Origin of the sequence: Micromonospora sp. BQ11 (assembly GCF_052068135.1) — a bacterium.
Classification (GTDB): domain Bacteria; phylum Actinomycetota; class Actinomycetes; order Mycobacteriales; family Micromonosporaceae; genus Micromonospora.
Genome location: NZ_JBQHDB010000015.1, coordinates 113,608 through 171,278 on the forward strand (window position 1 = coordinate 113,608; position 57,671 = coordinate 171,278).

38 protein-coding genes (2 of these 38 only partly in view) are annotated in these 57,671 nt (G+C 71.6%); 20 read left to right on the plus strand and 18 right to left on the minus strand.

Translation table 11 applies throughout. The features are described from left to right. The 5 genes from ACTMSW_RS26420 to ACTMSW_RS26440 all read right to left on the minus strand — a co-directional run. A protein-coding gene (locus tag ACTMSW_RS26420; protein ID WP_441183393.1) for a hypothetical protein crosses the window boundary here: on the minus strand, positions 1–1,084 show its 5' portion. Its footprint begins 71 nt before the window's first position; only the first 1,084 of its 1,155 coding nucleotides appear in the window; the start codon lies at positions 1,082–1,084; its stop codon lies off the left edge, out of view. A gap of 1,163 nt (positions 1,085–2,247) precedes the next feature. Further along, complete coding sequence (locus tag ACTMSW_RS26425) at positions 2,248–2,379, minus strand: hypothetical protein (RefSeq protein ID WP_441183394.1); 132 nt, start codon at positions 2,377–2,379, stop codon at positions 2,248–2,250. 23 nt (positions 2,380–2,402) lie between these two features. Then, positions 2,403–3,536, minus strand: a complete 1,134-nt coding sequence (locus ACTMSW_RS26430) for an epoxide hydrolase family protein (protein WP_441183395.1) — start codon at positions 3,534–3,536, stop codon at positions 2,403–2,405. Between the two features lie 63 nt (positions 3,537–3,599). Beyond that, positions 3,600–4,610, minus strand: a complete 1,011-nt coding sequence (locus ACTMSW_RS26435) for an ankyrin repeat domain-containing protein (protein WP_441183396.1) — start codon at positions 4,608–4,610, stop codon at positions 3,600–3,602. 151 nt (positions 4,611–4,761) lie between these two features. Beyond that, a complete protein-coding gene (locus ACTMSW_RS26440; protein ID WP_441183397.1) occupies positions 4,762–5,706 on the minus strand; it encodes an NAD(P)H-binding protein in 945 nt (314 codons plus the stop codon). Between the two features lie 91 nt (positions 5,707–5,797). Between ACTMSW_RS26440 and ACTMSW_RS26445 the strand changes: the two genes are divergently transcribed. Beyond that, entirely contained in the window at positions 5,798–6,316 is a 519-nt protein-coding gene (locus ACTMSW_RS26445; RefSeq protein ID WP_441183398.1) for a MarR family winged helix-turn-helix transcriptional regulator, read from the plus strand. A 217-nt stretch (positions 6,317–6,533) separates the two neighbouring features. Here ACTMSW_RS26445 and ACTMSW_RS26450 read toward each other — a convergent pair whose 3' ends face one another. From ACTMSW_RS26450 to ACTMSW_RS26460, 3 genes are all read right to left on the minus strand, one after another. Continuing rightward, positions 6,534–6,656 (minus strand): hypothetical protein, encoded by a 123-nt coding sequence (locus ACTMSW_RS26450; RefSeq protein ID WP_441183399.1) that lies wholly within the window; start codon positions 6,654–6,656, stop codon positions 6,534–6,536. A gap of 201 nt (positions 6,657–6,857) precedes the next feature. After that, positions 6,858–8,036, minus strand: a complete 1,179-nt coding sequence (locus ACTMSW_RS26455) for a sensor histidine kinase (RefSeq protein WP_441183400.1) — start codon at positions 8,034–8,036, stop codon at positions 6,858–6,860. Between the two features lie 2 nt (positions 8,037–8,038). Further along, positions 8,039–8,692 carry a response regulator transcription factor gene (locus ACTMSW_RS26460; protein WP_441183401.1) on the minus strand — a complete coding sequence of 218 codons (654 nt, stop codon included), beginning with the start codon at positions 8,690–8,692 and terminating at the stop codon, positions 8,039–8,041. 164 nt (positions 8,693–8,856) lie between these two features. On the opposite strand from ACTMSW_RS26460, the gene ACTMSW_RS26465 reads away from it, so the two are divergent. The 10 genes from ACTMSW_RS26465 to ACTMSW_RS26510 all read left to right on the plus strand — a co-directional run bounded on the left by ACTMSW_RS26465 (position 8,857) and on the right by ACTMSW_RS26510 (position 38,580). Further along, on the plus strand, positions 8,857–9,747 hold the full coding sequence (locus ACTMSW_RS26465; RefSeq protein WP_441183402.1) for an ABC transporter ATP-binding protein: 891 nt from the start codon (positions 8,857–8,859) through the stop codon (positions 9,745–9,747). Then, on the plus strand, positions 9,744–10,745 hold the full coding sequence (locus tag ACTMSW_RS26470; protein WP_441183403.1) for an ABC transporter permease subunit: 1,002 nt from the start codon (positions 9,744–9,746) through the stop codon (positions 10,743–10,745). Before ACTMSW_RS26465 ends, ACTMSW_RS26470 begins: the two co-directional genes overlap by 4 nt. A gap of 863 nt (positions 10,746–11,608) precedes the next feature. Further along, on the plus strand, positions 11,609–13,018 hold the full coding sequence (locus tag ACTMSW_RS26475) for a hypothetical protein (protein WP_441183404.1): 1,410 nt from the start codon (positions 11,609–11,611) through the stop codon (positions 13,016–13,018). Positions 13,019–13,476: 458 nt separating this feature from the next. Next, positions 13,477–13,878, plus strand: coding sequence for a hypothetical protein (locus ACTMSW_RS26480; protein WP_441183405.1), 402 nt, complete (start codon positions 13,477–13,479; stop codon positions 13,876–13,878). A gap of 981 nt (positions 13,879–14,859) precedes the next feature. After that, a complete protein-coding gene (locus tag ACTMSW_RS26485) occupies positions 14,860–26,835 on the plus strand; it encodes an amino acid adenylation domain-containing protein (protein ID WP_441183406.1) in 11,976 nt (3,991 codons plus the stop codon). Further along, complete coding sequence (locus ACTMSW_RS26490) at positions 26,832–30,035, plus strand: amino acid adenylation domain-containing protein (protein WP_441183407.1); 3,204 nt, start codon at positions 26,832–26,834, stop codon at positions 30,033–30,035. The genes ACTMSW_RS26485 and ACTMSW_RS26490 overlap by 4 nt, the downstream gene beginning before the upstream one ends. Beyond that, positions 30,028–31,101: a TauD/TfdA family dioxygenase gene (locus ACTMSW_RS26495; protein ID WP_441183408.1), complete on the plus strand. Its 1,074-nt coding sequence runs from the start codon at positions 30,028–30,030 to the stop codon at positions 31,099–31,101. The genes ACTMSW_RS26490 and ACTMSW_RS26495 overlap by 8 nt, the downstream gene beginning before the upstream one ends. Next, the gene (locus ACTMSW_RS26500; RefSeq protein WP_441183409.1) at positions 31,098–32,114 is read left to right on the plus strand and encodes a TauD/TfdA family dioxygenase; all 1,017 of its coding nucleotides are present in this window, start codon (positions 31,098–31,100) and stop codon (positions 32,112–32,114) included. The genes ACTMSW_RS26495 and ACTMSW_RS26500 overlap by 4 nt, the downstream gene beginning before the upstream one ends. After that, positions 32,111–37,405, plus strand: a complete 5,295-nt coding sequence (locus ACTMSW_RS26505) for an amino acid adenylation domain-containing protein (protein ID WP_441183410.1) — start codon at positions 32,111–32,113, stop codon at positions 37,403–37,405. Before ACTMSW_RS26500 ends, ACTMSW_RS26505 begins: the two co-directional genes overlap by 4 nt. After that, positions 37,402–38,580, plus strand: a complete 1,179-nt coding sequence (locus ACTMSW_RS26510) for a trans-sulfuration enzyme family protein (protein WP_441183411.1) — start codon at positions 37,402–37,404, stop codon at positions 38,578–38,580. Before ACTMSW_RS26505 ends, ACTMSW_RS26510 begins: the two co-directional genes overlap by 4 nt. A 47-nt stretch (positions 38,581–38,627) precedes the next feature. Here ACTMSW_RS26510 and ACTMSW_RS26515 read toward each other — a convergent pair whose 3' ends face one another. Next, entirely contained in the window at positions 38,628–39,065 is a 438-nt protein-coding gene (locus tag ACTMSW_RS26515) for an OsmC family protein (RefSeq protein ID WP_441183412.1), read from the minus strand. A 429-nt stretch (positions 39,066–39,494) separates the two neighbouring features. Between ACTMSW_RS26515 and ACTMSW_RS26520 the strand changes: the two genes are divergently transcribed. The 5 genes from ACTMSW_RS26520 (at position 39,495) to ACTMSW_RS26540 (ending at position 43,127) form a co-directional block, all read left to right on the plus strand. Next, entirely contained in the window at positions 39,495–39,968 is a 474-nt protein-coding gene (locus ACTMSW_RS26520; RefSeq protein ID WP_441183413.1) for a MarR family winged helix-turn-helix transcriptional regulator, read from the plus strand. Next, a complete protein-coding gene (locus ACTMSW_RS26525; RefSeq protein ID WP_441183414.1) occupies positions 39,961–40,269 on the plus strand; it encodes a hypothetical protein in 309 nt (102 codons plus the stop codon). Before ACTMSW_RS26520 ends, ACTMSW_RS26525 begins: the two co-directional genes overlap by 8 nt. After that, positions 40,266–40,658 carry a hypothetical protein gene (locus ACTMSW_RS26530; protein WP_441183415.1) on the plus strand — a complete coding sequence of 131 codons (393 nt, stop codon included), beginning with the start codon at positions 40,266–40,268 and terminating at the stop codon, positions 40,656–40,658. The genes ACTMSW_RS26525 and ACTMSW_RS26530 overlap by 4 nt, the downstream gene beginning before the upstream one ends. A 111-nt stretch (positions 40,659–40,769) precedes the next feature. Further along, positions 40,770–42,095, plus strand: coding sequence for a GNAT family N-acetyltransferase (locus ACTMSW_RS26535; RefSeq protein WP_441183416.1), 1,326 nt, complete (start codon positions 40,770–40,772; stop codon positions 42,093–42,095). A gap of 822 nt (positions 42,096–42,917) precedes the next feature. Next, positions 42,918–43,127 carry a hypothetical protein gene (locus ACTMSW_RS26540; protein ID WP_441183417.1) on the plus strand — a complete coding sequence of 70 codons (210 nt, stop codon included), beginning with the start codon at positions 42,918–42,920 and terminating at the stop codon, positions 43,125–43,127. Positions 43,128–43,164: 37 nt separating this feature from the next. On the opposite strand, the gene ACTMSW_RS26545 is transcribed toward ACTMSW_RS26540, so the two are convergent. After that, a complete protein-coding gene (locus ACTMSW_RS26545) occupies positions 43,165–44,172 on the minus strand; it encodes a zinc-dependent alcohol dehydrogenase family protein (protein ID WP_441183418.1) in 1,008 nt (335 codons plus the stop codon). Positions 44,173–44,582: 410 nt separating this feature from the next. Further along, on the minus strand, positions 44,583–45,191 hold the full coding sequence (locus tag ACTMSW_RS26550) for an NADPH-dependent F420 reductase (RefSeq protein WP_441183419.1): 609 nt from the start codon (positions 45,189–45,191) through the stop codon (positions 44,583–44,585). On the opposite strand from ACTMSW_RS26550, the gene ACTMSW_RS26555 reads away from it, so the two are divergent. Beyond that, positions 45,190–45,378: a hypothetical protein gene (locus tag ACTMSW_RS26555; RefSeq protein ID WP_441183420.1), complete on the plus strand. Its 189-nt coding sequence runs from the start codon at positions 45,190–45,192 to the stop codon at positions 45,376–45,378. The genes ACTMSW_RS26550 and ACTMSW_RS26555 overlap by 2 nt on opposite strands. Before the next feature lie 21 nt (positions 45,379–45,399). On the opposite strand, the gene ACTMSW_RS26560 is transcribed toward ACTMSW_RS26555, so the two are convergent. Then, positions 45,400–47,226, minus strand: coding sequence for a glycoside hydrolase family 15 protein (locus ACTMSW_RS26560; protein WP_441183421.1), 1,827 nt, complete (start codon positions 47,224–47,226; stop codon positions 45,400–45,402). Positions 47,227–47,418: 192 nt separating this feature from the next. On the opposite strand from ACTMSW_RS26560, the gene ACTMSW_RS26565 reads away from it, so the two are divergent. Both ACTMSW_RS26565 and ACTMSW_RS26570 read left to right on the plus strand, forming a co-directional pair. After that, positions 47,419–48,444 (plus strand): S41 family peptidase, encoded by a 1,026-nt coding sequence (locus ACTMSW_RS26565; RefSeq protein WP_441183422.1) that lies wholly within the window; start codon positions 47,419–47,421, stop codon positions 48,442–48,444. A 171-nt stretch (positions 48,445–48,615) separates the two neighbouring features. Beyond that, the gene (locus ACTMSW_RS26570; RefSeq protein ID WP_441183423.1) at positions 48,616–49,563 is read left to right on the plus strand and encodes a hypothetical protein; all 948 of its coding nucleotides are present in this window, start codon (positions 48,616–48,618) and stop codon (positions 49,561–49,563) included. A 333-nt stretch (positions 49,564–49,896) separates the two neighbouring features. Here the strand turns inward: ACTMSW_RS26570 and ACTMSW_RS26575 are convergent, their stop codons facing one another. The 6 genes from ACTMSW_RS26575 to ACTMSW_RS26600 all read right to left on the minus strand — a co-directional run bounded on the left by ACTMSW_RS26575 (position 49,897) and on the right by ACTMSW_RS26600 (position 57,172). Then, positions 49,897–51,366 carry a hypothetical protein gene (locus ACTMSW_RS26575; RefSeq protein ID WP_441183424.1) on the minus strand — a complete coding sequence of 490 codons (1,470 nt, stop codon included), beginning with the start codon at positions 51,364–51,366 and terminating at the stop codon, positions 49,897–49,899. Positions 51,367–51,511: 145 nt separating this feature from the next. Next, on the minus strand, positions 51,512–52,069 hold the full coding sequence (locus tag ACTMSW_RS26580; RefSeq protein ID WP_441183425.1) for a hypothetical protein: 558 nt from the start codon (positions 52,067–52,069) through the stop codon (positions 51,512–51,514). Next, positions 52,066–52,578, minus strand: coding sequence for a hypothetical protein (locus ACTMSW_RS26585; protein ID WP_441183426.1), 513 nt, complete (start codon positions 52,576–52,578; stop codon positions 52,066–52,068). Before ACTMSW_RS26585 ends, ACTMSW_RS26580 begins: the two co-directional genes overlap by 4 nt. Before the next feature lie 140 nt (positions 52,579–52,718). Further along, positions 52,719–54,878: a BTAD domain-containing putative transcriptional regulator gene (locus ACTMSW_RS26590; protein WP_441183427.1), complete on the minus strand. Its 2,160-nt coding sequence runs from the start codon at positions 54,876–54,878 to the stop codon at positions 52,719–52,721. An 809-nt stretch (positions 54,879–55,687) separates the two neighbouring features. After that, the gene (locus tag ACTMSW_RS26595) at positions 55,688–55,906 is read right to left on the minus strand and encodes a hypothetical protein (protein WP_441183428.1); all 219 of its coding nucleotides are present in this window, start codon (positions 55,904–55,906) and stop codon (positions 55,688–55,690) included. Between the two features lie 90 nt (positions 55,907–55,996). Further along, positions 55,997–57,172: an endonuclease gene (locus ACTMSW_RS26600; RefSeq protein ID WP_441183429.1), complete on the minus strand. Its 1,176-nt coding sequence runs from the start codon at positions 57,170–57,172 to the stop codon at positions 55,997–55,999. Positions 57,173–57,571: 399 nt separating this feature from the next. On the opposite strand from ACTMSW_RS26600, the gene ACTMSW_RS26605 reads away from it, so the two are divergent. Next, positions 57,572–57,671: part of a hypothetical protein coding region (locus ACTMSW_RS26605; RefSeq protein ID WP_441183430.1), annotated on the plus strand (this coding region is incomplete at its 3' end). 137 nt of the annotated region lie beyond the right edge of the window; the window shows 100 of its 237 annotated nt.

Consider the following 57,671-nt stretch of genomic DNA (forward strand, 5'->3'; position numbering starts at 1 on the left):
AATCCATGTAAAGTTCGGCGGCGTTAGCCGCCGACCAGGCCCCACCCGATGCTCCAATAATCGAAATTACATCAGCAAGTTGTGGACCGTATATCGCAACCAGCGTTGCACTGACTGTTGCCAGGGCAGCGCCGGCGGCTTGAACTGCCGTCTTCCGGTTAATCCTTCGCAACTCACTTTCAAGCGCTCTCACCCCTTCGCCAATCTCCATGCTTAGCCTCGCCAGCGCAAAATCATCCACGCCACGACCCCCGTCGGCGACATTTAGGGCATTAAGGCGAAAATATGCTTGGGTTGACCTAAGCGCTTCCGTTTCATCAATCGCTATCTTGCAAAAGTCCCTCAGCGAGGTGCCTTCCAGGTAGGGGAGATCAACTGTGAGTATCGGCTCAATGAGGTGACGGGACAACGGCGAATCAGGCCTAGCGTGAAGGATGGTTCTACCACGCACCATAAGCTCAAAGAGCTGCGCTATAGAGCTGTCGTCGTCGAAACCCTCAGCCCCGAGATATCCCCCCGCAACAGGCCCCGTTTCCTCTGACCACTGCCGCGTAGTGACACGCGGAAAGTACAGTAGGCGACCCGCCTGTATCATAGGTATACAATCGTCTAGATATTTCCCCAGCCTCGACACCGGAACACCTCTGAGCCTCAGCTCTGTTACGTGGACAGTTGACACCCCCTCGAAATGCTCAATTTCGTCCACTGTTTCGATGCCAGGGCTCTCGTGGGAAACAATAAGCTGATTAGCGACGAGGGATCCTCGCTTCGTAATGCTTGACAAGTCGCCATCATCACTTAGGACAGACACGTCAAACTGGCCAATTTGGCCCTCGACAGATTTGAATTGGGCAGCTATCTGCGATTCAAAGAACGCCACGATATAGTCAGTGGCTATACGAACTTCTCTCGCTGAATTTCTCTGCTCACGATATGAACGACGAGTGATATCGTACCGCCTTCTGCCCCTGTTGTAGGACCTCCCCGTACGCTTGTTGAACTTTCTTCCCAGATTTTTGCTCAGGTCTTTGCCGTCAACACTTCGGTATACCGCGAAGCGGGCTAGGAAATCGCTGGTGTCCAAGACCTGCCTTCCGCTTGCTACAAAGAAGCTGCGGTTTTATAAATACTTGAAGTGTAGCAGCTCGATCAAGTCACGTAAGCTGCGGCGCGGACATCGACGATGTGCGGTTGTGCTTGACCTATCGCAGAGTTGATCAACGCGCGAGCCCCGTCGAGCTGGGAACAGCAGGGCGGCGGCGAGGCTAACAGAGCCGCAGTAGGCGAAAGCGGGGCCGAGCATCAGCCGGGCATTGCGGCCGATAGAACCACCACGGCGTGCGCTGAGGCAAGGACAACCAGCAGCACCCGGTGGTGGTATAGCCAGCAACCGAGTCGCAAAAAGCCAGGACACGCAGCTCCGGATGCGAACGGCAGTCGAGGCAGCAGACCTAATCTCCGATCACCTCCGTACAGGCAGGGCGCGGTCAGTAACCGTCGTGCACCAGACCCGCTTCCACGCATCGTTCCGTGGCCTCGGCCGCAGTCAGGACGTCGGACTGCCGGCAGCCACGTACGAAGAGACCTACCCCAATACGGGTGGCCGTGTCCCTATCAGCGGTCCGCCAACGCTACCCGACCCGGCGACAACACCTCCGGATCATCCGAACGACAGGGGCAGGAAGTCGTACCGGGCCGGGCGACCGAGGGTCCCCGGCTGGGGACCTGGGCGCCAGGGCCATGAACGGGATCCCGCTGTGGGACCCACCCGGTACAGGCGGTGGCTCGTGGGCGGGGATGGACCCTCCTTCGGCGCCTGTGGAGCTGATGTCGTCAACGAATCAGCGGCACGACGGGCACAGCAGCCCAGACGATCATCACCGAGTGCGGCGCCACGTTGGAGCGCTACCGCTCGGTCCTCGACACCGGTACCGACCCGGCGGTGGTCACCGGTTGGATCGTGCAGCCGGGTGACCCGGGCAACATCGGCGATCACGGTACGCGCCAGAGGCCGGCACCGGACCTCGGCCGGCGCGACGCTGTCGGTGTCCACCAGCGCCCGCGCGGCGCCGCGCAGGTCACCGACCTGGAGGTACGCCCGCGCCGCGTCCACCAGGTATGCGCCCGATACTCTGCCGGCAGCCGCCGCCACCACCCGCGCCAGGTCGACGGCGGCCGGCCCGAGACTCATCCGGTGTCGGTCGTCGTACCCCCGGAGGTGGGCGGCGATCCCGGCGGCCCGGTCGGTCAGTTGCCGCCGCCCCCAATGGCGGTGACGCGGATCTCGATGTGCATGGCGGGATGGCCGAGGGCCGAGACGCCGAGCTGGGTCCGGATGGGGGCGCGGTCGCCCATGCGCCTGCGGAACTGCTCCACCATGACGCGGTTGTGCTCGTCGAAGATCAGCGCGAGCGACGGAAGCTGGCGCGCACCTCCGCGGCGAGGAGTTCCGGCTGTTCCCAGGCGGCGAAGTGCCCGCCCTTGGGCAGCTCGTTGTAGTGGACGAGGTTGGGGAAGCGTTCCTGCGCCCAGCGTCGGCTGGTCAGGTGGATGTCGCGGGGGAAGAGGCTGAGGCCGACCGGGACCTGGATCTTCTGCTCGGTGAAGGCGCGGAAGTTCTGCCAGTAGATGCGTGCCGAGGATGCTGCGGTCTGGGTCAGCCAGTACATCATGATGTTGTCCAGCATCTCGTCGCGGCTCAGCAGGTGTTCCGGATCGCCGTCGTGGTCGGTCCACTGCTCGTACTTCTCGTAGAACCAGGCCGCCTGCCCGACCGGCGAGTCGGTGAGGGCGTAGCCGATGGTCTGCGGGCTCTGGATCTGCTCGTGCTGGTAGCCCGATTCGTTCGCCTGGAAGGCATGCCACCGCTGCAGCGCACGCTCCTCCTGCGGATCCGAGGGGTCCTCCGGCGGCCCGTAGTGAGGGAACATGCTGAGATGGACGGCTTGCACCGCGGGCTCGCCGATGGTGCCCAGCGCGCTGCTGACGGCATAGCCCCAGTCGCCGCCCTGCGCGACGAAGCGGTCGTAGCCGAGGCGCTGCATCAGCACGACCCATGCGCGGGCGATCCGCTCCGGTGTCCAGCCGGTCTCCGTCGGCTTCTCCGACAGGCCGAAGCCAGGTAGCGAGGGCATGACGAGGTGGAAGGCATCCGCCGGATCGGCGCCGTGCGCGCGAGGGTCGGTGAGCAACGGCGCGACCTTGAGGAACTCGATGACCGACCCGGGCCAGCCGTGCGTCATCACCAACGGCGTCGCGTCGGGCTCGGGCGAGCGCAGGTGGAGGAAGTGGATGTCCAGTCCGTCGATCCGGGTCATCGACGGATCGAGCGCGTTCAGCCGGGCCTCGCAGGCGCGCCAGTCATAGCTGTCCCGCCAGTAGTCGCACAGCGCCCGCATCCTGTCCAGCGGTGCGCCCTGGCTCCAGTCCGGGACCGTCTCCCGATCGGGCCAGCGTGTGCGCGACAGCCGTTCGCGCAGGTCGTCGAGGGCGCTGTCGGGAAAGGCGAAGGGGTGCGGCCGAATGGTCTCGGTCATGGATGAACTCTCCTTGTCGTGCGATCGGTGGGAGAAGGAGCCGTCTGAGGCTCACGTGCCTGGTTATTCCTGCTCGAACTCGGCGAGTAGGCGGGCCAGCGCGTCGTAGCCGTAGATCAGGGCCAGGTCCCGGGGGGTTCGGCCGGTGTGTGATCTCAGGTCGGTGCGGGCGCCGGCCTCGAGCAGTGCCCGCGCGGCTTCCCGATGCCCGTGCCAGACCGCGTCGTGCAGCGCGGTGAAGCCGTTGTAGGGGCCCTGGGCGTCGATGTCGAGTTCCGGTGCTCCGGCTTCCCCGCGCTTCTCGGTCAGCGTCCGCACGACCTCGGCGTGCCCGAAGTAGGCGGCTTCATGCCCTGGCGTCGCTCTCATCAGGCCGTTCACCCGGCGAGGGTCCGCGCCGGCGTCGCGCAGCACCCGGACGATGTCGGTGCGCCCGTCGCGCGCGGCGATCCCGAGCGGGGTGTAGTCGTCGTCGTAGCCGCCGACCATAGGCGCTCGCTCGTCGAGGTCGGCTCCGGCCGCGATGAGCCGTTCGACCTCGCCGATGTCGTTGGCCTTCACCGCGGCCAGGAGCGTCCGCGCGCGGACCTGCTCGGCGTCGGCCCGGTCTCGCGCCTCGATGAGCCGCGCGATGGCGTCCAGGCCGTCTCGCCGGGCGAGGTCGAGCGCCGTCTCCTGGTAGTGGTCTCGCAGTGTCGTCTTGGCGCCGCGGTCCAGGAGCAGCCGCACCGCCGCTTCCTGCTTGTGCTCGACGGCGTCCATGAGGGGGGTGTGCCCGAGCGTGGGGGTTTGCTGATCGATGAAGGATCCGTGGTCGAGCAGCAGCCGGATGACGCCGGGGTTTCCCGACTGTGCCGCCTTGTGCAGCGCGGTCGCACCCATGCGTGGCTCCACCATGAGTACGTCCACCCCGGCGGTCAGCAGCAGTTCCACCATCTGCGGCCGGCCGAGGCCGGACGCGACCATCAGGGGGGTCAGACCCTCAGGCCCGCGGCAATTCACGTCGGCGCCGGAGCGGAGCAGATCGATCACGCCCGCAAGGTCGTCCGTCCGGATCAAGGTTTCCAGCGTCACGTCGAGTCTCCGAGGTCTTCAGCTGCTGATGTCGTCTGCTGGTGATGAACAACGGTGATGACCGCTCGGCCGCCCCCGACCGGGACGCGGCTACGTGGTCACGCCGAGCACCCAGACCGAGACGTAGGTCGTGCGAGGTGCGGCGCCGGTGTCATCGGCCGGTACGCCGCAGCGCGGGTTCGGCGACGGCGAGGAAGCTCTGCAACGTACGCGCCGGCCGCCCGGTGACGTGTTCGACGGTGTCGGTCACCTCCGCGAAGCTGCCGTCGCGTACCCGCTCGAACGTCAGCGCGGAGAGGTCTCGTTCAAAGCCCCCGAGACCGGCGACGGCCTCGTCGACGGTCACGTCCCGATGGGTCACGAGACGCCCCGCCGCCGCGGAGAGAAGCTCTGCGGTGCGCGGCAACGACAGGGCCTCCGGACCGGAGATCCGGTACGTCTGACCGGCATGCCCGTCATCGAGCAGCGCCCGTTCGGCGACGGCCGCGATGTCCCGGGCGTCGATCCAGGCCACCGCGGCGTCGCCGCTGGGAAACGGCAGCTCACCGGCGCCGGTGATCTGGTCGCGGTAGAAGCGCGGGTCGGTGAAGACCTGCATGAACCAGCCCGGCCGCAGGATCGTCCAGGGGCGCCCGCTGTCGCGGACCGCGCGCTCGGCACGTGGAGCCCAGCCGGCGGGCCCCGGGTGGTCAGGGCCTGGGTGGCCGCCGTCCTGGTCCGACAGCAGGACCACCCGGGTCCGGGGCGACGTCTGAGCCAGCAGCGCACCGATGAGTTCCGGCGCGTCCGCGCGGTCCGGCCGGACCACGTACACCGCGTCGACGCCGTCGGTCGCCGCCGCCCACCCGGACGGCTCGTCCCACGAGAAGACGGTGGGGCGGACGCCGTCGATGCCGACGGAGGACGGATCGCTGCTGCCGCCGCGCACCTCGACGCCCCGCCGTGCCACGAGCAGCTCCGCCAACGGTGCGCCCGTCTTGCCGCGCACCCCGGTCACCAGCACCCGGATCGCGCCCGCCACGGCCTGCTCGGAGTGCAGGTTCGCCACCTGTCCCTGGCCGTGGCCGGACGTGGCGGGGCACTGTGGTCCGGTCATGTCGTCCTCCCTGGTATTACTTCAAGCATGAAGCCAACGATAGCACGGACACTTCAACCATGAAGTAATCGGTGCTGGGTAGGGTGGCAGCATGCCCACCACCGCGACCCCGGAACCCGATGGTGACGCCGACCAGACGCCCTGGTTGTCGGCGGACGAAAAGGACGCCTGGAGCGCTCTGGTCTCGTTGGTCCTGCTGCTGCCCGGCCGGCTGGAGTCCCCCCTGCAACACGCGGCCGGCCTGACCCTCTTCGACTACCTCGCCCTCAGCCACATGTCGGAGGCGCCGGAACGGCGCCTGCGCATGAGCGAACTGGCCTACCTGGCCAACGGCTCACTCTCCCGCCTGTCCAACGTCGTGAAGCGGTTCGAGCAGCGCGGCTGGGTCGAACGTTTCCCCGACCCCGTCGACCGTCGCTACACGATCGCCGCCCTCACCGCCGCCGGCTACGAGGTCGTCGTCGCCGCGGCACCCACCCATGTGCGCTCGGTACGGCAGTACGTCCTCGATCCCCTCACCCCCGCCGACCAGCGCGCACTGCTGCGCATCGCCACCAAGCTCAAGGTGCATCCGGTCGACCTGGCGCAGGAGACGACCGGCGCCCGGTAGGGGCGAGCCGGGGTCGACCCGGTCATTCCGCAGCCGTGGATCGCCAAGACCACCGGCAATCCAGCCATCCAGTCGCGCTGAGGCAAGGGTTCGCGTCGGACGGATGTCGTCGCGGTCGGGCGCGGGTGGACGTACGTCGGGTGGGTGGCCCTTGGCCCAGCGCGCGTCCGCGCCCACCGGTGAGGTAGTCGCCGGTGGGCGCAGACGTCATGGACTGTCAGTCGACGACGATGACGGTCTCGCCGAGCAGCTTGCCGGTGCTTGCGTGCTGGTGCACGGTCGGCAGCTCCTGCAGCGGGCGGCGGTCGGCGATGTGCAGCCGGAGCCGGTCGTTGTCCACCCGGGAGACGAGGTCGGCCAGGTGTAAGGCGCTCGGATTGACCCATACGCCGGCCGGGCGCACTGAACGTGCTTCATCGGCTGGCGGATCTGACGACGATCCCACTGTCGGCCACGTAGGCGGTCAGCTTCGCCAGGTCCTCGGGGGCCAGGCGTACGTGGTTCACCACTACGTCGAGCACTTCTGGTTCCGCGGTTTGCGCTATTCAGGCTGGGGGCGGGGCGAGGGACTGCTGTTCGGCCTCGCCAGGTCGTCGGCGCCCACCATCGAGAACACCACCTCGACGACGAGGCCGCCGGGCGGCTGCGGGTGCGCGGTGAGCTTCGCGCCGTGCGCCCGGGCGATCGCGCGGACGATGGACAGCCCGAGGCCGTGATGCCCGTCGTCGGCCGTGCGGCGCAGCCGCTGGAACGGCTCGAAGAGACGGTCCACCTGATCCGCGGAGATGACCTCGCCGGTGTTGGCCACGGTGAGCACCACCCGGCCGATCTGCCGGTGCACGCTGACCTCGACCGTGCCGCCGGGCACGTTGTGGTGGATGGCGTTGTCACAGAGGTTGACCAGCAACCGGCCGAGCAGCACCGGATCGCCCGGCACCGACGCCGGCCGCAGCGAGGTCACCACCTGCACCCCGCGCCGTTCGGCCTCCGGCGCCCGCTCGCGCAGCGCCAGCTCGACCAGCCCGCTCAGGTCGACCATCTCGTCCGCGGCCCGGCCCTGCTCGCTGCTGGAGAGGGTGAGCAGCGACTCGAGAAGCTGGCCCCGCTGATCGCTGATCACCAGAAGCCGCTCGAAGTTGTGCCGGAACGATTCCAGGCTGGCGCCCGGATCGATCAGCGCCTCCTCGAGCAGCGCCCGCTCCACGGTCAGCGGGGTGCGCATCTCATGGGCGGCGTTGGCGACGAATCCCCTGTGGGCGTCGAGCGCGGTCTCCAACCGGCCGAGCAGGCCGTCGATGGTGTCGGCCAGATCCTTCAGCTCGTTGCGGTGGCCGGGCAGGGCCAGCCGCTCGTGCACGTTGCGATCGGAGATCCGGCGCAGGCGCTCGGTCATCGTCAGCACCGGGCGCAGCACGCGGCCGGCGATCAGCCAGCCGAGGAACAGCGAGACCAAAGCCATGATGGCCAGCGCGATCAGCGGCTGGAGCAGCCCGCTTCCGGCCGTGTCGGGCGCGTCGATCGCGGGCAGCGTGTCGTCGGCGGCGGGGCCGGGCGACGGCGGGCCGGACATCGGGCCGGACGGGAGCGGCGGCGGCGTCACCGGGTTGAGGCTCTTGGCGAGCGCCCACATGATCACCAGCAGGACTGTGCTCGACATCACGGAGACGAGGACGTACAGCACCGTCAGCCGCAGGCGGAGAGGGTGTTGTCCGGGTCGCATGATCAGATCCGGTATCCGGCGCGGGGCACCGTCTCGATCAGCGGCGGATCGCCGAGCTTGGTCCGCAGCCGGTTCACGGTGGCCTTCACCGTCGTGGTGAAGGGGTCGGTCGCCTCGTCCCAGACGCGGTCGAGCAGCTCCTCGGCGGACACCACCCGGCTGCCACAGGTCAGCAGATATTCCAGCACAGCAAACTCCTTAGGGCTCAGGTTGAGCCGGGCCCCGGCCCGGGTGGCGGTGCGCTGCGCCGGGTCGAGGCGCAGGTCACCGTGCTCCAGCACGGGCGGCGCCGCGGGCTGCGAGCGCCGGGCCACCGCCCGGATCCGAGCCACCAGTTCCGCGTATGCGAAAGGTTTGGGAAGGTAGTCGTCGGCGCCGATGCCCAGTCCCTCCACCCGGTTCGCGATGGTGCCCGAGGCGGTGAGCATCAGCACCCGGCTCAGCGATCCCTGGCTGACCAGCGTGCGGCACACGTCGTCGCCGTGCACCACGGGCAGGTCGCGGTCGAGGACGATCACGTCGTACGGGACCACCGTCGCCCGCTCCAGCGCCGACCCGCCGTCGTATGCGACATCGACGGCCATGCCCTCGCGCCGCAGCACCCGAGCGACCGAGTCGGCCAGGTCCGACTGATCTTCAACCACGAGTACCCGCATCACACGCCTTCCTGTCTGTGCGACTCAACTGTCGACGATGGTTCCGGACTGACGCTAATGAGAGTCCTGTCACAAGCCGGTCACAACGGCACGGACCGTGCTGTGACCGTCCGCTGTCTACAAATCCTCACTGACAGCAACAGCCCGGAAGGCAGGAGGACGTGATGACCCTGGCCATCCATACCGAATCTCTCAGTAAGCGCTACCGCCGCCACCTCGCGCTCGACGACTGCACGCTGGCGATTCCCGACGGACGGATCGTCGGTCTGGTCGGCCCCAATGGCGCCGGCAAGTCGACCCTTCTCGGGTTGATGTCCGGCATGATCGCGCCGACCAGCGGAAGCATCGAGGTGCTCGGTCACCGGCCGGCGGTCAGCGCGGAACAGCTGGCTCGGGTCGGATTCGTCGCTCAGGACGCGCCGGTCTACAGCCGGCTGACCGTCGCCGACCACCTCAAGCTCGGCGCCCAGCTGAACCCGAAGTGGGATCAAGGGTTCGCCGAGCGGCGAATCCGCGAGCGTGGGCTCGACCTCAAGCAGAAGGCCGGTTCGCTCTCCGGCGGTCAGCGGGCCCAGCTCGCGCTGACCGTCGCCGCGGCCAAGCGGGGCGAACTGCTCGTCCTCGACGAGCCGGTGGCGGCGCTCGATCCGCTGGCCCGGCGCGGATTCATGCGGGACCTGCTCGAATTCGTCGATGAGCTCGAGGTGACCGTGATTCTCTCGTCGCACCTGCTCGGCGACCTGGAGCAGGTCTGCGATCACCTGATCGTGCTGGCCAACGGCCGGGTGCATATCTCCGGCGACGTGTCGGACCTGCTCGCCGTCCACCACCGGATCACCGTCCGTGCGGGCGACCCCTACCGGCTGGCAGCCGGCGCCGAGCTGATCCACGCCGAGAACAACCGCGGCGAGTCGTCGGTGATCGTCCGGTCCACCTCGCCGGTTCCCGGGGCGGAGGCCGTGGACCTCGAGGACATGACCCTCGCCTATCTGACCCGAGCCACCACCACCGGCCCGGTCGGACCGGCCGCAGCAATGACGGGAGCAGACCGATGATCTGGCTGACCTGGAGGCAGTTCCGCGCCCAGGCACTGGTGGCCGCGGGGGCGCTCACGCTCCTCGCGATCTACCTGATCCACCTGGGCAGCGAGATCCGCAGCTTCTACGACACGAGGATCGCCAACTGCGCGGAACAGGCGTGCCATCTCGCACGGCTGGACCTGCGGGCCACCTACGACGACGCGATCTCGATCATGGCGGTGCTGCTCATCGCCATACCCGGCCTGCTCGGGGTCTTCTGGGGCGCCCCGCTGGTGACCCAGGAGCTGGAGCAGCGCACCGATCGACTGGTGTGGAACCAGAGCGTCACCCGCACCACGTGGTTGGCAGTCAAGCTCACCGTGATCGGGATGGCCAGCATGGCGGTGGCCGGCCTTCTCAGCCTGCTGCTGACGTGGAGCGCAAGCCGGTACGACGAGGTGATCGGTGAGCGGTTCGCGGCGCTGAGCTTCGGCTCCCGCAACATCGTACCGATCGGGTACGCGCTGTTCGCCTTCGTGCTCGGCACCGTGGTCGGCATGATCGTCAAGCGCACCCTGCCGGCCATGGCGATCACCCTGATCGTCTTTGTCGGGCTCCAGCTGCTGATCCCGACGGTCGTCCGGCAGAACCTGATGCCCCCGGTCACCGACACCGTGGCCGTCGACGCCAACGTGCTCAACAGCGGTGTCGGGATGAATCTGAAGGAGGACAACACCTTTGACATCCAGGGATACACGGCCAACGGGAGCTGGGCTCTCGAGTTCTCGTCACCGCTGTACAAGGCGGACGGTACGCCGTACCGCGGCGAGGACGCGAAGCCCTGCCTCATCCCGGACGACCGGGAGGCCGGCGACGCCTGCACGGCCGCGCAGAACCTGCGCTTCGACTACACCTACCAGCCGGGCCACCGATACTGGACGTTCCAGTGGATCGAACTGTCAATGTTCCTCGGACTGTCTCTTCTGCTGACCGCGTTCGGGTTCTTCTGGCTCCGGCGCCGCTCCCGGCGGTGACCTCGGCATGGCTACGGCACTGCATCGATGCGGTGCCGTAGCCATGTCGCACTGGGCCCGATGCCCGAATCCTGGAGACTCTGGCTGATCCGGCGACCCCCCGCCGGCCCGCCAACCCACGGGTTGGGGTGCAGTCGGCCAGCGCGATTGCGGCGCGCTGCGCCATGCGGTGAGTCAGCGCGTCTGGTTCTTTGCCGACGAGTGCCTCGATCCCGATGGCCACGCCGAGCACGAGGTCCTCAGCGTCGTCGCGAAACGTGGTGCGCCGGCAGCGGCGAGCGGCAATCTGAACATTCTTGGGCGCCGCCTTGAGTGGTTTCGGCTCGGAGAGCCCGGGGGAGGCGCCTGATCCCGTCATCTGGCTCAATGCCCTGCCGCGGGCGTTCAGTCGTCGGCAACGTCCTTGTCGCCGACCTGGCGGACGTCCCGCTGGCCGGGGCGAGGTCGACGCCGCGCTCGCACTCGTTGGCGGGCGAGGGCCCGGCGGACGTTCGCCGCCGTACGCGACGAGGGCCGCTACGCCACGGTGCTGACCGAGTAGCGGATCGGCGGCGTCGCAGGCGATACCGCCCTGGACGCCCTCGACGTGCTCGAACAGCTGTTCATCACCAGGTTGTGGCCTGCCTTACCGGCAGCCTCGAGCTGAACACGTACGGGACCAGGTCGCGTTCGATTCGGTGCAGCGTGATTCCCCTTCTGATCTAAACATTGACATACAAGGGATCTGTAAGTTCACTTAACAGTAAGTTCGGTAAGCCGCACTGCCCGGGCAGACAACCGACCAGGCGTTGGAGTCTGCTCGTCCCTCGGATCGTCGCCGCCGGCTCCGAGATGCCCGATGCAGGAGTTGAAGGAGCGCGTGCATGAGCCGTTCAGGCAGATTCGGCCGCCGCCAGTTGCTGGGTGCCGCGGGGGCAATCGGTGCCGCCACGCTGCTCGGAATCCCCGGACGCGCTCAAGCTGCCGCCGCTCCGCCTGTCGTACCGATCGACTGGCAGGTACTCGGGTCGTATCCCGGCGCCGACGCTGCGGGACAGCGGTTGACGGCGATTCTCGCGGGGAGTTCCCGCTACCTGATCGGGCCATGGTACGCAGCCACCTACACCTACTACCTGCCGGACGGATACATCGACCTCAAGGGCACCGACGAACGAGCTGTCCGGCTACCCGCGATGGCCGCCGTCGCCGCCGCGGCGGCCCTGGTCACCGGCACCTATGACCCTCGTACCCTGTCGGCTTCGAACGCTACCGTCCGCACCCGCAACCTCATCCGTACCCTCGCGGCCCGGCATCGGGCCAACAACACGAACAGCACCACCCGCTGGGGCGGAACGTGGCAGAGCGCGCTCTGGGCGTACTACACCGCGCTTGCCGGGTGGCTTTTCGCCGACCGCCTCGACGCGGTCACGCACGGCCATCTGGCCGCCATGCTCGCCTGGGAGGCCGACCGGCTCGCCACCGGCAACGCGGTCTACCTCGTGGGCACCGCCGGTAACCAGCTCTACATGACCCGCCGTGACGGCACCGTCGTCACCCCCGGCGACAGCAAGGCCGAAGAGGACAACTGGAGCGCCGCCGCGCTCTCCCTGGCCGCGGTGATGCTCCCCGGCCACGCCAACGTGACCCGCTGGGCACGCCGCAATGTCGAGCTCCTGCTGGCCGCAGCGGCCTGTCCGGCAGACCTCACCGGCACCGCCACAGTCAACGGGATTCGGCTGTCGTCCTGGCTGCAGGGCACGAACATCGCCGACGACGGGACCCTGCAGAATCACTCACGGCTGCATCCGCTGTACATGGTCTCGTTCGACCAGAGCCTCTACCAGGGCTTCGTCTACGGGCTCGCCAACCGAGCCGCGCCCAGGGCGGCGCTGCACAACATCACCCGGACGTACAGCGCGCTGGTCAACAAACCGTTCCCGTTGCCGAGCGGAGGTACCAGCCCGATCTACCGACCGAACTCGGCGGAGATCTACTACCCCGAGGGCAACGACTGGGGGACGCACTTCCCCTTCTACTTCGGCAGTTTCGACCTGCTGGTCTCGTTGACCGGCCAGGATGCCGGCATCAGCCCGTCCGCGGCCACCTGGGAGCAACGGCACAACGACGCGCAACTGGCCCTCATGGCGCGCTTCAGTGACGGCCGCACCTACGGTGCCAGCAGCGAGAACACCTACTACGGCAGGGAACACCGCATCGGCGCCATGGCCGCTCAGACCTATCTCACCCTCTTCCTGGCCCGCAACTCCACCGGCAACCGGCTTCGCTGGGAGTGACTGCGTCGCGGTGACCGTCGGCGCTGACGTCGTCGTGGTCGGCCGTGCGAATGTCGATCTCGTGCGCGTCACGGGCCTGCCCACGCCTGAGCGAGCCGTCTTCTCGTCCGGCCTGGTGTCCGCTCCGGGAGGCAGGAGCCTCTACCAGGCGTCCGGAGTGGCTCGCCTCACGCACAGCGCGGCACAAGCGCGCGGCGGTACCCGGACGCGTTCTGGACAGACGGTTACGGCGTTCGCGAGGACTCGACCGGCCGGCTGCTGGCAAGCCCACGTCAGCGGTCGGAGCGGGTATCGGCTGGCGAGACCTGTGGTCCGTGGGCCATGGTTTGGATGTGATCGTCATTCAGCGGGTGCGCGTGCGGTGGAGCGCGGCTGGGCGCGGTGCTCCACAGGCCAACGCCCGTCGAGGACTCAACCGCCCGGCGATCCTTCCTGCGCCGCTCCCGAGAGGCGATGTCGTGGTCCACGACGTCCTGGCTGATGAGGCCGCCAGCTACGCACGCCGCAGTAACGTACTGGCCGGTGGCGTGAGCATCGCCCGCAGCCTCACTCTATGGCTCACCTCCGACGGCTCGGCGATAACCGTCGCGCGTCTACCCGGCGCGGCGGCGTTCCCCCGCACCGGAGTGTCGACCCGCCTGTTCACCCTCATCCCTGGGCAGGTCGGCCGGTACCGGGCCAATTTCCGGTTCCGGTTCACCGACTGCGCGTGCGACCCCAGCTGGTACTACGAGGACTGGGTGGTCCATGTCAGCAACGGCGATGTCGCACACGACCGCTTTCTGCACGGTGAACCGGACTGCGTTGTCGACAACCGGGTCCATCTTTACGGCGGCCCCGCACGCCGAGGAAATCGCTAGCATCCGCCCATCAAGCCTCCGACACCCCTGCCCTCAACCCTCAACCCTGCCCCGCGCGTTCACCGGCAGTGCGCGGATGCGGGTCCGCCATGCATGCATCAGGCGAGCGGATGCTCGTCGTGTCCAGGAGGGCGGACACGCGCGAGGTCTCGTCTCTCGGCTGCGTCGAACGTCGCGAAGGCCCGCCACGAACCCGGTCCGCGTCGTGGTCGTCCTGCCCGTCGTCCCCCAGAAAACAGACCGGGCAGACTCGTAGCCGCCTCCGCCCTCCAACAAGCACACACCGACCTCGCCGACGACCTCGCCGCGTACGGAGCCGACCTCGCGATCCCGGTCGCCATCGTCTTCGCCACGGCCAACGCCATCGACCTCTGGGCGTTGGACCGGACAACCCCCGACGTGCACATCATCTTCGACGGTACGCCGGGATCCACGGCACCCCGGAACGGCTTCGGACCCCCTTGAGCGCGCTGCCAGAGCGCTGCGGACTTCGGCCGATCAATATCTTCACCGCGTTCGCCCCTGGGTCAAGTAGTCGGAACGGCCGTCCAGCCGCACTCCCGGCACCTGCGATTGCCCGGATGGGCTCGACCGCACGGCACTCGCCGCCGACGGCAAGGGACGAACGTGCAACGGCCTCCACCGAACGCGTCGACGGCCGGCACGATTTGCGGATCCCATCAAAGATCATCAGTGTCATGATGTGACAGACAACCGCGTCGGAAGGTCGGCATCTGTCGCAGAAACGACTGATGCCGGCCCCGGCACGGGTAGCTTCCGAGCCGCGGGGCGACCCTCCGGCCGGTCGTGTCACAGCATGCCCGCACCGTATCCACGGCCCACTCCAACGGCCGGGCCGGCCCCACGTCGACCAGCCATCACGGCAGGTTCGGATACCAGGTCACGAGCCATTGTGGGACCGGACCGCCGCGTCGGCGGCGGCCTCCCGGCCGGTGCTGGTACGAAGGAGGAGGCGACGCGATGACCGACGTCCTGAGGTCCCGGCAGGTGACGCCCGTCGCATCGCTCCGGCTCGACCCTGCCGGCGACCCGGTCGCGGCCACCCACGAGCAACGCCAGATGTGGTCCGTGAGCCGTCTCGACCCCGATCCGGCCACCTATCTGGTGCCGCTGGCGTACCGGCTCCAGGGGCCGCTGGACGTGGCGGCGTTGACCGCGGCGCTGGACGCGCTGGTGGCCCGGCACGCCGCGCTGCGTACCACCCTGGCATCCGCCGACCCGACCGTGGGGCCGTCAGAGGTGGACGCGGCATCGCGCCTGGTTCAGGTGGTCCACGAGCCGCAGCCCGGGCTGTTGCGGGTGCACGATCTGAGCGGGCTGCCCGCGTGGCAACACGACCAGGAGTTGCAGGCCCGGATCCACGCGGAGACGCGCATCCCGCTCGATCTGGAACGCGGACCGGTGCTGCGGGCCAGCCTGCTGCGCTGCGGGCCGGAGGAGCACGTGCTCCTGCTGACGATCCACCACGTCGCCGTCGACGAGTGGTCGCTCGGCATCCTTCACGACGAGTGGGAACGGCTCTACGCCGCACACCGCACCGGACGACCGGCGGACCTCGACCCGGTCGCCGTCGACCACCGCGATCACGCGGCGTGGCAGCACGACTGGCTCCACGGGGCCGAGGCAGCGGCGCAGCGCGACTACTGGCACCGGCAGCTCGCCGACGCACCCGCCGTCCCGGAGCTGCCCACCCGAGGTCCCCGGCCCGCCGTGCCGTCCGGCGCGGGGGCCACCCTGTCGTTCCCGCTGGACGTGCCCACCGACGGGCTGCTGGATCTGTGCCGACGCGTCGGCGTCTCGCCGTACATGGTCATGCTCGCCGCGCTGCACGTGCTGCTGGCGCGCTGGACGGGGCAACGCGACATCCTGGTGGGCACGCCCGTGGCCAACCGCCGGCGGGTCGAGGCGCAGAAGCTCGTCGGACTGCTGCTCAACACCGTCGCCGTCCGGGCCCGACTGGACGACGACCCGTCGTTCGAGACGCTGCTCGAACGGGTGCGCACCGCCGCCCTCGATGCCGTCGGCAACGGTGATCTTCCCTTCGGGACGCTGCTGGAGTCGCTCCGCCCGGCCCGCCGACCCGGCTTCACGCCGCTGTTCCAGGTGATGTTCGTGTACGGCCGCGAGGTCACGCCGCCCCGCCTCGACGGCCTCGAGGTCACCCCGATCGAGGTGCCCGGCACCACCGCCAAGTTCGACCTCACCGTCTCGGTACGGGAGAACGCCGACGGTGTGCGGACCGTGCTGGAGTACCGCACCGAGCTGTTCGACGACGACGCGATGACCCGCCTCGCCGGACACTTCCAGACATTGCTGCGCTCGCTGGTGGCCGACCCGGACGCACCGGTCGGCTCGGCCGCGATGCTCACCCCCGACGAGTACCGGCGGCTCGTCGTGGAGGCGAACCGCACCGCCACCCCCGCGGAACCCGACGATCTGGTTCACCTGCTGATCGAGCGGCAGGCGCGCCGGACCCCCGACGGCGTAGCGGTGACCGACGGGGACACCGCGCTGAGCTACCACGAGCTGCACACGCGGGCCGAGGCGCTGGCGGAGACGCTGCGCGGGCGGGGCGTCGGCATCGGCAGCCTGGTGGGTGTGCTGCTGCCACGCTCCGTTGCGTTCGCGGTGGCGGTGCTCGCCGCGCTGCGAGCCGGCGCGGCCTACGTACCCATGGATCCGGCGAACCCGCCCGCCCGGCTGCGGTATCTGATCGACGACACGGCCACCCCGGTCGTCCTCACAAGCGCCGAGCTGGCGCACCTGGTGCCCGACGGCACCGCGCTGCTGGTGCCGGACCCGGACACGCCGGTCCCGCAGGCCCAACCCGATCGGCATGCCGGCGGCCCGCGGCGACGGCCGCGACGGCGGCCGATGCCCTCGGCGGACGACCTCGCGTACGTGATCCACACCTCCGGGTCCACCGGCCGCCCCAAGGGCGTCCTGGTCACCCATCGGGGTGTCTGCAACTACGTGCGCTGGGCCGCCCAGGCCTATCGGCTGCGGCCCGGGGACACCGTCCCGCTGCACTCGTCGGTCGGGTTCGACCTGACCGTCACGAGCCTGCTGGTCCCGCTCACCAGCGGGGCCGCCGTGCTGATGCTCGGTGAACACCTCGGCCCGGAGGCGCTCGGCGAGGCGCTGCGCCGCCGGCGACCGGCCTTCGGCCTGGTCAAGATCACCCCGGCCCAGCTCGACCTCGTCAACCACCAGCTCAGCCCCGCCGAGATGGCCGACCGTACCCGGTGCTTCGTCATCGGCGGCGAGAACCTGCGCGCCGACCAGGTGGCACCGTGGCGGTCGCACGCCCCCGACACCGCGCTCGTCAACGAGTACGGGCCGACGGAGACCGTCGTCGGCTGCGCCGCGTACGAGGTCGACCCGGCCACGCCGGCCGACGGGTCCGTCCCCATCGGCCGGCCGATCGCCAACACCGAGCTGTACGTGCTGGACACCTGGCGGAACCCCGTCCCGGTGGGCGTGATCGGCGAGTTGCACGTCGGAGGAGCCGGCGTGGCGCGCGGCTACCTGCACCAGCCGACGGTGACGGCCGAGCGGTTCGTTCCGCACCCGTTCTCGTCCGTCCCCGGCGCGCGGCTGTACCGCACCGGTGACCTCGTGCGCCTGCGCCCCGACGGGAACCTCGAATACCTGGGCCGCGCCGACAACCAGGTCAAGCTGCGCGGTTACCGCGTCGAGTGCGGCGAGGTCGAGGCAGCCGTCCGACGGTGTCGGCCGGACAGCGACGTGACGGTGCAGTTGCGCCGGGACGATCCCGACGACCCGCGACTGGTCGCGTACGTGGCGGGCGGGGCGGAGACCGACGCGGCGACCCTGCGGACGGCGCTGGCCGCCGAGCTGCCGTCCTACCTGGTGCCCGCCGCCGTCGTCTTCCTCGACGCGCTGCCGCTGACCCGCAACGGCAAGGTGGACGCCGCCGCGCTGCCCGCTCCCGGTCGGGACGGGCCACGGCAGCGCACCGCCGGACCGGAACAGCCGGCGTCCGAACAGCCGACGACCGCCCCCGCCGAGCCCGGACCGGCGCACTGGGACGCCGCCCGGATCGGCCTGGAGCGGCTGGTCGTGGACGTGTGGCGCGACGTGCTCGGCGTTGCGCGGGTCGGGACGCGGGACAACTTCTTCGACCTCGGCGGCCACTCGATGCGCCTGCTGGCCGTCCTGGAACGGCTGCGCGGACGGCTCGGTGACGTCGTCACGGTCACCGACCTGTTCCGGAACCCCACGGTCGAGTCCCTGGCGACGTTCCTGACCACCGCCACCACCGGCACGACCACCCCGGCCGCCCCCGCCCGTGTGGCCCGGCCACGGACCGGCGCGACCGACCACACCGGCCGGCCCGGCGGCCTGATCGCCGTCGTCGGCATGGCCTGCCGCTTTCCCGGTGCGCGGACCATCGACGAGTACTGGCACAACATCCGTACCGGGGTGGAGTCGGTACGGGAGTTCACCGTCGAGGAGATGCTGGCCGACGGGGCGGACCCGACCCGGCTCGACGATCCCGCGTACGTCCGGGCCGGCACCTGGCTGCCCGGGATCGACGAGTTCGATGCGGCCTTCTTCGGCATCACGCCCCGCGAGGCGCAGACCCTCGACCCGCAGCACCGGATGTTGCTGGAGTGCGCCTGGCACGCGCTGGAGCACGCCGGCTACGACCCGTCCGGCCACGCCGGCCGGATCGGCCTGTTCGCCGGGTCGGGTCGCAGCACGTACCTCCTCGATCACCTGAGCAGCCACCCGGAGCTGATGCACACCGTCGGCGAGCACCAGTTGTCGATCAGCAACGACAAGGACTTCCTGCTCAGCCGGGTCGCCTACAAACTCGACCTGACCGGCCCCGCCGTCACCGTGGCCACGGCCTGCTCGACCTCACTGGTTGCCGTGCACCTCGGCCGGCACAGCCTGCTGACCGGCGAGTCCGACCTGGTCCTGGCCGGCGGGGTCAGCGTCTTCCCGGCGCAGCGACGCGGCTACCTCTACCACGACGGCGGGGTGTACTCCCCCGACGGGCACTGCCGCCCCTTCAGTGCGGACGCGCGCGGCAGCATCGCCTCCAGCGGGGTCGGCATCGTCGCGCTCAAGCGGCTCGAGGACGCGGTCGCCGACAACGACACCGTCTACGCCGTGATCCGCGGTTCCGCGATCAACAACGACGGCGCCCGCCGCACCGGCTACACCGCGCCGGGCGTCGACGGCCAGGTCGCGGTGATCAGCAGCGCCCTCGCGTCGGCAGGCGTGGAACCCCGCTCGGTGAGCTATGTGGAAGCCCACGGCACGGGCACCAGCCTCGGCGATCCCATCGAGGTGGCCGCCCTGACCGAGGCGTTCCGGCGCGACACCGACGAGCGTGGCTTCTGCGCCCTGGGCTCCGCCAAGGCCAACATCGGGCACACCGACGCCGCGGCCGGTGTGGCCGGCCTGCTCAAGACGATCATGGCGCTGTACAGCCGTACGCTGCCGCCGACCATCAACGTGAGCCGACCCAACCCGGCGATCGACTTCGAGAGCAGCCCGTTCTACCTGAACGACACCGCCCGGCCGTGGCCCGGCGACGGCCCGCGCCGGGCGGGGGTCAGCTCGTTCGGCATGGGCGGCACGAACGCCCACGTCGTGCTGGAGGAGCCGCCGGCCACGACCGCCGCCCCGCCGGCCACGCGGGCCGGCGGGCCGCAACTGCTGGTCGTGTCGGCCCGTACGGTCGAGTCGCTGGAGCGGCAGACGCGCCAGGTCCGGGACTGGCTCGGCGCGCAGCCCGAGGTGGACCTCGCCGACGTGGCGGCCAACCTGGGCCGGCGCCAGCCGATGACCCACCGGCGCTTCCTCGTCGCGGCGGACCGCGCCGACGCGCTGGCCGCCCTCGACGCGCCGCAGCGGCAGTTCACCGGCGCTCATCCTGGCGGCCCGCGGGCGCTGGTGTTCGCCTTCCCGGGCCACGGCGCCCAGCACGTGGCAATGGGCGCCGGCCTGTACCACGCGGAGCCGACCTACCGGGCCGTGGTGGACGAATGCGCCGACCTGCTCCGCGACGACCTGGGCCTCGACCTGCGTACGCTGCTCTGCCCGGCCCCCGACGGCCATCCGGAGGCGGGGCGGCTGCTCGCGCGGCCCCGGCTGATCCAGCCCGCGCTGTTCGTCACCGAGTACGCCCTCGCCCGGTCGCTGATCGCCCGTGGGGTCACCCCCGACCTGATGGTCGGACACAGCCTCGGCGAGTACGTCGCCGCGTGCCTCGCCGGCGTCTTCTCCCTGGCCGACGCGGTGCGGTTGGTGAGCGCCCGCGGTGAGCTGGTCGAACGGAACCCGGCCGGGGCGATGCTCGCGGTGAGCCTGCCCGAGACGGCGGTGGCCGGGCTGCTGGCGGACGGGCTGTCGCTGGCGGCCGTCAACGCACCCGAGCTGTGCGTGCTGTCCGGCGCTGCGGAGGCGATCGGGGAGCTGCGCCGGCGGCTGACCGCCGACGGGGTCGAGTGCCGGCCGCTGCGGGTCACCCGGGGCTACCACTCCGCCCTGCTCGATCCGGTGCTCGACGAGTTCGCCGACCACGCCCGCCGGGTGACCTACCACGAACCGGAACGCCCGTACCTGACCAACCTGACCGGCGGCCCGGTCACCCCCGGGCAGGTCACGGACCCGGGGTACTGGGTGCGGCACATGCGGGAGCCGGTCCGGTTCGCCGAGTCGGCCGCGCTGCTCGCCGAGCAGGACGTCGTCCTCGCGGAGCTGGGTCCCGGGCACGCCCTCGGTGGCCTGGCGCGGTTGGCCGGAATGCGCCCCGGCCAGGTGGTGGCGGCGATGCGGCATCCGCGCGGCGACGCCGACGACCTCACCACGATGCTCGACGCGGTCGGCCGGCTGTGGCTGTCCGGCGTGCGGGTCGACTGGCGACGGTTCCACGGTGGCCCGCGCCGCCGCCTGCCCCTGCCCGGCTACCCGTTCGAGCGGCACCGCTACTGGGTGGACCCGGCGCCACGGACCGGCACGGCGGAGCCGGCGCCCACCCCGCCGGCGGCTTGCCCGATCGCCCCGGACGCGCCCGAGCCCGTCCACGTCGGCAACCGGCCGGCCGTCAGCACGGCCTACGTCGCTCCGAGCACCCCCGCGCAGGAGTGCGTGGCGGAGCTCTGGACCGAGCTGCTCGGCATCCGACCGATCGGGGCGCTCGACAACTTCTTCGAGCTGGGCGGGCACTCGCTGCTGGCCACCCAGTTCGTCGTGCGGCTGCGGGCCCGGCTCGGCGTCGCGCTGCCGCTGGAGGCGGTCTTCGCGACACCGACCGTCGCCGGGATCGCGACGGCGCTGCCCGCCCCCACCGCCGCACCCGCCGCCACGTCCGCCCCCGCCGAGCAGCCCGCCGCGGCGCCGGCCGAGCCGGCCGAGCCGGCCATCCCCCGCGCCGACCCCGACGCCGGACCGGCGCCCCTCTCCTCCGGACAGCACCGGCTGTGGTTCCTCGACCAGGCGTACGAGCAGAACGCCTACACCGTCGGCACGGCACTGCTGCTGGACGGCACCCTCGACGTCGACGCGCTGCGCGGGGCCCTCGCGGAGCTGGCCCGGCGACACGAGTCGCTGCGTACCGTCTTCCCGCTCGGAGCCGACGGCGACCCCGTACAGGACGTGCTGCCGCCCGGTCCGATCGACCTGCCCATCGTTTCCGCGCCGACGGGCGCGGACGGCCCGACCCCGGTCCTTTGCAGCATCGTGGAGCCGGCGGTCGCCGACGCGGTGCCGCAGTGGGCCCACGCCGCCCTGGCCGCCGACGTCCGACGTCCCTTCGACCTGGCCCGCGGGCCGCTGTTCCGGGCCGTGCTGCTGCGTATCGCCGACGACCGGCACGTGCTGTCGCTGACCATGCACCACAACGTCTCCGACGGCTGGTCCCTCGGCATCATCGCCGGTGAGGTGGCCACCCTCTACGACGCCGCCCTGGACGGTCGCCCCTCACCGCTGCCCGAACTGGCCGTCCAGTACGGCGACTACGCGCGCTGGCAGCGCAGCCGGCTGGCGGACGCCGACAGCGACGACATGCGGTACTGGCGCACGCAGCTCGACGGGGTGGCGAGCGTCCTGGAGGTGCCCACCGACCGGCCGCGGCCCCCCGTGCAGACCTTCCGCGGCGCGGTCCACGCCCGGGTCCTGCCCCCGCGGACCGCCGACGAACTGCGCCGGTTCAGCCAGGCCCGGGGCGCCACCCTGGCCATGACGGTGCTGTCCGCCCTGAAGGCGCTGCTGTGGCGCTACACCGGCCAGCGGGACATCTGCGTCGGCACTCCGGTCGCCGGGCGGGTCCGCGCCGAGCTCGAACCGATGGTCGGCTTCTTCGTCAACATGCTGCCGTTGCGGACCTCGATCGACGGCGAGTGGACCTTCGAGGAACTGCTCCGGCAGGTACGGCGCACCGCCCTGGGCGCGTACGACCACCAGGAGGTGCCGTTCGAGCGCCTGGTGGACCTCGTCGACGCGCCCCGCGACCTCAGCCGGAACCCGCTGTTCCAGGTGATGTTCAACCTGCTGAACCTCCCCGAGCAGCGGGACCTGGGGACGACCGGGCTGCGGATGGTCCCCTTCGCCGTCGAGCCGGGCATCGCCCAGCAGGACCTCGCCCTGTACGCGTACGAGGTGGCCGAGGGGCTGCGGTTCCGGTTGGAGTACAACACCGACCTGTTCGACGCGGCCACCGCCGAGCGGATGATGGGACACCTGGAGACGCTGCTCGCCGCCGCCGTCGCCGACCCCGGCGCCCGGCTGGCGGACCTGACCGTCCTCACCCCCGCCGAGCTGGCCCGCGTCACCGAGTGGAACGACACCGCCACTCCGCTCGGCTGGGCCACGCCCGGCCGCGACGGGGGGACACCGACCCTGGTCGAGCTGATCGCACACCAGGCCACCACGAACCCCGACCGGCCCGCGGTGACGTTCGGGACGACCACACTCAGCTACGCCCAGCTCAACACCCGGGCCAACCGGCTCGCGCACCGGCTCCGCCGGGCCGGCGTCGGCCCCGACGACACGGTCGCCGTCTGCCTCGACCGCTCCGAGCATCTGCCGGTCACGCTGGTCGGCGTGCTGAAGGCGGGCGCCGCGTACGTCCCGGTGGACCCCGACTATCCGATCGAGCGGCAGCGGTACGTGCTGACACACAGCGGCGCCACCGTCCTGGTCACCGAGGCGGGCCTCGCCGACCGCTTCGCCGGGTACGCCGGCGAGGTGCTGCTCGCCGGCGGGGCGCCGGACGCGGAGCCGGACACCGACCCCGAGCCGCTGGCCGGACCGCACCACCTCGCGTACGTGATCTACACGTCCGGGTCGACGGGCCGCCCCAAGGGGGTCCGGGTGACGCACGGCGCGGTCGTCAACACCCTGGCCGCCATGCGCGAACGGCCGGGCCTGACCAGCGACGGCACGATGCTCGCGATGGCCAGCTTCGCCTTCGACATGTCCGTACCGGAGCTCTTCCTGCCCCTGGTGGTCGGCGCCCGAATGCTGCTGGTGGGACGCGACGTCGGCTACGACGCGCCGCGACTGGCCGCACTGCTCGCCGCGGAGGGAGTCACCCTGGCCCAGGGCACCCCGGCGACCTGGCGGCTGCTGATCGAGGCCGGCTGGACCGGACTGCCCGGCCTGACGGCCGTGTGCGGCGGCGAGGCGGTGTCCGCGCCGCTGGCCCGGCAGCTCGCCGAACGGGTAGGTGCGTTGTGGAACCTCTACGGTCCGACCGAAGCCGCCGTCTGGTCCACCATGGAACGCCTCGGACCCGGCTTCGGGCACCTGACCATCGGCCGCCCGATCGGCAACGTGCGCGCCTACGTGCTCGACCCGCAGCTCTCCCCCGCCCCGGTGGGCGCACTGGGCGAGCTGTACCTCGGCGGCGCGGGACTGGCGCGCGACTACCTCGGCGACCCCGACCTCACCGCGCAGCGGTTCGTGCCGGACCCGTTCTCCGGCGACCGGCTGTATCGCACCGGCGACCTCGGCCGGTGGCTGGCCGACGGCCGGATCGAGTACGTCGGCCGCAGTGACTCGCAGGTCAAGGTGCGTGGCTTCCGCATCGAGCTCGGCGAGATCGAGGCGGTGCTGCGGGGCCACCCGTCGGTCCGCGACACCGCGGTGGTGGTCCGCGAGGACGACGGTGAGAAGAGCATCGTCGCCTACCTGACGCTCACCACGGGCGCGGCGGCCGACGCGGCCGGACCGGACGCCGGTGCGGCACCGGCCCCGGTACCCGACTTCGACGTCGACCCGGCGCCGTGGCGGGCGTACGCCCGCACCTACCTGCCGGACTACATGGTCCCGTCCGCGTTCGTGGTGCTCGACCGGATGCCGCTGAGCGCCAACCGCAAGGTCGACCGGGCCGCCCTGCCAGCACCGGTCCGCGGTGGGGCCGGCGTCGGCGCGACGCCGCCCGACACCCCGCTGCGGAAGGCCCTGGCGCAGCGGTGGGCGGCGGTGCTCGGCTACGACAGCGTCGGCATCGACGACGACTTCTTCGACCTCGGCGGCGACTCCTTCAAGGCCATCAAGGCGTTGGCCGGGAACGACCCGGCGATCAGCGTCCTCGACCTGTTCCGCCATCCGACGATCCGGTCGTTGACCGAGCACCTGGACGCCACCGGGGGTTCCGTCGGGCGGCTGCTGCACGAGCTGACCCCGTCGCGGCCGGCGACGCCGGCGCGGCTGACCCTGGTCTGCGTACCGTTCGGCGGTGGCAGCGCGATCACCTTCCAGCCGCTGGCGGACGCCCTCCCGGCGGGCGTCGCGCTGTACGCCCTGGAGCGGCCCGGTCACGACCTGAACCGCCCGGACGAGCCCCTGCTCGGCATGGACGAACTGGTGGACCGCTGCGTCGCCGAGGTGGTCGACCAGATCACCGGTCCGGTGGCGGTGTACGGGCACTGCGTGGGCGGCGCCGAGGCGGTGGAGCTGGCCCGCCGGCTCGAGGCGGCCGGCGTCGAGCTGACCGGCGTGGTCGTCGGCGCCCACTTCCCCGCCCCGCGCCTGCCCGGCCGGCTGTTCACCTGGTTGCGCCGGTGGTTCCCGATGGAGCGCTGGTGGTCGAAGCGGCGGACTCTGGAGGCGCTGCGCGCGATGGGCTTCTTCACCGAGGTCTTCGACGAGCGCGAAAAGGACTTCGTGATGCGGGTGGTGCTGGCCGACTCCGCCAAGGTCGAGGACTACTACACCGCTGTCTACACCGAGGGCCTGCCCCGGAAGCTGTCCGCCCCGATCGTCAGCGTCATCGGCAGCGGCGACCGCGCCACCGAGCTGTACCAGGAGCGGTACCTGGAGTGGACGTTCTTCTCCGACCGGGTGTCGCTGGAGGTCATCGAGGGCGCCGGGCACTACTTCGCCAAACACCAGCCCGCCGAGGTGGCGCGCATCATCCTGGCGACCTGCGACCCGTCCATGGCGGAGCCGGCCCGGCCGTCGGCCGACGACGCGGCCACGCCCGCCGACGCCGCCGTGGCCGCAGCGGCGGTCGCGGAGCCGGCGACGGAGGCCACCCCACCCGCCGTACGCCGTGCGGTGCCCAGCCTGACGGTGTTCTACCTGGTCGCCATGGGTCAGCTCGTCTCACTCATCGGCAGCGGACTGACCGGCTTCGGCATGGGCCTGTGGGTGTACCAGCAGACCCGGTCGATCTCGTTGTTCGCCACGGCCACCGTCCTGGCGCTGCTGCCCGCCGTGGTGCTGTCCCCGGTCGCGGGTGCGCTGGCCGACCGCTGGGACCGGCGGCTGATCATGATCGTCGCGGACTGCCTGGCCGCCACCGGCACGGTGAGCCTCGCGCTGCTGCTGTGGCTCGGCCAGCTCCAGCTCTGGCACGTGTTCACCGCCATCACCGTCACCGCGGTGGCGACCGCCTTCCAGCTACCCGCCTACCTGGCGGCCGTCACGCAACTCGTGCCGAAGCGGTACTACGGGCGCGCCAACGGGATCGTCTCCCTCGCCACCGCGACGAGCACCGTGCTGGCGCCACTGCTCGGCGGTGCGCTGGTGATCGCGGTCGGACTACGCGGGATCGTCGTCATCGACCTGCTCACCTTCGCCGTCGCGGTGGCCGTGACCCTGTCGGTCCGTTTCCCGGACACCCTGTTCGTACGACGCGAGGAACCGTTCCGGCGGGCGGTCCTGGGCGGCTGGCGGTTCATCGTCCGCCGGCACGGCCTGGTGGCCCTGGTCGTGCTGACCGCGTCGCTGAACTACTTTTTCGCCATGGTCGAGGTCCTGGTCACCCCGCTGACCCTGTCGTTCGGCGACCCGGCGGTGCTCGGCCGGGTGCTCGCCGCCAGCGGCGTGGGCATGCTCGTCGGCTCGGTCCTCATGGCGGTGTGGGGCGGCACGGCCCGGCGTACCACCGGCATCCTCGCCAGCGTCGTGCTGCTCGGCGCGTCGCTGCTCACCGTCGGCCTGCGCCCGAACCCGCTGTTCCCGGCCCTCGGCCTGTTCGGCATGGGCCTGGCCACGGCATTGGTGAACACGCACTGGCTGGCCATCGTGCAGGCCAAGGTCGGGCTGGACCTGCAGGGCCGGGTGCTGTCGATGGGCCAGATGCTGTCCTGGCTGATGGTGCCGGCCGGTTTCCTCTCCGCCGGTCCGCTCGCCGAGCACGTCTTCGCCCCGCTGGTGTCGCCCGGCGGTGTGCTGTCCGCCGTCGTCGGCACCGGCCCGGGCCGCGGCATGGCCCTCGCGGCGATCGTGGCCGGTCTCTGCGCCCTCGCCCTCGCCGCGGCCGGCATCGCCTACCGGCCGATCCGCGACATCGAGGACGAACTGCCCGACAACGATCCCGGCACGATCATCATCGCCGACAAGGACCAGCTGCAGGCCGAGGCCGACCGCCGGCTCGCGCTGCACGGCGGCAAAGGCGCGGACCGGACCGGACCGGTCCGGGCGGGCGGGCGCGGTGGTCGCCGATGAGCGCCCCCGCCCGACCTGCCGGCCCGACCCGCCGAACCGGCAGCCGGCGCGCCACCGGCGGCCCGGCCGAAGTGGACTGTCTGCACCGGATGGTGGCCGCGCAGGCCGCCCGGACCCCGGAGGCGGAGGCGGTACGGCACGCCGACCGCGCGTGGTCGTACCGCGACCTCGATGAGGCGGCGAACCGGCTGGCCCGGGTCCTGCTCGCACGAGGGGTGACCCGGGAGGAACGCGTCGGCGTCTGCCTGCCGCGGACGCCCGAACTGGTGGTCGCCCTGCTCGCCGTCCTCAAGGCCGGGGCCTGCTATGTCCCGCTCGATCCGGCGTACCCGCCGGCCCGGGTGGCCTTCATGACCGCCGACTCCGGGGCGCGGCTGGTGCTGACCCGCGCAGACCTCGCTGGCCGATTCCCCGGCCTGGCCGTCCCGATCGACCGACTGGACCTCGGCGGGGACGGCACCGACCCGGCGGCGCCGACGACGCCGACCGATCTGGCGTACGTCATCTACACCTCCGGCTCCACCGGGCGGCCCAAGGGCGTGGCCATCGAACACCGCTCGGCGTCGGTGCTCATGCGCTGGACCCGGCAGACCTTCGACGATGTCGAACTGGGCGGCGTGCTCGCCGCCACCTCCGTCTGCTTCGACCTGTCCGTCTTCGAGATCTTCGGTCCGCTCTGCTCAGGCGGCCGGGTCCTGCTCGTCGACGACGTGCTGGCCCTCGCCGCCCCCGGCGCGGACCGGCTGCCCGTCACCCTGGTCAACACCGTGCCCTCGGCGATGGGGGAACTCCTCACCGCCGGTGCCCTGCCGGCGAGCGTGCGGACGGTCTGCCTGGCCGGTGAGCCACTCACCGCCGCGCTGGCCGCCCGGGTGTGGGCCCGTCCGCACGTACGCCGGCTCTGCAACCTCTACGGCCCGTCCGAGGACACCACCTACTCCACCTGGGCGGAGGTGCCGCCGGACAGTGGGGACCCGCCGATCGGCCGGCCGCTGCCGCAGACCCGGGCCTACGTCCTCGACCCCGACGGGCGGCCGGTCCCGCCGGGTGATCCGGGCGAGCTGCACCTGGCCGGGGCGGGCCTGGCCCGGGGCTACCTCGACCGGCCCGAGGAGAGCCGGGCCCGGTTCCTGCCCGATCCGTTCCGCCCCGGCGAGCGGATGTACCGCACCGGCGACCGGGTCCGGCTGCGCCCGGACGGACAGTTGGCGTACCTGGGTCGCCTCGACGACCAGGTGAAGCTGCGGGGCTACCGGATCGAGCTGGGTGAGGTCTCCGCCCGCCTCGCCGCCCTGCCCGGCGTACGCGAGGCGACCGCCGCCGTGCGGGACGGGCCGAGCGGGGACCCGCTGCTGGTCGGCTACCTGGTCGGCGAGCGGCGCGACGACGTGCGGGCCCGGCTGGCCGGGGTGCTGCCCGCGCCGCTCGTTCCCGCGACCGTGGTCTGGCTGGACCGGCTGCCCACCCTGCCCAACGGCAAGGTGGACCGGTCGGCGTTGCCCGCACCCACCCTCGGCGACCGAGCCGGTCCCGACGCCGGGCCGCTCGACGGGACGGCCGGCACGGTGGCGGCGGTGTGGCGCGAGGTACTCGGCGTGCCGGTCACCGCCGCCGACAGCGACTTCCTCACCCTCGGCGGCGACTCCCTGCTCGCGGTCCGCTGCGCCACCCGGCTGGCCGCCGCGACCGGGCGGCCGGTCCGACCGGGCGACCTCTTCGCCCACCCGACCGTGGCCGCGTTGGCGGCCCACCTCGACGGGCTGGCCGCCGAGCCGACGCCGGCCGGGGAGCCGGTCGGTCCGGCGCCCGCCGGCCCCGCGCCCCTCTCCGCCGCGCAGGCCCGGCTGTGGTTCCTGCACCGGCTCGCCCCGGACGACACCTCGTACCTGCTGGCCTTCGCGGTGCGGTTCGACGCGCCGTTGGACGCCGACCGGCTGGCCCGGGCGCTGCGTCGGGTGGTCGACCGGCATCCGGCCCTGCACACGGTGTTCCCGTCCGGGCCGGACGGGCCGGTGCAGCTCGTCCGCCCGACCGCCGGACCGCCGCCGGTCGTCGCGCCACCCGATGAGGGCACGCCGCTCGACGAGCGGCTCACCCGGCTCACCGCCGAGGCCACCCGGGCCCCGATGGACCTGGCCACCGGCCCGTTGCTCCGCGCCCTCCTGGTGCCGGACGACACCGGCCACGCGGTGGCACTGCTGCTGGTCGTGCACCACATCGTCTGCGACGACTGGTCGTTCGGCCTGATCGTGCGGGAGCTGGCCCGGGCGTACGACATCGAGGGGGACGGCCACGCGGTGCCGGAATCTCCGGCGGCCGGTCCGGCGGCGTTCGCCCTGGCCCAGCGAGACTGGTTGGCCGGGCCGGCGGGGCGGCAGGCGCTGGCCGACGTGCTCGACGAACTGCGCGGCGCACCCGATCTGCTCGACCTGCCCGCCGCCCCACCGGACCGCCTCGACCGACGCGCGGCCACGGCCGGGCCGGCCCGGCCGCCGTCCGCCGCGCGGCCGGGCCGGACCCCGCGGTCCGGCGCCGCGCTGCGGACCACCGTGGACCCCAGCACCGCCGACGCGGTACGCGAGCTGGCCCGGGCCGAACGGGTCAGCCTGCACATGGTCGGGCTGGCCGCCTTCGCCACCCTGCTGGGCGCGGCCACCGGCCGGCACGACCTGCTGATCGGCGTGGCCTTCGCCGGCCGGACCAGCGTCGCCGCCGAACACAGCGTCGGCTGCCACGTCAACACCGTGCCGCTGCGGCTGCGCACCGCACCGGACGGCCGCTTCACCGACCTGCTCGCCGAGGCCCGCCGGGTCACCCTGTTCGCCGCCGCCCACCAGGACGTCCCCTTCGACCTGCTGGTGGAACGACTGCGGCCCACCCGCCGGCCGCACCGCACCCCGTTGGTGCAGGTCGCGTTCGGCGTGCAGAACGCCCCGCCGGCCCGGCACCGCGGCGCCGCCGGCGTCGAGTTCAGCGGCGTGGAGCTGACCCCGGACACCGCCCGGCTCGACCTGACCCTCTGGCTCGACGAGCGGCGGGCCGGGCTGGCGGCGCTGTGGACGTACCGCACCGACCTGTTCGACCACGACGGGGTGGTCGCGTGGCACCGCCGGTTCACGGCGCTGCTGCGTACCGCTGCCGCCGACCCCCGGCGCAGTCTGGCCGACTGCGTCGACACCCTGGGAGCGGAAGATGACTGAGCAGGCCCGGGTCGCGCGGACCATTCCCCGTCGCGGCCGTGAACGCAACCTGGTGGACGTCCGCCCCGACTGGCCCGGCGGCCCGCTGCCGGCGCTGGTCCGGGCCACCATGCCGGACGTGGATCTGGCCGGCTGGCTGGCCGGCCACCGCGACGAGGTCGACGAACTGGCCCGCCGGCACGGGGCCGTGCTGTTCCGTGGCTTCGCCGTGGCCGGCGCCGCCGACTTCCGCACCGTGATGGCCGCACTCTCCGCCGAGGTGCTCTCCTACGGCGAACGGTCCTCACCACGCAGCCAGGTCACCGAGGGGGTGTACACCTCCACCGAGCACCCCGCCGACCAGCCGATCGTGCTGCACAACGAGCAGTCGTACACGGTGAACTGGCCGCTGCGGATCGTGTTCCACTGCGAGGTGGCGCCGGCCGCCGGTGGGCGTACCCCGCTCGCGGACAGCCGGCGGGTGCTCGCCCGGCTCGACCCGGAGACCGTCACCGGGTTCGAGCAGCGCGGTGTGCTCTACCGGCGCAATTACCTGCCCGGCATCAGCCTGCCCTGGCAGACCGCGTTCCAGACCGCACGGCGCGAGGACGTCGAGGCGTACTGCGCGCGGGCGCTGATCGACGTGGAGTGGGTCGGTGAGCGACAGCTGCGTACCCGGCAGGTCCGCCCGGCGGTGCGCCGCCACCCCGTCACCGGCGAGCGGACCTGGTTCAACCACGCGCTCTTCTTCCACGTCACCTCCCTGCCCGGAGACGTCAGCGCCGGCCTGCGGGCCGCCCTCGACGAGGAGGACCTGCCCTACCAGACCGCGTACGGCGACGGCACGCCCATTCCGGACGAGGTGCTGGCCGAGCTGCGGGCCGCGTACGCGGCCGAGACCCGCTCCTTCGACTGGCAGCGCGGCGACGTGCTGCTGGTGGAGAACATGCTGGCCGCGCACGCCCGCGAGCCGTTCACCCCGCCCCGGCGGATCCTCACCGCGATGTCCGACCCGGTCGCCGCGCCCGAGCTGACCGAGGCGGTCCGCTCCGGCCCGGTGCCGAACGCCACCCGGGACCGGGCATGAGCGGGCCGGCGCCGCGTCGGCGCGGTACCGGCGCGGTCGCCTCGCCGGTGACCCGGCGGGTGCTCGTGGACGAGGAGTTCGTGCTGCTCGTCGAGGCGAACGTGCCCGACCTCGACCTGGCCGGCTGGCTCGCCGGCCGCCGCGAGGAGCTGCTGCGGGACCTGGACCGTTACGGGGCGGTGTTCTTCCGCGGTTTCGAGGTGCGCACTCCCGCCGACTTCAGCCAGGCCGCCCGGGCGGTCAGCCCGGACCTGCTCGGCTACCTGGAACGGGCCGCACCACGGCACGAGGTCGCCGACAGGGTGTTCACCTCCACCGAGTTCAACGCCGAGCAGTGGATCCCGCTGCACCACGAGATGTCGTACTCGCACAACTGGCCCAGCTACCTCTACTTCTGGTGCGCGCAGCCGGCCACCGGCAGCGGCGGGGCCACCCCGCTGGCCAGCGAGCGCGTCATCACCCCGCTGATCCCCACCGACGTGCGGGAACGGTTCCTCCGCTCCGGGGTCTGCTACGTGCGCAACTACGGTCCGCACCTGGACCTGCCCTGGCAGGAGGCGTTCCAGACCACCGACCGGGCGGAGGTGGAGGCGTACTGCGCCGCGTCGGCCACCGAGTTCACCTGGCTGGGCCCCGACGGGCTGCGGACCCGGGCCCGGCGGCAGGCGATCGCCACGCATCCGCGTACCGGGGAGACGGTGTGGTTCAACCACGCCCACCTGTTCCACGTGTCCAACATGCCGGCGGAGGTGTCCGGCGCGCTGAGACGCGAGTACGGCCCGGAAGGGCTGCCCCGTAACGCCTACCACGGCGACGGCGAGCCGATCCCCGACGAGGTGGTCGCCGGCATCCGGGACCTGTATCGGGAACACGCGGTGTCGGTTCCCTGGCAGCGCGGCGACGTGCTGGTGGTGGACAACGTCCTGGCGACCCACGGTCGCGAACCCTTCAGCGGCGACCGGCAGATCCTGGTCGCCATGTCCGACCTCTACGTCAACCGGAGCGTGGTGTGAACGGCTACCGTCTGTCCCCCGTCCAGCGGCTCGCCTGGTCCGCGAAGCACGACCTGGTCCGGGCGCGGGTACGGCTCGCCCACCCGCTGGACCGGGCCCGGCTGCAGACCGCCCTGGACACGGTGGTGGCCCGGCACGAGGCGCTGCGCCTGACTCTGGTGCACCACCCGGGTCTGCGGGTGCCGATGCAGGACGTCGACGACGGCCGCAGCGTCACCCTCGGTGCACAGGGCGAGCTGTCGGTCACCCTCACCGACGACGCCCTGGAACTGACCGCCACCCCGGTGATCGCCGACCCGACCAGCCTGCTCCTGGTCCTCGCCGACCTGGCCCGGGCGTACGCCGGCGAGGCGCTGCCGGAGGACCCGGAGGCGCTGCAGTTCCTCGACGTCGCCGAGTGGCAGCTCGAGGAACGCGAGCAGCAGGCTTCGCCCGCCGCGCCGGCCGCGCCGGCTGCGCGGCTGGTCACCCCGCACGGGGACGACCCGAGCGCCGCGGTCACCGCGACCGTCTCCGCCGCCGAGCTGGCCGACGTGGCACGGGCCTACGGCGTCGAGCCGGCCACCGTGCTGTTGGCCGCGTGGGCCCTCGCGGTCTCCCGTCGGGCCGAGGCGCCGGAGGACGCCGACGAGGCGGATCTGGTGCTGGCCCGGTGGAGCGACGGCCGCCACGCCGCCGGCACGGCCGAGGTGGTGGGCCCGCTGGGCGGCTACGTCCCGCTCCGGCTGGCCCTGCCGCTGCCCGCCGCACCCGCCGAGCTGCTGGCCCTCGTCCGCGCCGCCGAGACCGCCGCCGACGACACGTTCCACCTGGTCGACCCGGTGAACGAGCAGTCCGGGGCGGTCGCCGGTTTCGCGGTGCCGCCCGCCGCCGCCCCGGCCACGGTGGCCGGACTCGGTGGCGTCGCCGTGGAGGTCGCCGCTCCACCGGCGGCGGCCGGTCCGCAGCTGACCGCGCTGATCGACGGCGACCGGATCATCCTGCGGGTGGTCGGTGGGCAGTGGCTGCTGGACGCGCTGCTGGCGATCCTGCGGACCCTGCCCGCCGCGCTCACCACCGCCGCGGCGCCGGTCGCGCTCGGCGACGCCGAGGCCGGCTGGCTGGCCGACGCGGCGGAAACGCCGTCCGAGGCGCCGGCGCGTACCCTCGTGGACCTGTTCGACGCGGGCCTCGCGGGGACGAACCAGCAGGCCGTGGCGGTGGTCGCTGCGGACGGCGCGTACACGGTCGGTGAGCTGCGGGAGCGGGCCGCGCGGGTGGCCGGCGCGCTGGCCGCGCGCGGCCTGTCCGGCGCCCCGGTCGGGGTCCTGGCCGCGCGGTCCCGGGACACCGTCGTGGCGTTCCTCGGCGTGCTGCGCGCCGGGGCGGTCTTCGTCCCGCTGGACCCGGACGCCCCGGCGCAGCGTCTCGCCGCCCAGGTCCGCGCGGTCGGCGCGGAGGTGGTCGTGGGCGACGGCGGCCCGGCGACCGTGACGGTCGACGACCTCGTCGCGGCCGGGGACCACCCGCCCGCCGCGGTGCCGGCTCCGACCGACCCGGCGTACGTGATCTTCACCTCCGGCTCCACCGGCACGCCCCGCCCGGTGCAGGTGTCCCACGCCGCCGCCGCCCACCTGGCCGACGCCTTGGAGCGGACCGTGTACGCGGACAGCCCTCCGGGCCTGCGGGTGGCGGTGAACGCTCCGCTCACCTTCGACGCCTCGATGAAGCAGCTCGTGCAGCTCGGCCATGGCCGCAGCCTCTACGTGGTGCCCGAGGAGGCCCGCCGGGACGGGGCGGCGCTGGCCGCCACGCTGGCCGAGCACGGCGTCGACGTGCTCGACCTGACCCCCTCCCAACTGCGCATCCTGCTCGCCGGGGCGGGCGGCACCCGGCTGCCCCGGCTGCTGCTGCTCGGTGGGGAGGCGATCGCGCCGGACCTGTGGGAGACGGTGGCGGCGCTGCCCGACGTCCGGGCGGTCAACCTGTACGGCCCGACCGAGTGCACCGTGGACACCAGCGCGGCGCAGGTGCGGGCCGGGGACGCCCCGACCATCGGCCGGCCGCTGCCCGGCGTCGCGGTGTGGGTGCTCGACGAGCAGCTTCGGCCGGTGCCCCCGGGCGTGGCCGGGGAACTCTGCGTCAGCGGGCCGCAGCTCGCCGACGGGTACCGGGGCGACCCGGAGACCACCGCGCAGCGGTTCGTGCCGGTGGCGCTGCCGTCCGGCCGCACCGAGCGGGTGTACCGCACCGGCGACCGGGTCCGCTTCGACGCCGACCGGCGGCTGCGCTACCTGGGCCGGCTGGACGACCAGGTGAAGATCCACGGATTCCGGGTGGAGCCCGGCGAGGTCGCCGCGGTCCTGCGCGAGCACCCGGAGGTGGCCGACGCCGCCGTGGTGGCCCGCGACGACGACGGACACGGCGACCGGCTCGTCGCCTACGTCCGGCCGGGCGGCCGATCGCTAGACGTCGACGTCGACCGGATCGCCGGGGTCAACCCGCACGAGACCCGCTACCTGTACGACGAGATCTTCGTCCAGCGGGTCTACCTGCGCGACGGCATCGTGCTGCGGCCCGGGGCCACCGTCTTCGACGTGGGCGCGAACATCGGCATGTTCTCCCTGTTCGTGCACGCCGTGTGCCCGGACGCCACGATCCACGCGTTCGAGCCGGTGCCGTCGGTGGCCGACGTGCTGCGCCGCAACGTCGCCGAGTTCGGCGTACCGGCCACCGTGCACTCCTGCGGGCTGTCCCGGACGGCCGGGGAGGTGTCCTTCACCTACTACCCGGGCTACTCGATGATGTCCGGCCACGCCGCGTACGCCGACCCGGACGCCGAGGTGGCGGTGATCAAACGGTTCCTCGCCAACGAGCGGGACGCCGGCGTCGACGGCCGCGACGTGCTGCTCGACCGGGTCGACGAACTGCTCGCGGAACGCTTCGCCGGCCGGGAGCTCACCGTGCCGGTCCGGCCGCTGTCGGCCGTCCTCGACGAGTTCGCCCCGGAGCGGATCGACCTGCTGAAGGTCGACGTGCAGCGCGCCGAGGCGGACGTGCTCGCCGGGCTGGAGGATCGACACTGGCCGCTGGTCGCGCAGGTCGCCATGGAGGTGCACGACGCGTCGGGCACCGACACCGAGGGCCGGCTGGCCGAACTGGTCGCCCTCTTCCAGGCGCGGGGCTTCGCCGTGGTCACCCGGCAGGACGATCTGCTGCACGGCACCGACCGGCACACGCTGCACGCCGTGCGGCCCGAGTACGCCGCCGATCCGCGCCCGGCGGTGGCCGTTCCGGCCGGACCGACGGCCGGGCCCCTCGACGAGCGACTCACCGGCTGGCTGGCCGACCGGCTCCCGGCCCACCTGGTGCCGGCCGCGGTGGTGCTCCTCGACGAGCTGCCGCTGACCGGCAACGGCAAGCTCGACCGGGCGGCGCTGCCCGCGCCGCGCCTCGACCGGCCCCGCGACAGCACGGCGGTGGCACCGGCCGGCCGGGCCGAGGAGATCCTGGTCGAGGCGTGGCGGGAAGTTCTGGGAGTGGCGGACGTCGGCGTGACGGATCCGTTCTTCGCGCTCGGCGGCGACTCCATCCGCAGCATCCAGATGCAGGTCGCGGCGAACAGGCGGGGACTGTCCTTCCGGCTCGGCGACATCTTCACGTACCAGACGATCCGCGAGCTGGTCACGCACGGCGAGATCACCCTCACCGGGACCGGCACCGATCCGGCCGCGGCGGCGGAGCTGGCCGGGCGCTTCGCGCTGGTGGCCGCCGCCGACCGGGAACTGCTGCCCGCCGGGCTCGCCGACGCGTACCCGATGACCACTCTCCAGCAGGGCATGGTCTATCACAGCGAGCTGACCGGCGACCCGGCGATGTACCACAACGTCACCACGCACCGGATCGCCGCGCCGCTGGACGCGCCCGCGCTGCGGCGTGCGCTGACCGGTCTGGTGGCCGCCCACCCGGTGCTGCGAACCGGGTTCGCGCTGGGCGCGTACTCGGAGCCGTTGCAGCTCGTGCACGCCAACGTGCAGGTCGAGGTGCCGGTGACGGATCTGACCGGCGCCGACCGGCAGACCCGCCGGGCCCGGATCGACGAACTCGTCGCGGCCGAACGGGTACGCCCCTTCGACTGGGCCCGCCCGCCGCTGCTGCGGTTGCACGCCGTTCGGGAGGACGCCGACACGTTCACCCTGATCGTCGCGGAGTACCACGCCATCCTCGACGGCTGGAGTCTGCACCTGTTCCGCACCGACCTGCTCGCCGCGTACGACCGGGAGCGGGCCGGCACGGTCCACCCGGCCCGCCCCGGCCTGCCGTTCCGGGACTACGTGGCCGCCGAGCGGCGCGCCCTGGCCGACCGGGCCACCCGCCGGTTCTGGTTGGACGGCGCGGCCGCGGTGCCGCCGCTGCTGCTCGGTGGGGCGGGGCCACGGACCACCACCACCCAGCAGGTGCCACTCAGGGCGGGAACCACCGACGTGGTCACCGAGGCGGCCCGGGCCGCCCGGGTGCCGGTCAAGTCCTGGCTGCTCGCCATCCACCTGCGCATGATCGGCGAGCTCGCCGGCCGGGACGACGTGATCAGTGGTCTGGTGGTCGGCGGCCGGCCGGAGGGAGAGGGCAGCGACGCCACGCTCGGGCTGTTCCTCAACACCCTGCCGGTCAGCGTGGAGCTGGGCACCCGCTCGCCGGCCGAGCTGGCGACCGAGGTGTGGCGGCTCGAACGGGACATGATGGGGCACCACCGCTTCCCGCTCGCGGAGATCGTCCGCTCCGGTGGGACCGGACCTCGCTTCGACCACTTCTTCAACTGGACCCACTTCCCGCACGAACCAGCCGGCGGCGGCACCCGCATCGTGGACAGTCGGGGCGTCACCGTGGACGTGGCGTTCAGCCTCGCCGTCGACGCCGAACTGGACGCCGACAGCGGCCGCCTGGCCCTCACCCTCCAGTACGACCACCGAAACGTCGCCGCGGACCGGGTGGACACCTTCGCCGACGGTTTCCGTCGGCTGCTGGCGGCTGACCCGAACGCGCCGCTGCCCGCCGTGCCCACCGGCGGGCGGGCGGCCGGCGACGACGCGCGGGCGCGGTGGGCCACCCGGGTGGCGGCGGCCTGGCAAGAGGTGCTCGGCGTCGCGCCGGGTGATCCGGCGACCGACTGGTCGGCCGCCGGCGGGGATTCGCTGCGCGCGTTGCGACTGGTCACCGTGCTGCGGCAGCGCCACGGCAGTGACCTCACGCTGCCCGAGTTCGTGACGCTGGGCAGTTACGACAGGCTGGTGGACCGGGTGGCCCGTTCATGACCGGTTTCAGCACGGCCGCCGTGCACGGTGACGACGGCCTGGTCCCGGGCGGGGCGGTGGCGCCGCCGATCGTGCAGAGCGTGACCTTCAGCGCCGAGTCCGACGAGCAGTTCACCGAGATCGCCACCGAGACACGGGGCAGTGCCTTCTACACGCGGTACGGCAACCCGAACCACGCCCAGGTGGCCGCCGTCGTCGCCGAGCTGGAGGGCGCGGAGACGGGCCTGGTCACCGCCTCCGGGATGGGCGCGATCAGCACCCTCGCGCTGGCCCTGCTCTCCGCCGGCGACCACGTGGTGGTGCAGCGCAGCACGTACGGCGGCACCACCTCGCTCGCCACCGGCCTGCTGCCACGGTTCGGGGTGTCGTACACCCAGGTCGACCAGACCGACACCGCGGCGTTCGAACGGGCGTTGCGGCCGCGGACCCGCCTCGTGCTGGTGGAGACGCCGAGCAATCCGCTGCTGGAGCTGACCGACGTGACGGCCGTGGTGGAGCTGGCCCATGCGGCCGGCGCGCTGGTCGTGGTCGACAACACCTTCGCCACGCCGATCAACCAGCGTCCGATGGCGGCCGGGGCGGACCTCGTCTGGCACAGCGGCACCAAGTTCCTCGGCGGCCACTCCGACGTGTCGGCGGGGGTGGTGGTCGGCTCCACCGAGCTGGTCGAGCGGGTGTGGCAGACGGCCATCGTCACCGGCAGCACCCTCGGCCCGGTGGACGCCTGGCTGCTGCTGCGCGGCATCCGTACGCTGCCGCTGCGGGTGGAGCGGCACAACGCCAACGCCCTCGCCCTGGCCCGCGCCCTCGAGGAGCACCCGGCGGTGGCCCGGGTCCGCTACCCGGGGCTGCCGTCGCACCCGCAGCACGCGCTGGCCCGCCGGCAGATGACCGGCTTCGGCGGGGTGCTCAGCGTCGACCTGAAGGCGGGCCGGGCGGGTGCCGCCGCGCTGCTGACCGGGCTACGGCTGGCCAAGCGAGCGGCCAGCCTGGGCAGCGTCAGCACGCTGGTGGTGCACCCCCGGTCGATGTGGGCGGGCATCGTGGACGCCGAGCAGTTGGCCGCCACCGGCATCGGGGATGGGCTGGTGCGCATCTCCACCGGCATCGAGGACACCGCCGACCTGGTGGACGACTTCCTCACGGCGGCGGACAGGGCGGCCGAGGTGGGGTAGGCCGGGGTTACCCGGACGGACGCAAAAGCCGGATGGCGCCCGAAACCTCAGTCCTGACCGGCAGCCTCGACGATCGAGACGGGAGTGCCAAGCTCGACGGTACGGGAGACGGTGCAGAGCCGTTCGTGCGACTGCCGCATCGACCGGGGCAACGCCTCGCGGGCCTTGTCGCCGTCCGCACCTACCGGGAATGCCACGGTGAACTCGACCCTGAGGTTCTCCATCCGGTTTCCTCCGGCCGCGTCCCGGCTTTTGTCGCCAGTGACTTCGACGGAGAACTGGGTCGGCTCGGCGCGGCGGCTGGTGATGTGGTCGACGTCTATCGCGGTACAGCCGCCGATGGCGGCCAGCAGCAGCTCCACCGGTGTGAAGCTGCCATCCTCACCCGCGCCCATCGACATGGATCCGCCTCGGGTGTTGCGCACGACGTACTTGCCCAGGCTGGTGCGCTCGATCTCCACCGAGCGGAAGGTGTCCTCACTCATGACAGCGACGTTACCCAGGGCTTTCGGCCCGCGAGCCACCGGCCTGGGTGGCCGTTCGCCCATCCTCTAGCCGACACGAGCTGGAGATGGAGGTCTTCTCCTGCATCGAGGGCTTATACAACCCTCGCCGCCGGCACAGCCGTCTAGCTAACGTCAGCCCCGGCACTCTTCGTCCTGCCGCCCGAGGCCGTGGAGAGTGAGTTCGGAGGTCGCCTGACTGTGACTCGTGGCGTCGTCCTTGATGGACGCGGCGGGGCGCAGATCGGGCCGGTGGCGTCGGTGCTCGGGTGGAGGGTTTCAGTCGGGTCCGATGCTCGGGTCCGGTGCCCCGGCAGGAATCTCGCTGTCGCGGATCCGCCCTGATACCGCGCCGAGGCTGCCGACTGCAGCTGCACCGCCAAGGACACGAGTTGGTTGTATGGTCGAACCATGTCAGAGGATGATCTCGATCAGGTGATGTTGTTGCAGGGCCGGATCGCCGCGTTCGTGCGGGCGTTCGGGTTGCACCAGCCGGACCGCACCCCGTGCGGAACCCCGGTGCCGGCTTCGGAGGCGCACGCGGTGGGGGAACTGGACCGCGACGGGCCGTTGACGCAGAACGAGCTCGGCAAGCGGTTGCGGCTGGAGAAGAGCACGGTCAGCCGGTTGGTGACCCAGCTGATCAGCCGGGGCTGGGTGCGGCGCACCGAACGCGAGGGTGACGCCCGGCTGGTGTGGCTGGAGCTGACCCCGGACGGCAGCCGTGCCGCCGGCGAGCTGGCGGTGGCCCGTGCGGCCCGGTTCACCGCACTGTTGCGCAACATCCCGGCCGAGCAGCGCTCGGCGGTCATCGATGCGCTCAGCACGTTGGTCGAGGCGGCCACCGGCCGGCCGGCGCCGGTCAGCGCGGTGACCCGTGGCTGAGCAGCAGGCGGCGCCCGGCGCCGAGGACGCGACGGGCCGGCTCCGGCGGCAGGTGGCCGCGTTCTTCAGCCCAGACCGGTGGCAGACGCCGCTGCCGCAGTTCGAGCACAGCGGCTACGCCTTGGTCGAGCAGGTCCGCAGCTGGCAGCCGCGGTTCGTGGTCGACGTGGGCTGCGGGCCCCACCTGTCCAAAGGCAAGATCGAGAATCTGATCAGGGCCGGCCGTGACGAACCCCGCCCCGTCTGGCAGCACCGGCCCGCTGCAATACCAGTACCCGCCACCGTGGTGGTGAGGTCGTGACCGGCGCACCGCTTGCCGCCGGCAGCGAATCGGCCCGCCGCCGTGGCCGCTGGAGTCTCGGCGCGGCGCTCGGTGGCCTGATGGGCCTGGCACCGCATCTGCTGCACCACGTCGGCCTGCTCGCCGGCACCGCTCTACTGGCAGGCATCGGCGGCACCGTGCTGTTCGGTGTCCTCGGCCTGGCCGCGATGCTGCCCATGCTGGTGCGCCTGCGCCGCCGGTTTCGCACCTGGTGGGCGCCGGGCATCGCGGTGGCCGTGTTCGCCGCCATGTTCGCGGTGTCCACCTTCCTGATAGGTCCCGCTCTGCGCTCTTCGGACAGCCCTGCGCATCCCGGCCCCACCCCCTCGGCGCCGCCTGCCGGTGAGCACAGCCGCCACCACAGCTGACCGCCGCCCTCACCCGCCGGTGGTGACAGCAGCCGCCTCGATCCCGCGACGACACTGCCGCCCGGTGATGCGCCTGCCACCCGGCGGCCCGGCAGAGATGGACGAACCAGAATGAGCAGCCAAGACGCCCGGTCCACGATCCGGCCCGGCGAGGCCCGCGACGTGGATGCGCTGGCAAGTCTGCAGGCCTCAGTCCAGCTGCAGGCGGTGACCCGCGGCACGCCGCACCCGGGCATCGCCGCTTGGGTGCACGACCTGCTGGACGGTCATCCCAGCGTCACACCCGACGACTTCCTCGTCGCCGACGAAACAGCCACCGGCCGGTCCGTGGCCAGTCTCGTCGGGCTGCGCCAATACTGGAGCCTGGCCGGTGTGCGGCTGCCCGTCGCCCAGATCGAACTGGTCGGCACGGCCCCGCAGCACCGCGGGAACCGGCTCACCGAACAGCTGTTCGCCACCCTGCACCGGCGGTACGCGGCCGACGGCGTGCCGCTTCAGATGATCGAGGGAATCCCGTACTTCTACCGGCGGCTCGGCTACGACTACGCCCTGGCCAACGACGGCGCCCCCACGGTGCCCGCCACCGCGCTGCCGGATGCCAGACCGTACAGCACCACCGGCCGCCTGACGGTGCGGCCTGCCACCGTCGCCGACGCGGACGCCCTCGCCGCCATCGACCGCGAACTCGCCGCCGGCGACGCCTGGAGCTGTCCCCGCGATGCGGCAGTGTGGCGATACGAGATCGCCGGGCGCCGCCCCACGGACATCGCCCGGCGCGCGGTCGCCGTCCTCGTCCACAGCGCCGAGGTACGCGGCTACCTGGTATACAGTCCCCGGCTTTCCGCAACCGGCGAACTGATCGTGGTCGCGGCCGCCTGCCGGCAACCAGCCGACTGGCCCCAGGCCGCTCCCGTCATGCACGACCACTTGGGCGAAGCCGGCCGCCAGCACGCGGGGGCGGGAAACCAGACCTTCACCGCGCTGCGGCCCCTGCTCGACCCCGGCCACCCGATGGTCCGGTTCGGACCGCCCGGCATACCGCGACGGCCCCGCGGCTGGTACGTGCGCACCGGCGACCCCGCTGACCTGCTCGCCCGCCTGCAACCGCTGCTACAAGCCCGATGGCGCGCGGCAGACCTGCGCTGGCCTGAACCGGCACTGACCATCGACACCTACGGCCACGCCGCCCGGCTCGAGTTCACCGATGGCCAACTGACGGCGATTACCGCAGGCCGCGGCACCACCAGCCCGTCCACCGACGCCGCCACGCACGCCGCCATCCCACCAGCCGCCCTGCTCCACCTGGCTCTCGGCCACCGCACCCTGCCGGAACTCCTGACCACCTGGCCCGATCTGCTCCTGCGCGACCGCCGCACCGAACACTTCCTGGCCGCGGCATTCCCTGCCGTGCCCGTGCGGCTATGGCCCCGCAACTGACCAGCCCCGCCCCGACTTGCGGGCCCCACGACGCCGCGGAGATCGCTCACGCCGGCCCGGGGGCGGTCGCTTTCAAGAGGCGGGAATGAGCCGCGCCGCGATCGGTGAAGAGCTGGGAACGGGCCCGGAATCGGTGAAGGACCTTCTGCGGGACGGGAAATTCTCCGCGGTCCCCGACTCCGATCCCGCACGTCGCCAACTGGCGATTGAAGCCTACGAGGCCCAGAGCAGGGGCATGACCAAGACCAGTTCCGGCAGGCGCGGACTCTCACGCCCCCGAAGGCGCACGAGTGCTGGCAGGACGCCGGCGTTCTGTTCGAGCGTCACGAAGGTGGATGTCCGCGGAAGGCGGGGTCCGGCCGCGTACCGATGGGAAACAGCCCTGGGCGGAGTCAGACCAAGTCGTGGGGGCGCGTTCGTTGGCGCTCTACTCCACGTCTGCTGGGTTGCGGAGATGCTTACAGGCCTCGGCGGTGCCGTTACTGCCGCCTCTAGACGTCCTTCCGGCTCGTCAACCTACTGCTCGCCCGTCAGCTCGGCGCGGTCGACGGCGCTCAGGAGTTCGGCGATTGCGGGCTCGGTGGCGAGGTTGAGGGGCTGCAGGTCGCCGGTGCGGGCTCGTTGGTTGAGCACCGGCGCGTTCTCCTTCAACTCCTGTATCGCCGCCGGACGGTGCTGTCGAACGCTCGGGACGGGTGCCTGCCCTCGCCGATCGGTGAGCAGGAGAAACAGAACCGCGTAACCGTCGGTCGAAATGCCGATACCACATCGTGGTCGACCGGTCGGTGTCCAGCGTTGACGCTGGTCAGCACACTCGGACAGGTGACGTACCAGCCTCCGCAGGACCCGTGGCATGAGCCAACGCCTCCACCACCCCCGCCGCCCCACCAGCCGCAGGCCGGGTACGGCAGCCAGGTACCGCCGTACCCGACGGCGCAGTTCCCGGCAGCCACCGGCTGGAACCAGGCGCCGGCGCGGCGAAAGGCGTCCAAGGGCAAGATCGCGCTCATCAGCGCAGGGGTGCGGAGCTGACCACCGCGATCATCGCCCGATTGCTGGGAGCGCTCCGTCACGAGATCCGAGGGGGAAGCGCAACAATTTCGCCCGCCACATCGATCGCGACCTTGCCGCGGAGTGCATACGACCGCCTGTTCTCCAAAAGCTCATGAGCCTCGCCCATTCGAGCGAGCGGAAGAGTCGCGCCGATGACCGGCTTCACGAGACCGCGCTCGACCAGCGTGGTGAGCGCGTCCAGCTTTCCTCGGTTCTGTCGGGTGAAGACGAAGTGATAGGCGGCGTTCTTGCCCCACGCCTCGATGAGGTTCTGCGGCTGCGCGATGTCGACGATGCTGACGACGCGTCCGAAGTCGGCGAGCGTCAGCGGGCTTCGTGTGAGCGTGTCGCCACCGATCGTGTCGAAGACGACATCGACCCCCTCGCCTCGCGTCATCTCGGCCACGGCATCGACGTAGTCCGTCGAGGCGAAGTCGATCGCCGCATCCGCTCCGAGAGAGCGCACGAACTCATGGTCGCCGGCTTTCGCGGTGGTGATCACTCGTGCGCCGATCGCCTTCGCGATCTGGATCGCGATCGTGCCGACACCGCCCGCGCCTCCATGGATGAGGATCGTCTCCCCCACGGTGAGCTGAGCTCGCGTCACCAGGGCCTCCCAGACCGTTCCGCCGACGAGAGTCAGGCTCGCCGCCTCAAGGTGACTGAGGTTCTCCGGCTTCCGGCCCACTAGGTCGACGTCGGCGACGTGCTGCTCGGCGTAGGAGCCGGGGCCGCCGAAGATCTGAGGCGTGTAGTACACCGCATCGCCGGCGCGGAACTCGGTCACGTGGGATCCGACCTCCTCGATCACGCCGGAGATGTCGTGCCCGATGATCGCCGGGAGCGGCACCTGATCCGCGTAGTCTCCGCGACGGATCTGATAGTCGAGCGGGTTGACGGCGGTCGCATGAACGCGCACCCGCACCTGGCGAGGTTCGACTTGCGGGACGGAGACGTCGCGCAGCTGGAAAGCATCGGCCCCTCCGAAACGGGCGAGCACAACGGCCTTCATCCGATCAGTCATATCGGTGATCCTCATCATGGTTCTGGGTACGCGACGCGCCGGGACGGGCGGTTCTCTCTCCGAGCCGCGCGCACGATCCACACATTCCAGTGGCCGCAATGCCGATTTCCGCGGAGACAGTGACAGCCTGTCGGGCGGTGCTCGGGCATGCTCCTTCCGCATGCTCGGGCGACGAGCCATTCCCACCCTGTCCGGGTTCACACCCCGGCCGAGCGAGGTCGCCTTCGCGGATGACGACCAGGTGCCCGTACGCGCCGAGGTACCGCTGCACCGGCACCGGGCCGGCGGTGCCGGTCCCGGCCGACGCCGAAGGCGATCGGCACGCTCGTACCGACCGTGGGGATGCCGGTCTGTTCTCGCTGTCTTCTCGGCCGAGTCGGCTGCATGCCCGGACCGCTGTCGGAGTGAGCTCAGTCCTGTCGCAGCGCGTGCAGACCGCTCAGGGGTCCGTCGAGCTGCATGAGTCGTCCGCCCTCTCGCAGCCGGCCAAGGTCGACCCCCGCGAAACCGAAGGTGTCGAGCAGTTGGCCGAAGCCGGCCTTGGCGGCCGCGTCGTCGCCGGCGTAGAAGACGATCTGCCGCCCCGCTGCCTGTCGGGGGTCGGCGGCGACGTACTGGCCGAACAGCGCGTTGAAGGCCTTGATGATCACGGCGCCAGGGAGGTGTTCGGCGACCCACTCGCTGCCGGTGAGGTCGCCGATGTCCGCGCGACCGGAGTACGGGTTGCTCCGGGCGAACTGGTTGGTGGCGTCGATGACGATCTTTCCCTGCCAGTTCGCGACGGCCGCACCGACGGCGGGGACGTTGACGAACGGGACGGCGAGGACGACCAGGTCGGCGGCGGTGGCCTCGTTCACCGTGACTGCCCGCGCGCCGGGTCCGAGCCGGTCGACCACGGCGGTCAGAGTTTCGGGTCCGCGGCTGTTGCTGATCAGGACACTCATGCCAGCGCGCAGGGCATGGCCGGCGATGGCGCGACCGATGGTGCCGGCGCCGATCACGCCGATGGAGCTGAACATGGGAATCTCCTTCAAATTCGGTTGCGGCAGCGGGGCCAGCGCGATCCGGCGGTACGCCCCGAGCTGGCGTACGCCTGGCGCCCTCCGCGACCCCGAGGGCACCCTCTGGTCCTTCGGCGACTACCCGGGCGAGACGGCACGGGCTCGAGGGGCGGTCCGGTCCCGTCGCCGCCACACCGGGGGCTGACGCCGGGGCGTAGCCGAGTGGTCAGTCGGACAGCATCTTGTCGAGGTGACTGGCCGTGCAGATCAACGCGAGGTGGCTGAACGCCTGCGGGAAGTTGCCGACCTGCTCGCCGTTGGGCGCGATCTCCTCCGAGTACAGGCCCAGGTGAGTGCTGTAGGTGAGCATCTTCTCGAAGACCAGCCGCGCCTCGTCGAGCCGGCCGGACCGGGCCAGCGCCTCCACGTACCAGAAGGTGCACATGGTGAAGGTGCCCTCGGCGCCCGGCAGGCCGTCCGGTGACGCTGCCGGGTCGTACCGGTAGACGAGGCTGTCCGACACCAGTTCCTCCTCCACGGCCCGCAAGGTGCCCAGCCACATCGGGTCTTCCGGCACCAGGAAGCCCAGCGCGGGCATGCTGAGCAACGCGGCGTCCAGGACCTCGGTCTCGTGGTGCTGGACGAAGGCGCCGCGTTGAGGGCTGAACCCGCGGGTCATGATCTGCTGGTAGACGGCGTCGCGGGTGGCCGTCCAGCGCGCGGTGTCCGCGGGGCGACCCTGCCGGTGGGCCAACCGGATCGCCCGGTCGAACGCCACCCAGGACATCAGCCTGCCGTAGGTGAAGGGTCGCCGTCCGGCCCGGGTCTCCCACATGCCGTCCTCGACCTGGTCCCAGTGTGTGCAGAGCCAGTCCACCAGCTTGACGATGTGCAGCCAATCCTGATGGGTACTGCGCAACCCCCAGTCCTCGGCGAGGTACGCGCAGTTGAGCACGTCACCGTAGATGTCGAGCTGCAACTGAGCGGCCGCGCCGTTGCCGATCCGCGCCGGTGCCGACTTCCGGTAGCCCTCCAGGTGCGGCAGGGGTTCCTCGGTCAGGTCGCGCAATCCGTCGACCCGGTACATGACCTGCAGTGGCATGTCCTCCCCCCCGGCCTCGCGGACCCGTTCAGTGAGCCAGCGCAGGTAACCCTGCGCCTCGTCGGTGAAGCCGAGAAGCATCAGCGCCTGCACCGAGAGGGACGCGTCGCGGATCCAGGTGTAGCGGTAGTCCCAGTTGCGCTCCCCGCCGATCCGCTCGGGCAGCCCAGCCGTCGGCGCGGCGATCAGCGCGCCGGTCGGCGCGTACGTCATCAGCTTCAGCGTCATCGCCGACCGCTCGACCGTCTCCCGCCACCGCCCGGCGTAGTGGGACTTCTTGATCCACCGCCGCCAGAACTCGCGGGTCTCCTTGAACAGGTCCTCCGCCTCCCGTCGTGCGATCGGGCGCGGCGGATGCGGTGCCGCGGTGTCGAGGACCATCCCCCCGGTGCCGCCCTCGTGCAGGGTGCCGAAAGCGCAGACACCCTGACCGCTGGGCCGCACGTCGATCTCCTCGAACAGCCGGCCACCCTCAAAGATCGGCGCCATCGTGAGGGTGCCCTGCCCGCTGCGGAAGACGGCGCTGCCGTCGTGGTGGTACTCGACCGTGTGCTCGTCGCGGCCGTAGTTGAAGCGGGGCTGGCAGTCTATTCGGAAACGCATCGTGCCGCGCACCATCCGCAACATCCGGACGATGCGGTGCCGATCGGTGGGCTGCTCGTCGGTCACCGGCATGAAGTCGACCAGCTCACCCACCGCGTCGTCGCTCATGAACCGAGTGATCAGGATGCAGGTGTCGGGCAGGTAGAGCTGCTTGCTGGCGTACCGTACGCCCTCCGGCGACACCTGGACGTGACCGCCCAACCGCCGGTCGAGCAGCCCGGCGAAGATGCTCGGCGAGTCGAACCGGGGAGCGCAGAACCAGTCGATGGTGCCGTCCCGCGTGACGAGCGCCGCGGTCTGGAGGTCCCCGATCAGGCCGTGGTTCTCCACCGCGGGATACCGCTGCACGTGCCCCTCCCCAGTCAGCAGCAGGCCGGTTACCCGTCGACACCTCGTTCACACCCGTCGCGCGGCGGCGACGGCCCCGGCCGCTACCTGCTGCGTCGGACGGCCCGCACGCCGTAGACCACCGCGACGACGAGCACGACACCCAGGAGCTGGAGGCCCGGCGCGTCGTCGGCCTCGCCGTAGAGGATGCCGGTGACGCTCACCGCGATGACCAGAGCGCGAGGATCGGGCAACCCGTCACGCTGGCTTCGCGTACGCGTGGCGCCCGGGCTTTGCGCGAAAATCGGTGGTCATGAGGCTGTTTTCGGTCTAGCGTGGCCCGCCGTGCTCTCGAACGAACAGATCATCGGACAGGCCCTGGATCGGATCGAGGCAGGGTACGTCTTTCCTGCGAAGGTCGTGCACATCGACGCCGCGATCCGGCGCCGGCTCGCGGCAGGCGAGTACGAGCACCTGGACGGGCCGGCGCTCTGCGAGACGGTGACCGCTCACCTTCAGGACGCGTGCCCGGACAAGCATCTGCGGCTGCTGTGGGCGGACCAGCCGCAGTCGCTGGATCCAGCGGACGAAGACGGGGGGCGGGCCGCGTTCCTCGCGCTGCTCCGGGCGGAGAACCAGGGGATCCGCCGTGTCGAGCACTTGGACGGGAACGTCGGGCTCATCGACGTGCGGCGCATCGCGTACGCCGACGAAGGCGCCGAAACGATCGGCGCGGCCATGCAACTGGTCGCCCTCAGCTCCGCGCTCATCCTGGACTTGCGCGCATGCGCCGGCGGAGCACCGGAGGGAGCCGCGATGTGGTGCAGCTACTTCTTCCGCGACGATCAGGTGCACCTCAACGACTTCTACGAGCGGTCCACCGGCGCCACACGCCAGTTCTGGACGATCGCGCACCTTCCCGCGCCGCGCTATGCGGACCGTCCGGTCCATGTGCTCACCAGCGCGATGACGTTCTCCGGGGGCGAGGACGTGGCGTACACCCTTCAGGCGCACGGTCGGGCCGTCGTCGTCGGTGAGACGACACGTGGCGGCGCGCATCCGACGGCCCGCCACGCGGTCACCGAACACATCCTGGTGACCGTGCCGACCGCCCGGACCATCAACAGCGTCACGGGCACCAACTGGGAAGGCGTCGGAGTGGTCCCCGATGTACCCGTCCCGGCAGACCAGGCACTCGACACGGCACTCAAGGCCATCTGGGGCACCTCGGGCGGATAGGCGCGGCTGCGCCAGCGGCCGTTCGTTCGAACGCGGGGCTCGGGTCGACCCGAGTCCGGCATGGCGGCCGAAACCTACCGTCGAGCGCCTGCCGTCCCGGTCTCCGACCGACTGAGCCGTCGGGCATTTGTCTCCCCGGAAGTGTCGCCGGGCAGCGTTAAGCTGCCGCTCATGATCGTTGACGCAGCGCGGTGGTGGAGCCTCGACCTGGACGCGGCACAGTCGGTAGCCAGGTCGATCGCCACTGGGTCGGGCGCCGAGCTGGTCGAGGTCAGGGCACATGAGTACGCGGGGCGGCGTGCTCCGATCGCCTTGTTCGCGGTCGGCGGCGAGCAGTTCGCGTTCGTGCCCGGCGGCGAGGTGATGGTCGGGTTCGACGGCGACCGGTTCGCGCCGACGGCGCAGCAGGAGACGAGCTTCGCGGACAGCGCTGAGGAGTACGGCATCGAAGGCGACATCCGGCAGTTCACCGACTCGATGACCTCACCGGCGCGGACCGTCGTCCTATCACCGCTGCTGGTCGCTGTGGAGGCAGTCGAGGCAGGTGCCGTACCGGTTCCGCCTGATCACCCGGACATCGTGCGCCGGGTCGACCGGACCCGACGGCGGCCGGGACCACAAGGGAGGTCCGCGCCCCGACAGATCGAGTGGTCGGGCGCCGGTCGCGCGATCCTACGGCCGGACTGGACAGTCGAGGCGGCCTGGCTGCTCGACTCCCCGTCGTACGACGGGGAGATCGACCGATTGGCCGCGCTCAGGCAGCGGCTCCTGACGCCAGACGAATGGGAACACGCCTGCGGCGCGGGCGCGACGACCCTGTTCCGATGGGGCGACGACAACCCGCCCAGCGACCCATGGTCCGCGAAAACCGGACCCCATCGCGTGTCCAACCTGTTCGGTCTCCACATCGGCCAGGACCCCTACCAGGAAGAGCGCACCGCCGAGCGCGGCGTCGTCTGCGGTGGTGACGGTGGAAGCGCGGTCTGCGGCGGAGCCGGCGACTTCCTGGCCTGGCTCACGATCGCCACCGCGTTCCGCGACGTCCACTACGCGGCGCAGGTCGCGGCAGACGACGAGTTCGGCACCATGCGGGTCCGCCCGGCGATCCCGCTGACCTGACAAGCGAGCGGCGGAGCCCTCGGCGGTGGTGCGGCGGGTCGGTGTGCAGCCCCGGGTCGACCAAGCGGCTTCACCGTGACGGAGTCGCCGGCGCCTCGTCGCGTACCTCCGGCGCTGGCCGGTCGTCACACGCTCAGCGTCGCCGGCAGAGCGTCGCCACCCGGCCCTGCTCGCCCGGCAACCAGCAGGACGTCCATTGCGCAGATGACCGCGCGGAAGCGACCAACCCGGGAGACCCCACCGGCGCAGGCACCTGACGTCACCACCGTCGCGCGTCGTCGCCCCGCACCAGGCGGGCTGGCCGTCCCGGCCGACCGCGCGTGAGCTCGCCAGTCAGCCCCCGCACAGGGAGACGGCGGGTAGCGTCAGGGAGCGGTGGTAGAAGACGCGGATCCGCTCGGTGTCAGCCTTGTACTTGACCTTTTGCGGCAACAGCTTCTGCAGCGCCGTCAGCGCGTCGAACGACAGGCTGACGCCGACTCCGGCACCGACCTTCCCGTCCAGGGTGGCTCCCACGCACCGGGCCAGCGGGGCACCGAGGGCCGAGCCGTTGGTGAGGCCCAGCGAGAGGACCACCTTGGCGTACGGCCCGGCGAAGGCGACGGGCATGCCGATCCCGGCCTGCGCCTTCATCTCGACGGCGAACACAACACCGCTGACCCCGACCGAGAGGCCGGTGATCGAGTCCATGATGCTCTTCGACACGGTCAGCTCCGGTGCGCTCAGCGCTCCGTTGACGACGCCGATCGGGCCGTCCAGCCGCCATTCGCCGCCGGCCTTGAGTGTGCTGTTGTTTCCGGTGATCGCGGTGCTGACGATGAATTTCCAGCTGAATACTGTGAGTAGCGGCCAGCCGGGGATGGGCACCACGGTCTCGACCGGTACCTCGATCCGGATTTTGCTGTTGTCGGCCGCTCCGTTCGCCGCGCCGGCGGCGATGTTGACCGCGACGCTCTGGATCCCCTCCAGCGCGAAGGTCGAACGGCTGTCGACCTGCCCACCGGTGATCCGGACATCGGAGCGCATCCGTAGCTGACGGTACTTGAACGAGACGTCGGCGAAGACCTTGAGGCCGGCCTTGACGCTGGTCCCGGTCTTGGTGTCCCCCGCAACTGTACGGTCGACGGCCTTGTACCCGACCTTGAGGCCGATGACCCCGTCTCTGTGAGACGGCTGCACCTCCCAGTTGCCCACGGCGACGCCGACGCTGCCTGTGGCCTTCGGCGGGGGGAGTCGGTCATCAGCGGCGAGCCGATGCGCGATCGGCACCGCCTCTCCGGTCAGGCTGCGTCTCGGTTCGGCGGGTACGCTCATCGCCCCCGGCAGCTTCGGCACCTCTTGCACGAACAGGTCCGCCGCACTGACGTCCCGGTCGGAGACGAAGTGGGCGTCCCGGAACACCTCGGTGAGGCCGACCGGGGCGAGGGTGACGGCGACGTCCCCACCTACGCGGCGGATCTCCGCTACCCGCCCCACCGCGCGGCTCGTCGCGTACATGACCTTGCCGACCGCCAGGTCCGAGACGCCCCGCGCGTCGCCGTCGAGGGTCCAGACGATCCCGTCGGCGCTGGCGAACCGGATCACCCCCGGCCCGCCGCCGATCAGCACGACATCCGGCTGGTAGGTGACGGACTCGTCGTCGACCGGTCCGTACCCGTAGCTGCGGGCGGCGACCGCCTCGTTCGCGCCGGCGGGCGGGAGCCCGTCGCCGTCGCTCCGGTCGCCACCCCGGTCGGCCGTGCACCCGGCCAGCAGGACGACGGCGACGGCGGCCCTCGCGAACGCCTGAACACGTACCCGCATCGACCACTCCCTTCGCATCAGTCCCTCGCACAGGACGGGACGATGAACGTCTCCGACGACAGGACACCGACGGCAGGCGAACCCGGATCCCAGATCCGGCCGGCCGCCGTTCGCCGGTGTCCCCACAGCTCCGCCGCTGCCCCGCTCAGAGCCGACCGACCACGACGCGGATCAGGTCGATCAGCTGCTCGCGGTTCTCCTTCGGGTCGTTGAGCAGCACCAGGCGGATCATGCCCCAGGTGTCCGCCCTGCGGGCGAAGACCTCGTTCGCCTGCAGGTCCAGGTAGGCCTCGTCACCGACACCGGGCAGCGGCTCCAGCTCGTGTCCCAGCTCACGCTCAATGTCGAGCGTCTTCTTCGCGCCGTCACCGACGTAGACCTCCACCTGGCCGGTCGGGCCGCCGGTCGGCGCCGTCCACACGCAGGCCCCCGGGCCGGGCTGCTTCGGGTCGAGCTTGAGCCGGGCCAGCGCCGCCGCCTCCCGATCGGTCACCAGGTCGCACGCCTCCGGTACCGGCGTGTCGGCCGGGGCGGACGACGCGGGATCCTGCACCTGATCCGCGGGACCGGTTGCCGCCGGCTCGCGGTCGGCGCTCACCGGTGGGATGGGCTCCTCCGCTCGCCCGCACGCCGGGGCCGCCCCCAGCAGGACGATGGCCGACGCCGCGAGCAACCATCGGCGGACGTTCACCCGGCCGGTCACCGCGTACTCATCGGCAGCGGGTCGGTCAGGCCCGGGCAGCGCTTGGCGGTGTAGTCCAGGATCGGCGGCACCACCGTCTCCAGCTTCAGGGCGGCCTCGCCGAGACTCGTGTAGGCCGTGGGGTCCGTGGAGAGGCTCTTGCCCACGGTGTCGAAGGCCAGGTCGTAGAACTTGCCGAGCTCCGCTACCTGAGCCCTGATCTCGGCCGGTGCCGCCGCCTCGAGGTCCGTCCAGTGGGCACGGGCCCGCGCCACGTCGGCCGGGTCGGTCGACTCGTTCACCATCAGCGGACCCGCCGAGGCCCTGAACTCCTTCATCGCCTCGCACCAGCGACCGCCGCCCCCCGACTCGGCCTGACCTGTCGCATCCCCGCCGCCGGCCCGGGTGGTCGCGCCAGCGGTGCCGGCCGGGCCGGCGCCGCCCGCCGTCGGTGCCGGGTCAGCGGTCCCGCAGCCCCCCAAGACGAGCCCGACCGCCAGTGCGGCCGCGCCCAGCCGTGTACGTGTCATTGATCCCCCTCAAACCACAGTGGGCTGCCCCTCGCATCCCCCTGGACGTCGCCGACGAATCCGCGACACCAGCCCCCGATGCGCGGCAGCACGGCCCGCGTCCGTCCACAGCAGTCTGATCCGGCCGCTTCGGGATTCGTTCAGGAATTGTTCGGTCGGACGGGTGTGTGCCTTCGCAGGGGCAGGATGGCGGGCTCAACATCCATCTCCCGCATGCGGGTGACGTATTCCTGATAGCAGCGGCTGGCTTCGCCGTGCCGCCCGGCGGCCGACAACGCTCCGATCAGTCCCAGGTGGGCCGGCTCGTCGTAGCTGTCCTCAGCGGTCAGCCGCAGGTACCAGCCGATCGCCGCCTCGGTGCGGCCCAGGTCCCGGCACCGCCTCGCCAGGCGGTGGATCACCTCCCGGTGCAGACCGGCCAGGACGGCGCGGGGTCGCTGCACCCAGTCCCCGGTCACCTCGCCGTCGTCGCAGAAGTCGCCGGTGTACCGGGCGACCACCGCTTCCAGGCGGCCCAGGAGCGGTGCGTCGAGATCGGCGACGGCGGTGCCGGCGGGGTTGGCGCTGACGCCCGACCCGGCCTTCGTCGTGTCCGCGCCGTCCGCCGCGATGGCCGCGCGGGCCGCTTCGTAGAAGAACAGCGCGTCCACCGCGACGTGGGTCGGGTCGAGCCGCACGGTGGTGGGGTCGGTGCCGAGGTAACGGCCGGCCGGATGCCGCCGTTCCGGATCGAGCACGCCCCGCACCGTCGAGATCAGGACCGACAGGCGGCGCAGTGCCACCTCGGTGTCGGCCTCCGGCCACAGGGCGGTCGCCAGAGCCTCGCGGGCGACCGGCTTGCCGAAGTGCGCGACCACCAACTTCACCAGGTCCCGCGCCTTGCGGGACTGCCAGCTGCCAACCGGTACGGGTTCGCCGGCCAGCCGTACCGCGAAGTGGCCAAGGGTCTGCACCTCGACCTCGGGGACGGGCGTCGGCCCGACCGCCGCCAACGGGCCGGCGACCTGCCAGGCGCCTTCCTGCACACCGATGTGCCGCAGCCGGTCGGAGGCGACCACCTCCGCCATCCGGTCACCGGTGAGACGCGCCTGCAGCAGGGCGTTGGTGGCGAGCGCGAACTCGTTGCCGAGCTCGGCCCAGATGGCCGCCGCCTCCACCAGACCGGCCAGCAGGCGGCGCAGCGCGGCAGCGGTCGTCGCGGAGCTGGCCCGGTGGGCGGCGAACGTGGCGAGTTCCATGGCCTCGGCCAGGCCGGCGGCGTCCCGGCGGCGGCCGGCCTCGGCCCGAACCTGTTCGCCGTATCGGAGAGCGGCCTGCGGATCACCGGAGCAGAGGGCGACCCAGCCGGCAGCCAGTTCGGCACCGGTGGGCCCGGCGGCGTTGGGCAGGGACAGGGCACGCTGGGCGTACTGCGCCGCCGTCACCGGATCGTCGGCGTGGCTGAGCCGTGCCAGCCCCGCACACGCCTCAACCAACACCTGGGAGTTGCCGTCCGGCTCGCCCATGGCCAGCGCCGCCTGGTAGGCGGCCGCCGCCTGACGGGTCGCGCCGCGCACCCGGTGCACCCGGGCGGTAAGCGTCAGGCCGAAAGCCGCCAGCGGCGATCCGGCCCGCTGCCACAGTGCCAGAGCCTCGTCGGCGTCACTGCGCGCACGCCGCAACTCGCCCAGCCCCAGCCAGGCTTCCGCCCGGTTGTGCAGGGCCAACGGGAGCAGTGTCGGGTGCCCGAGCAGTCCGCCCAGCCGAACCGCCTCACCGAGTTCGTCGACGGCCGGCCGGTAGCGGCCCTCCTCCACCAGCCGCGAGCCGATGTTGCACCGGATCCGCAGTTGCTGCCCGAGGTCACCGGCGCGCTCGGCCGCCGCGAGTGCCCGGGCGTACGCGTGCTCGTTGTCGGCTCGATTGCCGTCGCTGAAGGCGGCCAGCGCCTGCGCCACGTACGCCGCCGCCAGCGCGGAATCGTCCCCGCTCTGCTCCGCGACCCGCACGGCCTCCTCCGCCAGGTGTCTGCTCCGCGTCCGGTCGCCCTTCGCCCACCGGGTCGCCGCCCGACCGGCGAGCACCTGGGCCTGGTCCGCCAGCGCCGACGCCCGGGGCCGATCCGCGACGTCGAAGACCGCGCGCCCGTAACAGGCGTCGGCCGCGTCGAACCGCCCGCGCTGGTGCAGCAGGACGCCGAGGCGCCAGGCCAGCGCCGCCGGCAGGGGCGCGTCCGCCGGGACGGCCGCCAGGTGACGTAGGGCGTCGTCGTGGCGACCGTCCCGGATGGCCGCCTCAACCGGAGCCAGGACGTCGAGCATGTCAGGACCACCGGTGCCGAGAGGTACGACGCGAGGTTCGCGACCGTCCTCGATCACGAGCAATCGCAGGGCCCACCACTGTCGGCCGCCCCTTTCCCACTGTTTCCGCCCAGGCTCAGGGCCGAAGCTCCAACTCTTTCCCGAACCGCCGCGGTGGTGACGGAGACCTTCAGCGTAGGCCGCTCGCCGCGGTCGCCGAGCATCGCGGCGGTGGACCGCACGCGACGCAACCGGACGGTAAACGGCTGACGTCCCGGGGATGACGCAGCTCCGAACGGGGGCTGGACGAGGCCACCCGTTCCACGGCCGTGTCGCAAATGGACGCTGGGCCGGTGGTTGCCGGTGATACCGCGGCAGTTCCGTCGGCAGGAGCTTCCGAATCAGCGCATCGGTAGGGATACCTGGAATTCAAGGACGAGTTCGACCGGATCGGCACCTTCGCCACCATCAAACGACTTCTCACCGCAGCCCGTGCGCGGAGTTCCGATTTCCTTCGCTCCCATGTCCTACACCGACAGCGACTCGCGCGGCGCGATGGAACGCGGCTACCACGTCACCACGGCCACCGACGTCACCGCGGCCGCGGGCGGCAGATCGGCGTACGAAGCAGGCACCGTGCGGTATCCGATGATCTCGCACGCGACGCCTTCTGCCGACGAGTTCCTCGCAGCCCACCCGCACGGCAGAAGGTCAGCCTCAGGCGCGCCGAGATGTTCCCCCGTGGCCTGGTCGATCCGCTTGGCGAGGAGCCCGAGGTCGTTGAACCCGGGGCGGCGAGTTGCTCGAATCGGCCCTCGGCGCGGTCTACCTCACCGCCCAGACCCAGCGCTGGTTACGACCTGCCCCGGCTGCCCTGGTCGGCGCTCCGGCCAGGCGATGACCACCTTGACCGCGCCCTTGCGGGTGTTGCAGGCACGGTGCGCGAGTCGCTCGACGACCTTGGCCTTCCTGTCGGCGGTGCGGCTGTCGACGCTGGGACCACGCGGATCGTTCACCGACATGTCGGCGTCGACCGGCTCGTCGCACACCCAGCATCGCCAACTGTCACGCCTCGCGACGTCATCGAGGAGACTCATCCCAGCAAATCAGCCCGTCAGTTCTCCGACCGGCGCCATCGGTCATCCCCAGATCGCGGTGGCCCACTCCGGGTGGTCGATGAACGGGTTACGGTTGCCCTGCCACCGCTCGTAAATCACCTGGTTGCGGCGCTTCTCGAAGGCGTCCGGTGGGTCAACCTGGTTCCATTGCAACAGCACCGACAGCTTCCCGTGGTACGGCGCGGAGCCGTTGCTGACCGCCTGGTTCAGTTCCAAATCCGGCCAGCCGTCGGTGCCCTCGTACCGGATCGCCATGTACATGATCATGCGGGCCACGTCGCCCTTCACCGCGTTGCGCGGCTCCCACGAGTCGGCGTCGGTGTAGCAGCCGGGCGCCTCGGCGACCGCGCTGCCACCGAGGTCGAAGTCCTTGCTGCCGCGGCTGGCGTTGACCGACACGTCGGTCGGCCGCAGGTGGTGCACGTCGGTACCCGGGCCGGTCGCGGTGCCGAAGTCACCGTGCGACTTGGCCCAGACGTGCTCCCGGTTCCAGTCGTCCGGGCCACCGCCGTTGCTGGACTTGCTCTGCGACCGTCCGGTGTAGAGCAGGATGACATTGTTCGCGTTCGCCGGATCCTGGTCGGTGTCCTTCAGCGCCTCCCACACCCGGTCGTAGGAGAGCTTGGTGTGCGACCGGATTATCGAGTGCAGGGAGTTGCGCAGCGCCGTGCCGGTCTTGCCCATCGCGGTGGCGTAGTAGGTCGAGTCGTACCCGCCACCGGGGATCGTCGCGCTCGGGGTCGGGGTCGGGGTCGGGGTGGCGCCGCCGAGGCTCATGGCGGTAGGGGTCTTCAGCCCGCCGTGGGCGAAGTACGCCGCCAGTGTGCCGGTGGCGGTGATCCGCTGACCCCGCAGGCCGGGGTTGCTGAGCAGTCCGAAGGTGCTCCGGTACGCGGTGGTGACCTGGACGTAGAGCATCCTGCTCGTACTGGTCTCGGCCGACGTGTCGGCGATCGCGATCGCGGTGTCGGCGGTGAAACCGGACCTGATCACCGTGCTGCTGGCGGTTGGCTGGCCGATGACGTAACCGGTCACGGTCCCCGGCCGGCCGTCCTGCGCGCCCAGCGCCTCGGCCACGGTCAACGTGGTCGCGGCCGACGCCGAGGCCGTCATCACCGGGGCCACCAGCACGATGACCAGCGCGCACACCGCCGCCAGCCAGGTGGGCCTCAATCGGAACCCGCTCCGCAAATTCATGTTTAGCGATGGTATTGGGTCCGGTGTGAACGGCGGGAGAGCAGCGGCTCAACATCCGGCACCCGCGCCGGATCGTGAGAGGTGGGCCCGGGCTGATCCGCAAGCTCGCGCGCCCCTGCGGAGACGTCGTACCGCCGGCCGGGGGCGTGACCGACACCGCGTGGATGGTCCTGCTCAGCGTCGAGGGCACCGCCGTACGGCAGCTGCCCGTACCGACCGACCGACGCTCGTCGCTGACCGCCCGGCTGCACATGCCCGCCGGTCCCGCCACGGCGTCCGTCCGCGCCGACCTGCACTCCGGCACCGCGCTGCTGGCACGCGACGTGGCCGACGTCGCGGTGCTCGCCCCACCCCCCCGGACTGCAACGGCCGGTACGCGTCGACGACGACGTGCTGCTGGTGACCCGTCGCTTCGGATCCGACGCCCAGGCCCTGGCCCGGCGTGGCGGCCGGGTCCTCGTCGTCGCGGAGGACCGCGAGGCGCTCGGCGACGCGTTCT

Excerpts from the sequence above, each read along its gene's own strand:
- ACTMSW_RS26425 (WP_441183394.1), bottom strand. The coding sequence starts at position 2,379 with ATGGTGGAGCAGTTCCGCAGGCGCATGGGCGACCGCGCCCCCATCCGG.
- ACTMSW_RS26430 (WP_441183395.1), bottom strand. The coding sequence starts at position 3,536 with ATGACCGAGACCATTCGGCCGCACCCCTTCGCCTTTCCCGACAGCGCC.
- ACTMSW_RS26440 (WP_441183397.1), bottom strand. The coding sequence starts at position 5,706 with ATGACCGGACCACAGTGCCCCGCCACGTCCGGCCACGGCCAGGGACAG.
- ACTMSW_RS26445 (WP_441183398.1), top strand. The coding sequence starts at position 5,798 with ATGCCCACCACCGCGACCCCGGAACCCGATGGTGACGCCGACCAGACG.
- ACTMSW_RS26455 (WP_441183400.1), bottom strand. The coding sequence starts at position 8,036 with ATGCGACCCGGACAACACCCTCTCCGCCTGCGGCTGACGGTGCTGTAC.
- ACTMSW_RS26460 (WP_441183401.1), bottom strand. The coding sequence starts at position 8,692 with ATGCGGGTACTCGTGGTTGAAGATCAGTCGGACCTGGCCGACTCGGTC.
- ACTMSW_RS26465 (WP_441183402.1), top strand. The coding sequence starts at position 8,857 with ATGACCCTGGCCATCCATACCGAATCTCTCAGTAAGCGCTACCGCCGC.
- ACTMSW_RS26470 (WP_441183403.1), top strand. The coding sequence starts at position 9,744 with ATGATCTGGCTGACCTGGAGGCAGTTCCGCGCCCAGGCACTGGTGGCC.
- ACTMSW_RS26475 (WP_441183404.1), top strand. The coding sequence starts at position 11,609 with ATGAGCCGTTCAGGCAGATTCGGCCGCCGCCAGTTGCTGGGTGCCGCG.
- ACTMSW_RS26485 (WP_441183406.1), top strand. The coding sequence starts at position 14,860 with ATGACCGACGTCCTGAGGTCCCGGCAGGTGACGCCCGTCGCATCGCTC.
- ACTMSW_RS26490 (WP_441183407.1), top strand. The coding sequence starts at position 26,832 with ATGAGCGCCCCCGCCCGACCTGCCGGCCCGACCCGCCGAACCGGCAGC.
- ACTMSW_RS26495 (WP_441183408.1), top strand. The coding sequence starts at position 30,028 with ATGACTGAGCAGGCCCGGGTCGCGCGGACCATTCCCCGTCGCGGCCGT.
- ACTMSW_RS26500 (WP_441183409.1), top strand. The coding sequence starts at position 31,098 with ATGAGCGGGCCGGCGCCGCGTCGGCGCGGTACCGGCGCGGTCGCCTCG.
- ACTMSW_RS26510 (WP_441183411.1), top strand. The coding sequence starts at position 37,402 with ATGACCGGTTTCAGCACGGCCGCCGTGCACGGTGACGACGGCCTGGTC.
- ACTMSW_RS26515 (WP_441183412.1), bottom strand. The coding sequence starts at position 39,065 with ATGAGTGAGGACACCTTCCGCTCGGTGGAGATCGAGCGCACCAGCCTG.
- ACTMSW_RS26520 (WP_441183413.1), top strand. The coding sequence starts at position 39,495 with ATGTCAGAGGATGATCTCGATCAGGTGATGTTGTTGCAGGGCCGGATC.
- ACTMSW_RS26535 (WP_441183416.1), top strand. The coding sequence starts at position 40,770 with ATGAGCAGCCAAGACGCCCGGTCCACGATCCGGCCCGGCGAGGCCCGC.
- ACTMSW_RS26545 (WP_441183418.1), bottom strand. The coding sequence starts at position 44,172 with ATGACTGATCGGATGAAGGCCGTTGTGCTCGCCCGTTTCGGAGGGGCC.
- ACTMSW_RS26555 (WP_441183420.1), top strand. The coding sequence starts at position 45,190 with ATGGGAATCTCCTTCAAATTCGGTTGCGGCAGCGGGGCCAGCGCGATC.
- ACTMSW_RS26550 (WP_441183419.1), bottom strand. The coding sequence starts at position 45,191 with ATGTTCAGCTCCATCGGCGTGATCGGCGCCGGCACCATCGGTCGCGCC.
- ACTMSW_RS26570 (WP_441183423.1), top strand. The coding sequence starts at position 48,616 with ATGATCGTTGACGCAGCGCGGTGGTGGAGCCTCGACCTGGACGCGGCA.
- ACTMSW_RS26575 (WP_441183424.1), bottom strand. The coding sequence starts at position 51,366 with ATGCGGGTACGTGTTCAGGCGTTCGCGAGGGCCGCCGTCGCCGTCGTC.
- ACTMSW_RS26585 (WP_441183426.1), bottom strand. The coding sequence starts at position 52,578 with ATGACACGTACACGGCTGGGCGCGGCCGCACTGGCGGTCGGGCTCGTC.
- ACTMSW_RS26590 (WP_441183427.1), bottom strand. The coding sequence starts at position 54,878 with ATGCTCGACGTCCTGGCTCCGGTTGAGGCGGCCATCCGGGACGGTCGC.
- ACTMSW_RS26600 (WP_441183429.1), bottom strand. The coding sequence starts at position 57,172 with ATGAATTTGCGGAGCGGGTTCCGATTGAGGCCCACCTGGCTGGCGGCG.